The organism is Streptomyces sp. NPDC096040 (assembly GCF_040303265.1).
In the GTDB taxonomy this organism is placed as follows: domain Bacteria; phylum Actinomycetota; class Actinomycetes; order Streptomycetales; family Streptomycetaceae; genus Streptomyces.
This window is the reverse complement of the sequence record NZ_JBEOTA010000010.1, coordinates 165,638-209,311: the sequence shown is the minus strand read 5'-3', so window position 1 is coordinate 209,311 and position 43,674 is coordinate 165,638. Positions and strand designations below refer to the sequence as shown.

The window sequence follows — 43,674 nt, the reverse complement described above, 5'->3', positions numbered from 1 at the left end:
AACGTCCAGATCGAACCCGGCCGCGCCGCCTTCATCAAAGCCACGCTGAAGCCCCGGCGGATCATCTGGTTCGGGCCGAAGGAACAGCGGCCGTACGCGCTCACCATCCAGCGGGCGGGCGTCAATCCACAGCCTGTGGACGGAACGTACATCCAGCGCGGCTTCCTGCCCCGCTGGATCGCCACCCTCTTCGGCACCCTGCTGGCCCTCGCCATCACCTTCGCCCTGATCTGGATCGCCTACAAACCCCAGGTCAAGAGCCTGGCCCGGGAAGAGACCCAGGTAGCGGGCGTCAGCTCCCTCGCCCCCAGCCCCACGGCCGGCCCATCCCTGGCCGCCGCGCCGGAACCCTCGCCGTCACAGGCCGAGCAGCAGTCCGACAACGGCAGCGGCGGGTCCGACACCCAGGCGGGCGGGGGCGGCGGCCAGGCCCAGCCGTCCCCCCAGGCGACGAAGAAGAAGGCCCCGAAGGCCGTCGTACCGGCGAACAACGTCCTGCTGCTCAACACGACCACCAAGAAGTGCGCGGACATCCCCGGCTACGAAAAGGGGACCAGCGGCGGCCCGGTACGGGAGTACACCTGCAACGAGACCACCGCCGACAACCAGCGATGGAACCTAGAGGTGCGCTACGCGAAGGGCGGTCCGGGCTCGGCCGCGCTCTTCCAGATCCGGAACGTGAAGGACCAGCTCTGCATGGACCTGCCCAACTACGGTTCGGCGGCCCTGTCCTCACCGATCACCGAGTACAAGTGCGACGGCACCAAGGCCGACAACCAGCTCTGGTGGATCGACAAGCAGCCCAGCGGGGCGTACTGGATCCGTAACTTCGCCAGCGACAACCTCTGCCTGGACGTGGCCGGCTACAGCACCGGCGGCAACGACACCAACCTGACCCTGTACCACTGCTCGAACACCGACGACCAGGAGTGGAAGATCGTGCGTCCGTCGGGGGACTAGACGGTCACCAGGTGCCCGGTACCAGGCGGCCCGCCTTGCGGTATTCGCGCTGGGCGCCTTCCAGGAGGTCCGCCGCGGTGAGTGACCCTCCGCGGCCGGCGGCCAGGTAGGCGGCCGTCACCACGGCGCTGCGGATGGCGCCGCCGGACAGTTCGAAGTCGCCGGCCAGTGGCCGGAGTTCGATGTCCGGCTCGCTCGGTACGTGTACCAGCCCGTGCCGCCACAGTGCCAGTCGCTGTTCCTCGTCGGGGAACGGGAAGTCGATCACCAGGTCCAGGCGGCGGGTGAAGGCCTCGTCGATGTTGGCGCGCAGGTTGGTGGTGAGCAGCGCGATGCCGTCGAAGGCCTCCAGGCGCTGGAGGAGGTAGGCCGACTCCAGGTTGGCGTACCGGTCGTGGGCGTCCTTGACCTCGGAGCGCTTGCCGAAGACGGCGTCGGCCTCGTCGAAGAGCAGCACGGCGTCGGTGCGGTCGGCCTCGGTGAAGATGCGCTCCAGGTTCTTCTCGGTCTCGCCGACGTACTTGTCGACGACGGAGGAGAGCTGGACCACGTAGAGATCCAGGCCGAGTTCGGCGGCCACCACCTCCGCCGACAGGGTCTTGCCGGTGCCCGACTCGCCGGCGAACAGGCCGAGGACTCCGCGGCCCCGGCCGCCGCCCGCGCTCAGCCGCCAGTCGCCGAGCACCCGGTCGCGGTGGCGGGCACGCAGGGCGAGTTCACGCAGTTCGGTGAGCGGGCGTTCGGGCAGCACCAGGTCCCGCCAGTCGACGGCGGGCCGGATCCGGCGGGCGTGCTGTTCGAGACCGGACGCCGACTGCTGGCGGGCGGCCAGCCGCAGATGGCCGGCGGCCAGCGGGGTGCCGTCGAAGGCGGCCAGGGCCTGCGCCGCCCGGGCCGCGCGGACGAGCCGTTCACCGCCCAGGTGGTACGGGGCGACGGTGGCCGCCAGGTCGAAGCCGGAGGTGTCGGGGAGTACGGCCGCCCAGGCGTCCACCGCCGCGGCGCGCCGGGACGGCACCTCCAGGACGAGGGGGTCGCGGTGGTCGCACCACTGGGGGTCGTAGGGGTGCGGGGTGGAGATCAGCGCCGTGACGTCGGGGGACGTGGCAAACGACCCGGCGAGTGCGCGGGGTTGTGCGGCTTCGACGAGAATCGCCCGTCCGGTCAGCCGGGCCTCCCGGAGCACCTCCGGGGCGTGCTCCTCGGGGCCGGTGTAGTGCCAGGCCTCCACCCCGGCCAGCCGCAGGGCGGCCGTCGCGCAGCCCAGGCCCTCGCCCTCCCGTCGCTCCCGCAGGTACGCGAAGAGCGGCCCGGCTCCGATCCGGCCGGCCAGCCGCCGTACGAACTCCTCGTCGACGGCTTCGCTGTCGTACGACGGTGAGCGCAGGTGTCCCGCCAGGGCCGGGTCCGGGGTGTCGTCGCCTAGGAGGTGGGCAAGGACCCGGTCGGGGACGCGCAACGAGCGGCTGAGGAAGGGCCGTTCGGGCTCCTCCACGGTGAGCAGGCCGAGCGCGGTGAGCGGGGCGGTGGGGTGGAAGCGGGCGCGGGCCTCGGCGAGGTGGGCGGGGGCGCCGTACAGGTCGAGGGCGAGGGCGACGGTGGCGCGGCGGCGGCCGACGTCGTCGTTGAGGTAGCCGTACAGCGGCTCGAAGGTGCGGTCCAGGTCCGGGGCGAGCGCGGTCAGCAGGATCGTGGTGTCGAGGGGGGTGAGGCGCAGGCGGGTGGCGAGGTCGGTGAGCCGGTCGGTGAGGTCCTGCTCCAGCGGGGGGAGTTCGGCCGGGGTCTCCGGGCGCAGGAAGTGCCGTACCGCCTCCTCCGAGAGGTACAGACCGCGCAGCGGGTCGGTGGCCGTCGGGTCGCCGGCCGAGCGGTGGGCGACGAGGGCGGCGGCCCGCTCGCGCAGCCCGGACAGCCGGGCGAGGAGCGGGGCGACCGGCGTCAGGGAGACATCCAGGGTCACGCCCGGTTCCCCCGGGCGGCCTTGGCCTGGGCGACCTGGACGGGCCGGTGGGCCCGCTCCTCGAGGACCGGTGCGGTCTCGTCCAGACCCTGGCGTACGCGGACGGCGGCGCCCTCGGTGACCGGCGGACCGGCGTCGTACTCGGGGTAGGCCGGGAAGGGTGCCGTGATGACGACGTCCAGGGAGGGCTTGAGCTCTCCGCCGAGCGCCGACCAGATTTCGGCCAGGGACCGGGCCTCGGTCTGGATACCGGCCACCGAGAGGGGCACGGTCAGCCCCAGCTCGCGCAGGGAGTGCGGCAGTTCGCCCGGATGGATCAGCTCCCTCGGGATCAGGGTCGCCAGCACGGCGCTGATCAGCCGGTGTTCGTCCTCGGGCCGCTTGGTCCACGCCGTCACCAGGTACGACAGCCGGAACCACCGGGGCGGCTGCCGGCGCTTGACGATGACGTCCCGCTCGTCCCGGACGTCGAAGTGCCCACGCTGACGCCGTTTCACGTCCTCCCGGATGTCGTACAGATAGCTGTTGATCACCGGGCCGTTGCGGCGGGCCGCCCAGTCGCGGGTCGGGGCGTCGAAGGAGATGTCGATGCCGGAGCCCTCCAGCGCACCGCTGGTCAGCAGGGACCGCAGTACCTGGTCCACCTCGTGGATCACGCCGTACTCACCACCCCATGGACCTGTCCGCACTCATATCCATCCTGCCCTTCGCCCCCGCCGCACCCGCAGGAACGGCCGGGCAGACCCCGCTGCCCGGGAACCGGTGCACGCTGCCCGTTCGGTCAGATGTAGCCTTCCCGGAGGGCATGGGCCACGGCGTGTGCCCGGTTGCGCAGATGCAGCCGGGTCGTCAGCCCGTGCATGACGTTCTTGACGGTGCGCTCGGAGTAGGACAGCTTGCTGGCGATCTCACCGGTGTCGAGTCCCTCGGCGACCAGCCGCAGTACGTCCACCTCACGGGCGGACAGCCCGGAGGCCGGGGCGCCCGGGCGGCCGGCGGCGTTACGGTGCAGGGTGCCGACCTGGTTGATCAGCCGGCCGAGCAGGTCGGCGGGCAGGTCGCCGTCGCCGCGGGCGGCCGCCAGCACGGCCTGCACGAGCCGGAGTTCGCTGGCCTCGTGCCGCCAGACGATGGCGCCGACCCCGCACTCGATCACATCGAGCAGCTCGGTCTCGCGCAGCGCCCCGACCACGAGCACGGCCCGCGCGCCCTCGCTGCGCACGACGCGGCGCAGCCGGGTGAGCTCCGGTTCGTCGAGGCTGTCGCTGATGAGCAGGGCGACCGTGCCGGGGCCGGTCTCGGACTCCTCACGCAACTCGATCTCCGGGTGCCGACGCAACTGGCTGAGCGCGCCTTCGCGGGAGATCGGGTCGGGTGCGTACACCGCAACGGGCGTGCGGACGACCGACGCTGATGAGCTGTTGCTGACCAACCGCTTCCCCAATGTCCACGTGCCCGTCACCCCTGAGGGAACGGTGACGGACGGGAGTACCAAGCCTGGTGCGGCCAAAGGGGCAGGGGCAATCGTGGACCACCACGACAGGGACCACGAGATGTGGGGGGCGGGTGCGGTTGTGGGTGACTGCGGGCCGGTGGGGGTTGTTCGCGCCACGCACCCCGGGCCCCGCCCCACATCCACAACCCCGTACCGAATGTGCCGGCCCGGCAACAAACCCCCCGCCCATCCCGCCACCCCACAACTTCTCCCACCCCCGCCGCCTCTAACCCCCCGAACCCACCAGCGCACCGCGAGGAGCCAGGAATGAGCGATTCGTCCCCTGAACTCGCCGACGCCATGCACCTGTTGGCCGACGAAGCCGAACGCACACGGACCGGGACCGGCCGGCTCGTGCTGCTGCGGGGCGCCACCGGAACCGGCCGTACCACCGTCCTGGAGGCCGCGGCCGAGCAGGCCGCCGCCCTCGGTCTGAAGACGCTCCGCGCCCGCTGCTCCCCCGCCGACACCGCCATCTCCTTCGCCACCGTCCTGCAACTGCTCGGCCCGGTACCGGAGTTCGCCGACCTCGCGGTGGACGGCGACGAGCGGGCGACCGCCGCCAGGCTGTGGCGGGTGCTGCGCGCCTACGCCGAGGACTCGCCGCTGCTCGTCGCCGTGGACGACGTGCACCTCGCCGACGCCCCCTCGCACCGCTGGCTCGTGGAGTCCGCCCGCCACATAGACCGCTTACCGATCCTCCTGGTCGTCGGCGAACGCAGCCAGTACGACCTCGATCCGCCCACCCCAGGCTTCGCGCACACCCTCCCCCCGGCGCTGGTCCGGACCCACACCCTCGCTCCCCTCACCCAGGAGGCCGCGGCCGGCCGGGTGCGTGACGCCTTCCCGGCCGCGGACCGGGCCTGGGTGGACGACTGTGTGCGGGCCGCCGCCGGCAGTCCGCTGCTCCTGCGCGCCCTGCTCGACGACCTCCGCGAGGCCCGGCACCCGACGGTGCCCACCGCCACGGCCGCGCTGTACCCGGGCGCGTACCCGGCCGCCGTCCGCTGGTGGCTGGACAGTGCGGGACCGTCCACCACCGAGGTCGCCCGCGCCCTCGCCGTACTCGAAGAGAACGCCGGCGCCGGGCTGCCGGAGATCGACCTCACGCCCCTGCTCGCCGAGCTGACCGGCGCCGACCCCACGCGGGTGGCCGGCTGGCTCACCGCCATGACCAACATCGGCCTCCTCGCCCCCGGCCCCGAGGGGCGTCCCCACTACCCGCACCCCCTGCTGCGCGACGCCGTCCTCGCCGGTGTGCCCGCGGCCCGCCGCCGGGCCGCCCACCGGGCCATCGCCGAGGCGATGCTCCGCCAGGACGCGCCCGCCGAGGCCGTGGCCCGCCAACTGCTGTCGACCGGCCCGGTGAACGCCCCCTGGGCGGTGCCCCTGCTCAAGGACGCGACCGCGCTCGCCCTCTACGACGACCGTGCCGCGGACGCGGTCGGCTATCTGCGCCGGGCCCTGGAGGAACCCCTCCCCGACGACCGCCGGCAGCGGCTGCTGACCGAGCTGGGCTCGCTGGAGTACGCGGCACCCCGCTCCTCCGCCGCGATCCCCCGGCTCGCCGAGGCACTCCGGCTGCCCGCCGCCCCGCAGGACCGGGTGCGCGCGGCTGTCGCCCTCGGCACCGCGCTGACCGGCCGGGGCCGCACCCGCAAGGCCGTCGAGCTGCTGCGGTCCGTGGACGGCGAGCTGAACGACCACCCCGACCTGGTGCGCACCCTGCACACCGCCTCCATCCTCCTCTCCGACCAGGACCAGGAGGTACGGCAGGAGGTCTACGGCCGGCTGTCCGAGACCGCCGAGCGCTCCCCTGAGCTGGTCGGCACGGCCGGCCAGGCCCTGCTGGTGCGGCACGCGGCCACCGCGGGCCTCATCTCGGCCCGGGACGCCATGCGGCGGCTGCGCACCCTGCTCGCCGAACCCACCGACCCGCTCACCGAGCCGTTCCTGGTCGGTACGGCGGCCACGGTCGCCCAGTGGGCCGACGAACTCGACGAGGCCGATCGGCTGGTGGACCGGGGGCTGGCCGGGCAACGCCCCGAACTGCTGCACCCCATGCACCAGGCACTGATCCACAGCCGTTCGGACATCACGGCGGCCCGCGCCGACTACACCCACCCGACGGCCGTACCCGAGTCGGTGACGCCCGGCAACGCCCACGCACACACCCTGATCGCCCTGGTGGAGACCGGCCGTACCGCACAGGCCGAGGGCCTGGTCGCCGGGCTGGACCTGCGGGAGGCGGCGGACTCCTGGGAGCTGAACCGGTTCCTCTACGCGCGGGGAGTCGTGCGGGCCGCCGCCGGTGATCCGGCGGGGGCGCTGGACGACTTCCTGGAGTGCGGCCGCCGCCAGTCCGCCCGTGAGGTGATCAGCCCGGTGGTCACCCCCTGGCGTACGGCCGCCGCCGAGTGCCGGCTGGCCCTCGGCCGCCCCCTCGAGGCCATCGCCCTGGCCGAGGAGGAGCTGCGGCTGGCCCGGGTCTGGGGCACTCCGCGCACGGTGGGCCGGGCCCTGCGCGTTCTCGGTGCGGCGACCGGTGGCCGCCGGGGTCTGGAACTCACCGAGGAGGCCGTGGCCTTGCTGCGGGACGCTCCCGCCGCCGGTACCGAACCGGCGGAGGCCCTGCTCGCCCTGGGCCACCGGCTGACCGCCGCCGGTGAGGGCGCGCGGGCCCGTGACAGTCTGCGGGAGGCCGTGGAGCACGCCGAACGGCTCGGTGCCGTACGGCTGGTGGAGCTGGCCGAGGGGATGCTGCGCAAAGGCGGCGCCCGCTCCCCCAGACGCCGTACCGGCGCCGCCTCCCTGACCGGCAGCGAGCGCCGGATCGCCGAACTCGCCGCCGAGGGCCGCACCAACGTGGAGATCGCGGCCCTGCTCCATCTGGCCCGCCGTACCGTGGAGACCCATCTCACCCACACGTACAAGAAGCTGGGCATCCGCCGACGGGCCGATCTGCGCCCGGCCCTGGATCAGGGCGCCCCGCACCAGTAGGGACCCTGGGGGGCCGACGACGCGGACTCCGTCAGGGAGCGAGCCAGTGGCCCGCAGCCGCGAGCAGCGCCCGTACGCCCGTCTCGATCGTGGGCTCCGGGACGGGCGCGAAGTGCGGGGAGTGGTTGGAGGGGATCTGCGGCGGGATGCCGTCGCGGACCAGGGCCTCCATGTCGACGTCGGCGAAGAGTCTGTGGTCGGCGCCGCCGACGAACCAGAACACCGATGGCGCCCCCAGGGCCGTACCGAAGGCGCCGAAGTCCTCGCTGTTGGGGACCGGGGAGGTCAACTCGAAGGTGAGGCCCGGGAATGCGGCGGCCAGCGCGGCCTGTACGGCCTCGGTCGCCGCGGGGTCGTTGTGGGTGACCGGGAAGGAGTCGATGGGGACGATCTCCGGTTCCTTCGGGGCTGCGGAGGCGGCCGCCTCGGCCCGGACGATCCGCTCGACCGCCGCCAGCACCCGCTCCCGTACGGCCGCCGTGGTGGACCGTATGTTGATCTTCAGCTCGACGGTGTCCGGGATGATGTTCTCCTTGGTGCCGCCGTGGATCGAGCCGACCGTGACGACGGCCTGCTGCCCCGCGCCGACCTCCCGGGAGACGACGGTCTGCAGCCGCATCACCACAGCGGCGGCCAGCACCACCGGGTCGACGGTCGCCTCCGGCGTGGACCCGTGGCCGCCCCGCCCGAACAGTGTGACGCGCATGCTGTCCGCGCCCGCCATCAGCGCGCCCGCCCGGGTTCCGACGAGCCCGGCCGGCGCGGCCGCCACATGCTGGGCCAGGCAGACGTCCGGCCGCGGGAACCGCTCGGCGAACCCGTCCGCGAGCACCTTCGGCGCCCCGCCCACCTCCTCGGCCGGCTGGAACACGGCCACCACCGTCCCCCGCCAGCCGTCCCGCACCGCGGCCAGCTGCCCGGTGGCCCCCAGCAGCCAGGCCACATGCATGTCATGCCCGCACGCGTGCATCACCCCGTCGTTCTTCGAGGCGTACGGCAGCCCGGTCTCCTCGGTGACCGGCAGCGCGTCCATGTCGGCACGCAGCAGTACGACGGGCCCGTCCCCGTTGGCCAGCACCCCGACCACCCCGGTGCCGCCGACCCGCTCGGTGACTTCCCAGCCCTGTGCCCGCAGCCGCTCCGCGACCACGGACGCGGTCCGCTCCTCGGCGAAGGACAGCTCCGGATGCGCGTGCAGATCCTCGTACAGCGCCCGCAGCTCGGGGAGCTTTCCGCTCAGGCCGGTCAGGAGGGGGCTGATGCTCATGGCGTCGTCTCCAGGGGTGGGTGGCTTGCTTGCCCGTCGAGTCAAGGATCAGGATCAACCTCATGACCGAACTCCGCGCGAAAACCCTGGAAAACGACGTGAACGGCCAGCCCGTGCCACGGACACGGACTTCCCGGAGTACTCCGGCCACGCCCCACCGAACGCCTCGGGCGCCGTCTTGCCGGGGTCGGCCCCCGCCGGGGAGGATTCCGGCATGTTCGATGGACTCGACGGGCTGAAGAACCTGACGGACAAGGCGACGGACAAGGCGAAGGACATCGCCGAGGAACACGGTGACGTGATCGAGACCGGTCTGGAGAAGGCCGGCGACCTGGCCGACGAACGCACCGACGGCAAGTACACCGAGCAGATCGACACCGGCGTCTCGAAGGCGCGGCAACTGGTGCGGCGCCTCGGCGAACAGGGCTCCGAGAAACCCGCGCCCTGACCGCCACCAACTACCGCTCCGCCTACGGCTCGTCCACGGTCGGGCGGGTCCGGCCCGGCTCCGGCGGTTCGCCCAGCTTGAGCCGGGCGTGCAGGACGTCGCCGATGAACAGGTCGTAGATCAGCACCCCGATCACACCGCCGATCAGCGGGCCGACGATCGGGATCCACCAGTAGCCGCTGAACCACGCCCCGTTCCCCGGGAACGCGAAGCTCTTCCATCCGGCGAGCCAGGTGAGCAGCCGCGGTCCGAAGTCACGGGCCGGGTTGATGGCGTATCCGGCGTTCGCACCGTAGGACATGCCGATGGCGGCGACGGCCAGGCCGATGACGTACGGGCCGAGGTTGGACCCCACGGCCGTGTTGCGCAGGTCGACGACCGCCACGACGAACATGACCAGGAAGGCCGTACCGACGATCTGGTCGATCAGCGGCCCCCAGGTCCCGCCGTGGAAGTACGGCGCCGGGAAGGTGGCGAAGATCGAGAAGGTGGCCTCGGTGTGCCCGCCCACCTTCGGCGGTTTCGACACGGCGTCGAACGCGCTGATCGCGTCGTGGTACACGAGGTAGACCAGCGCGGCCCCGGTGAAGGCGCCGATCACCTGCGACACCCAGAAGGGCACCACCTTCGCCCACGGGAACTGACGGCGCACGGCGAACGCCAGCGTCACCGCCGGGTTCAGATGGGCGCCACTGACACCGCCGGCCACGTAGATGCCGAAGGTCACGGCCAAGCCCCAGCCCCAGGCGATCAGGAGCCAGTCACCGGCGGCGAGGAAGATCGTCGTGGGGGTCTCCGCACGCCCCGACCCGGGCAGCGCCGCGACGGCCATCGCCACGACACCGGCTCCGAACGAGACGAGCACGAAGGTCCCGAGAAACTCTGCCAGGCACTCACCGAGCAGGCCTCCACGGCTTCTGAGCCTGGAGGGCTTGAGGAGAGGAGGTATTTCCACAGCCATCGCTGGCCCCCTTTAGCCATCGCCGGCTCCCGGTGGGGAGCAATCAGGCCGAACACCATATTGACCCACAAATGATGTTCGCGCAGATCGGCCCATCCCGCCCGACGGGGCTACTCCTCCGCGGAATTACCGCACCTCGGGACTACCTCTCCCCGGGTTCATCCCTCAAGGTCATCGGCGTAGTGCCGGAACCCGTGCCGGTCGCGGTGCATCCCCCAGAGCATGTCGGCGAGCACGGCGGGATCCTTGCGTGCGTGCCCCACGACGATGGCCCCGGGAATGACCAGTTGCGCCACATGAATCCCCTCCCCGGCCAGCCGGTCGTGCAGCAGATGCCCATAGGCACTCTCGGCGGCGAAGGCGATGGACGTCCCGGCGCGGTCCGGATGGGGAATGACGGCCGTACCGCCGTTGACGAGGAGGATGGTCCCCCGGCCCAGCTCCCGCATCCCCGGCAGCACCTGCTGTACGGCGGCGACGGGCCCGAACACCGAGAACTCGACCGGACCGAGCAGGTCCGCGGGGGTGGTCTCCAGCACGGGCCGCATGAAGTCCGGCTGCGGCACGGGGCTGTACTGCAGGATCTCGACCGTCCCGAGTTCCTCGGCGGCCCGCTCCAGGGCACCGGCGAGGGCGCGCGGATCCCGTACGTCGGCGGAGAACCCACGGACGTCGACGCCGAGGCCGGCGAGCTCCCCGGCGAGCTCGCCGAGCCGCTGCTCGTCCCGGGCGAGCAGCGCGACACCGTACCCCTCCCGCCCGAACCGCCGGGCGACCGCGGCCCCCAGCCCCGGCCCGGCCCCCACGATGGCGATACTGCTCACGACGTGACTCCTGACGGCTGAGGCGGCGAGGTCGTACCTAGCTCCGTACCGCACCGCCCCCGACTTCACACGTGTGCGCCGGCCTCCACCCGGACGTACCTCTCGCCCGCCCGCTCTGAGGATCGTGCAAGGACGCACGAGCCTCGTTCAAGCGCCGAGTACCGCCGCTGCCCCGGCGGCCCGGCCCCCGGTGACGGCACAGCAGGACACGTCACACTGCCGTCATGCGGATATGGGTGGCGTTCATGGCGCTGGTCTTCGTGCTCGGGTCGGGTTCCGCCGTCGTCAGGGCCCGTAAGGGGCAGTGGTGGGACGCCGCTTCTGTCTTTCTGCCCATCCTCGGCATCGACCTGTCGCTGCTCGGCGGCCTGGGCTCGCAGGGCCTGGCGTTGTTCTGGGTGGGGATCGTGCTGGCCCTCGCCGGCTTCGGCGCGGAGGGCTACTCCTACTGGAGGACCCGGGGAGACAAGCAGGAGCAGGAGCAGGCGAGCCAGTGACGGGGCGCGCACAGCTTCCGTCCCGCCTCACCCGTACGGCCCCGTATGCGCTCGTGTGCGCTGAGGCGCCGGGTGAGGATGGCGGTGGCCGCGTCCGCGCTCAGCCTCCGTTCGACGCCGGGCAGGCGGCCCGGTCGTCGGCGAGGAGGAGGCACGGATGGAGGGCGGCGGCGCACACGCGGACGACGGCCCGGAACGGTCCGGCACCGAACGGTCCGAGCTGGAGGAGCTGCGGGAACGGCTGACGGCCCTGGAGAAGGAGCGGGCCCGGCGGCCACCCCGGCCCCGGCAGCACGGCAGGTCTCTCCTCGGCGCCGTGCTCCTCGTCCTCGGCTGTCTCCTCGCCCCGCTCTCCGTCGTCGCCTCGTGGGCCGCCGACGTGGTGGGCGACACCAACCGCTACGTCGCCACCGTCGCCCCGCTCGCCTCGGACCCCGCCGTGCAGAACGCCGTCGCCAACAGGGCCACCGACGCGCTGATGACCCGCCTCGACCTGCCCGCCCTGCTCGCCGACGTGACCCCCGCGGACCGGCCCCGGCTGCGACAGGCGCTCAGCGGCAGACTGGGCGGCGCGCTCGAAGGGGCCGTGCGCAGCTTCGTCCACGACCAGGCCCGGAAGGTCGCCGCGTCGGACGCCTTCAGGACCGTCTGGACCGACGCCAACCGCCGGATCCACAGCACCCTCGACAAGGCACTCACCGGCAGCGGCGGCGGCGCGGTCCAGCTGAAGAACGACAGCGTCACCCTCGACCTCGGCCCCCTCGTGGGCCGGGTCAAACAGCGGCTCGTCGACGCGGGCCTGACCCCCGCCGAGCACATCCCCGCCGTCCACACCGACTTCACCCTCGCGAGATCCGACCAGATCGGCCAGGCCAAGACCTACGTACGGCTGCTCCAACTCGCCGGGAACTGGCTGCCGGTGCCGGCCGTCCTGCTGGTCGCCGCCGGTGTACTGCTCTCGGTCCGGCGCCGCCGCGCCCTGGTCGCGGGCTGTCTCGGCGTCGCCGTCGCCACCGGAGTCCTCGGCATCGGGCTGAGCGTGTTCCGCGTGATCTATCTCGACCGGCTGCCCGCCGGCGTCTCCCCGGACGCGGCCGCCGCCGTCTACGACGCGCTGACCCACTTCCTCCGGACCACCGTGCGCATGGTCGTGGCCCTGGCCGTGGTGGTCGCCCTGGGTGCCTGGCTCACCGGGACGGGCCGGTACGCCGGCCTGGTTCGGCGGCTGTGGACGTCCGGTATCGGCGCGGTGCGCGCCACCGCCGACCACGCCGGTCTGCGCACCGGCCCGGTCGGCCCCTTCGTGAGCCGTTACCGCACCTGGATCACCTGGCTGCTGGTGGCCGTTGCGCTGCTGGTCTGTCTGCTGTGGTCGTATCCGACCGGCTGGGTGGTGGTCGGTATCGCCCTCAGCCTGCTGTTCGCGCTCGCCGTGCTGGAGTTCCTGGCGGCACGGGGACCAGGGCCCCCGCATCTCACCCACTCGGCATGACCCGGCGCGCGGGCAGGCGTCAGTCCTCCGGCGGCTGGGCCTCCATCAGCCGTTCCGCGATGTCGTCCGCCCAGGCCTGGGCCCACAGGCGGAGTTCGGTGACGGCCCGGTCGTCGAGGCCGTACGCGGCGAAAACCCGGTCGTCCATCCAGTCCGTGCCCGTCAGACGGGACTGGAGGTCCGTGAGGTCGAAGGTGTCCCGGGCGTGGCGGCGGCCCAGGTCTTCGAGGTCGGGCAGGCTCCAGCGGTCCGCGGCCGCGTGGACGACGAGCAGGTCACGGGGCAGACCGCGGTCGGTCAGCGCCCAGACCCGCATCCCGACCACGTCTTCGAGGGAGAGGGTCAGGCCGAGTTCCGTCCGGACCGGCGGATGCCAGAGGACCTCCTTGAGGAGATCGACCTCGCCGGCCTCCTCCGACACGGGGTCGGTGACGATGAGTTGGGCGGAGAGCGGGTCCGTCTCGCGCATCCGCACCTGCCAGCCGTGGTCGCGCAGGACCGCCGCGACCGTCTCGGCGATCGTCCGCATCGGCGCCGGGTGCTGGGTGGCGGCCTCCAGGGTGCGGCCGGGGCGGTCGATCAGGCCGTGGGCCTGGGCCGCGTAGTCGCCGGTCAGGGCCAGGGGGTACGCGGCGCCGGCCGACAGGAGGTCGGGCAGCAGACGGCGGTGGAGTTCGGAGATTTCGGCGTTCACGTGACGGCCGGTGTCCGGTGCGGGAGGTGGGGAACGTTCGGGAGGCGCCGGAGGTGCTGACAGTGCCGGAGGTGCGGGAGCCGGGCGGCCGAGGGAGGTGCCATGGGGGGATTATGTCCACCTCCGCTGACCCGCGGCCGCAGGTGACACCCAGAAGATGTGACCCGGGTCGCATTCGCTCACCGCGTCACAGCCGCGCCCCCTCCGAAGAAGAGGGATGGAGCCCACCCGTCCGCCGTCCGCCTGCTGCGCCCCCTCCGCCCCCTCCGCCCCCGCGAGCGCGCCCTACGCCTACGACGACACAGGCTCCGGCCTGTACACCGCCAGCGCCCAGATCACGAAGAAGTCGATGCCGATCATGATGAGGGCCCACAGCGGGGCGTAGGGCAGGAACAGGAACTGGGCGACCATGCTCAGCGCGGCCAGGAAGATACCGACCACGCGGGCCCAGCCGGGGGCGCCCTTGAGGAGGGCGGCGCCCGCGATGACACCGAGCGCGCCCAGGACCACCAGGATCCAGCCCCAGCCGGTGAGGCTGATCTTGTAGACGTAGTCGTGCACCCGGGCGTACACGTCGTCGGCGGCGATCGCGGAGATGCCCTGCAGGATGGCGAAGATGCCGTTCATCAGCAGGAGGACGCCCGCGAAGACGACTCCGCCGGTGGCCCAGCCGCTGCCCGGCGTCGGTGCCGGTGCCGGATGCGTCTGCTGTGTCATGGGTACGACGATCCGGCCGCCCTCGGCCCCCCACCACGGGGATTACTCCGAACGGGTGAGCCCGGACCCCGCGACCCCGGTCGTCACTCGCCGACCGGGCCGACGAACGTCCCCGGGTGGGTCGCGCCGTCCTGGAGGACGACGGCGCCGCCGTGCCACGGCAGGTCGTACGACGTGCGCTGGTTCGGCGCGGTGATGACGACCGTGGTCGGCGTGAACGCGGTGGAGTCGCCCTGCTTGGCGGCCAGGTAGGTGATCGTGAAGTTGGCGGACGCGCCGCTCGCCAGGGTGACCCGCTTCGGGCCGGCGTCGGTGCGCTGGAGCGACCACTGCTGACCGCTGTTGACCAGGTCGACGCCGGGGAAGCCGTAGATCGTGCAGGTGTGGCCGCTCTTGTTGGTGAGCGCCACGACGGCGTGCCTCTGGTCGCCGCCGCCGCTGCCGGTGTCCAGCCAGGAGTAGCCGAGCCCGGAGGCCTGGCAGGCGGCCACCGAGCCGCCGGAGGTCGAGGAACCGCCGGAGGAGGAACCGCCCGAGGACGAACCGCCCGAGGTGGAACCGCCCGAGGTGGAACCGCCGGTGGAGGAACTGCCGGACGCGGACGAGCCGCCGGAGGTGGACGAGCCCGACGTGCTCCCGCTGCTCCCCGAGCCGGAACCGCCGGTGGAGTCGCTGGCCGTGGAGTCGCCGGCGGCCGGAGCCGCCGTACCGCCGGCGGAGTTGACCGAGCCGGCCGCGGTACCGTTGCACGCGGTCAGCAGGGCCATCAGCGCGGCGGCGCCGGTCAGGGCGGCGGCGGACTTGCGGAGGTTGCTGCGACGGTTCGACATGGGGTCCCCCAGCGGTGGTGATCTCCCCGGCTCTCTGCCGGACACCCCATACGATGCGGCACCCAGCAGGGAAGTTCGGGGCCTGCCGTCACGGGCCGGTCGTGCTCGTGTCACTGCCGCCGTTACAAAGGCGGCCGCTCACGCCATCCAGAAGAACACCGCGGTCATCCGCTTCTCCTCCAGCGTCTTGCCGGCGTACCCGGTGGCGCTGTGCACGAGGTTGGCGTTGTAGAGGAGCAGCCGGTTGTACCTGTGCGGGACGCGGACGTCCTCCTCGAAGTGGTCGCCCGGGACGAACCGCGTCCCCAGCGCCTCGACCAGGTTGTCGTGCGGGGCCTGGACGCTGTTGCCGCCGAGCCGGCCGCCGGGCAGGCACTGGCGGTAGAAGGCGGTGCCGCAGTCCTTGGCGACACCGGGGTTGAGATACAGCACCGCCGCGTACCGGCACAGCGCCCGTGAGTCGGTGTGCGGGCGCGGCTCGCTCTCGCCCTCGCCGACGACCTGGACACAGTTGTGGTTGAGTGTGCCGCCGCCGGGCGCCTGCTGCACCCACAGTTTCCCGGCGCCGGTCGCCTGCTTCACCAGGCCTTCCACCACGGCGAGTTCGGCGGCTTCGAGGCCGGGCATGGTGCGCAGTCCGGGCCAGGTCTCCGAGGTGTACGGGTATCCCTGGACCCAGTCGTCCTTGGCCAGGCAGCGCTCCCGTACGGCGTCCACGTCCGGCAGGACGTCGTCGAACACCCAGTAGTCGCGCCCCTTGGCGGGCTTGCGGTAGGGCAGTACGGGCAGCGCGGCGGGACCCCGGCCGGGAGCGGCGCCGCGGGGAACGCGCGGGGATGGTGGCTGTGGGGGCATACGGCTAAGCTAGCCCGCGACTTTGTCATGGCCACACCTACTAGGGAAAGTCATCACCTTCCCGTGGGCAAGACATGGGAAGTCGACGCATCCGGCAGAGCAGGACCTCACAAGTTCTTTGCCAAACCAAAAGGTTTCTGGTGCCTCCTCCATCCGTATTCACCGGCGTCCGACCCCGCCCCTGCGCGGGACCCCTGACCGGCAGGAGGCACCGGTGCGCTTTTCGCGGAACGCGACGGGAACTCTCTTTGTGGGCGGAGCCCTCAGCCTGACCCTCGCGGCACTGGCCTACCCGAGCATGCTGGGCGTGAACACCGTGTCCAGCGACACCACCCGAGTGATCGCCAACACCCAGTGGGGGCCCCTGACGGAGGGCGACCGTGACTTCGTGGTGAAGGTGCGCGCGGCCGGGCTGTGGGAGTACCCCGTCGGCCAGCTCGGCCTGAAGAAGGGCCAGAGCCAGGCGGTCATCACCGCGAGCAAGCACCTGATCGACGGTCACGCGGCGCTGGACGCCAGCTGCCGCAAGATCGCGCCCATGCTGAACATCACCATCCCGAACCTGCCCTCTCCGCAGCAGCAGGGGTTCGTCAACACCCTGACCGCGGACAGCGGCAAGAAGTTCGACACGGACTTCGCCAACATCCTGCGGATCACGCACGGTTCGATCTTCAACACGATCGCCAAGATCCGCTCCACGACCCAGAACACCCTGGTGCGGATCCTGGCCGATCAGGCCAACGCCACGGTCCTCGACCACATCACGGTGATGGAGCAGACCGGCCTGGTCGACTTCCCGTCGGTCCTCTTCCAGGAGACGACCCCGCCGAAGCTGCCCGCCACCGACCTGACCCCGCCGCCCCCGGTCGCGGGCCAGCCGGAGGTCGTCCTCACCCCGCCGGTCAACAGCACCACCCAGCCGCCGTTGCTGCCGGGCGAGAACGGCAGCGGGACGGGGACCGGCACGGGAACCGGGACCGGCACGGGGACCGGGGTGACCCCGAGCCCCACCGTCGGCTGAGTCGTCAGGCGCCCAGCCACACCGTGGTGTCGGGCGGCAGCGTGCCGTCCAGCGGCAGCGGCACGCTGGCCAGCAGCACTTCGCCCGGCGGCAGCGGCACCGGTGCGTCCGACACGTTCGTGACGCACCGCCAGCCTGCCGACCGGGCGAAGTGCAGCACCCCCTCGGGCGCCTCGGCCCAGGTCAGCGTCTCGCCCTCGAGCAGCTTGCGGCGCAGCCGCAGCGCGGTGCGGTAGAGCTCCAGGGTGGAACCCGCCGTACCGGCCTGCGTCTCGACGGCGTACGACGCGAACGACTGCGGCTGCGACAACCAGGCACCGCCGGCCCCGAAGCCGTACGACGTTCCGCTCGCCGTCCACGGCAGCGGCACCCGGCAGCCGTCGCGGCCCTTGCGGGTATGGCCCGTCTGTTCCCAGATCGGGTCCTGGAGGACGGCCGCGGGCAGGTCGGCGGCCTCGGGCAGGCCGAGTTCCTCACCCTGGTAGACATACGACGATCCAGGCAGCGCCAGCATCAGCAGGGTGGCGGCGCGGGCCCGGCGGAGGCCATGCGAAGCATCGATCTCCGGCGCCCGGCCGCCGGACAGCAGCCAGGCGTTCTCGTCCGTGCCCGGCGGCAGCATCAGCCGGGAGGCGTGCCGTATGACGTCGTGGTTGGAGAGCACCCAGGTGGCGGAGGCGCCGGCCGCGCGGGCGGTGGCGAGCGAGCCGGTGATGACCTCACGGAGGGCGTCCGCGTCCCAAGGGGTCTGGAGGTACTCGAAGTTGAAGGCCTGGCCGAGTTCGTCCGGGCGGGCGTACAGGGCGCGGCGGGCGCCGGGCACCCAGGCCTCGGCGACGGCCGTGCGCGGCGGGCTGTAGGCGTCGAAGATCTTGCGCCAGTCCCGGAAGATCTCGTGCACCTCGTCGCGGTCCCAGTAGGGATGCGTGCCGGGCGGTACCCGCTCCAGCGCCTCCTCGCCGGTCGGGCCGAACTCCGCCACGTCCCGCAGCGGCTCGGTGAGATCCTTCACCAGGGCGTGTGCCACGTCGACACGGAAGCCGTCGACACCCCGGTCGGACCAGAAGCGCAGGGTGGTGCGGAAGTCGGCGCGGACCTCCTCGTGGGCCCAGTTCAGGTCGGGCTGCTCGGGGGCGAAGAGATGCAGGTACCACTCGCCGTCCGGGACCCGGTGCCAGGCGCTGCCGCCGAACACCGACTGCCAGTCGGAGGGCGGGAGTTCGCCGTGCTCGCCGCGGCCCGCCCGGAAGACATAGCGGTCGCGGGCCGCCGAACCGGGGCCCGCCAGCAGGGCCTCCTGGAACCAGGGGTGCAGATGCGAGGTGTGGTTGGGGACGATGTCGACGATCACCTTCAGGCCCAGCCGGTGCGCCTCGGCGACCATCGCGTCGAAGTCGTCCAGGGTGCCCAGGCGCGGGTCGACGTCCCGGTAGTCGGCGACGTCGTAGCCGCCGTCGGCGAGTTCGGACGGGTAGAACGGGCTGAGCCACAGGGCGTCCACGCCGAGCGTGCCCAGATGGGACAGCCGTTCGGTGACGCCCCGGATGTCACCGAGCCCGTCGCCGTCCGCGTCGGCGAAGCTGCGCGGATACACCTGGTAGATCACGGCCTGGCGCCACCAGTCGGGGTCCCGGGAGGAGAGGTCGACCACGCGCGTTCCTTTCGCTCGGGAGGGAAACCGAGAACAAGCCTGTCCAGATTGCAGAGAAAGCGAACCTTCACACCGGCCGGAGCGGATCATTCCCTGTGTGAGGGAGTTGTGATGAGCCCCGAACCTTCCTTGATTCAGGGCAGGTTGACAGGCTTCGGCGGGTCACACGACCATGGGCGCACACTGTGGCGCATGTGACCAATGGGCCCGGTGTTCTTCGCTTTTCCGCAGCCTCCGCAGCCTCCGCTGCTCGCCTCGCGACATCCACGATGGGATATCCATGTCCACAACCAGTCATGTCACCGCGCGCCGCCTGCTGGGGACGGGCCTCGCGTCATTCGCCCTGTGTGCCGCCTCCGTCGCCGGGGCGTCCGGCGCCTTCGCGCACGGCAGCCCGGGCGGTGACGGCTGGAAGTCCGGCGGCCACTACAGCCCCGGCACCGGAGCCGGTACGGAGACCGGCACCGACAAGTGCCAGTTCTCGCTCGACGGCTCGAACTTCTTCGACTCGGTGAAGGTCGACGACCAGAACCTGAAGGTCACCGACGACGGCAAGGTCCACATCAAGGTCCGCGCCGCCGCCGACGCCACCGGCTGCACCGCCTCGCTCGCCTCCTACCTCGCCCACGGCGCCACCTTCGCCACCTCGGGCCAACAGGTCTTCGTCGACTTCGACTCGGTGACCGTCAAGCAGGGCCAGACCGACTCCCTGGACATCGCGGTCCCGGACGCCGGCTGCTTCGCGCAGATCGACCTCTACCGGGGCGCGGTCAGGTTCGACGGCAAGGCGGACGCGAACGACGGCTTCGAGCACGGTGACCTGCCGGCCGGCCCGGACCACGCGGTCATCAAGGACAAGCTGATCGCATCCTGGAACGGCGGTACGAAGGACTGCGCGACCGGCGAGTCCTCCTCCCCTTCCCCGTCTCCCTCCGCCTCGGAGTCGACCCCGGCCGAGGAGACCACCCCGCCGGCCGCGAAGACCCCGTCGCCGTCGGAGAGCGAGTCGACCGGCACGGGCAGCCCGTCGGCCTCCGCCTCCGAGTCGACGACGGCACCCGCGCCGGCCCCGAGCACGAACTCCGGCGGTGGCGGTGACCTCGCCCACACCGGCGCCGACTCCAGCACCCCGCTCATCGCCGGCGGAGCGGCCGTACTGCTGGCCGGCGGCGCGGCGATCGTCGTCGCCACGCGGCGCCGGAAGACGAACCGCGCCTGACAACCCGAGGCCCCGCACAGATGTACGCCCCAGCCGCCTTGGACGGCTGCGGCGTACGTGCACGGATGCGGCTCAGTCGGTTGCCTTCGCTCTGCGGTTGCCCTGTGCGCCGACCCGAACACTCCAGCGAAGGGCACAGCAGCCGGCCTCAGGGACGCCGGGAGCCGCCCCGACAAGCGGCACGACAGCCAACCCGAGGGGCGCGGGGCTGTATCGACGTGCGGCTCCGCCGCGTGGGCGCGACCAGCCACAACGGCGCCGCACCGCTCCACCGGTTCTCGCCCCCCGAATCACTCGTTCTTGAAGTAGTGCCCCTCCTCAAGATCGGCGATCAGCCCCGCCTCAACCGGCTCCCACCCCAGCAACTCCCGTGTCCGCGCACTGCTCACCGGCACATCCATCGACACGAACGCGCCGAAGAACCCGAAGTGCTCGGCGAGCCGATCAGCCGGAACGCTCTCGACCGGCAGCCCCAGCCGGCCCCCGATCACCTCGGCGATCTCCCGCACCGCGACGCCCTCTTCGGCCGCCGCGTGCAGCTGCGCTCCCGCCGGTGCCTTCTCCAGCGCCAGCCGGTAGAGCCGGGCGAGGTCCAGCGTGTGCACGGCGGGCCACCGGTTCCCGCCGTCGCCGGGGTAGCCGGAGACGCCCGTGGTCCGGGCGATACGGATCAGCATCGGCAGGAACCCGCTCCGGTCCCGCGTGCTGTGCACGACCGGCGGGATCCCGACGACCACGGTACGCACGCCCTGGTCGGTTAGTTCACCGAGCAGCCGCCGCGTGGCGGACCGGGGATTGGCGTTGACCGTCTCTTCGATGTGTTCGTTGCCCTCCAACCCCATGCCGATGCCCACGAGGGCCTTGCCGGTGCCGGCGAGCACCTCGCCGAACGCCCGCGTCACCTCCAGGTCGGTGGCCGCGGCGCCGGGCATGTCCCCGGCGGCCATGGCGGCGTGGTCGAAGGCGAGATGGACGACGGCGTCGGCGTCGCGGGCGGCCGCCCGCAGTCCGTCCAGGTCCGTGAGGTCACCGCGGCGCACCTCGGCGCCCAGTGCCGTCACGGTGGCGGCCGAGTTGTCGGACCGGGCGAGGCCGACGACCTCATGTCCGGCCCGGAGCAGTTCGGGGATGACGGCGGAGGCGATGTGACCGCTGGCGCCGGTGACGAAGACACGCATGACAGCTCTCCCGAGAACGAGAAGAAGGTGATGTGACTCGGTACCGTCACCGTAGCACCGTGACGGTACCGAGTCACATCACTTAAGCTGTCCCCATGGCTCGATGGGAACCGAACGCGCGACAGCGACTCGTGCAGGCCGCAATCGACCTGTTCGGCGAGCAGGGCTACGACAGCACCACCGTCGCCCAGATCGCCGAGCGGGCCGGACTGACCAAGACGACCTTCTTCCGGCACTTCCCGGACAAGCGCGAGGTGCTGTTCGCGGGGCAGGAGGTGCACGGCCGCCTCCTCACGGAGGGCGTCGAGGCCGCACCGGCCCCCGCGACCCCCCTGGAGGCGGTCGCCGCGGCCCTGGACGCCCTGACCGCGTCCTTCACCCCCGAGCAGCGCGAGTTCGGCCCCCGCCTCAGCGCGGTCATCGCCGGCCACAGCGAGCTGCGGGAGCGCCTGGCCTTCAAGGAGCTCAACCTGGCGGCGACCCTGACCGACGCCCTCCGCCGGCGCGGGGTCCCCGACCCGGCCGCGGGCCTCGCCGCCGACCTGGGCATGCGCGCGTTCTCCATGGCCTTCGCCCGGTGGATCGTCCCGGAGAACGACCGCCCCTTCCCCACCCTGGCCCGCGACTCCCTCACCGAACTCCGCAAGGCAGCGGCCGCCCTCACCTGACGGCGGCCCCGTCACTCGTCCCCTCACTCGTCCCAGAGGCCGGCCCCCCGCCCCGCCACCCGCTCCTCGATCCGCCGCACCAGCTCCGCCACCGGCAACGCACCCACTCGCCGGCCGTCCCGCAGCCGTACGGCCGCCAGCCCCGCCGCGGCCTCCCGCTCGCCGATCACCGCCTGGTACGGCACCAGCCTGCCGTCGCGCACCCGCGCCCCCAGGCTCCCCTGCCCGGGACCGGCGACCTCGGCCCGCAGCCCGCCCGCGACCGCCGCCGCGGCCAGCGCCTCCGCCCGCGCCAGCTGCGCCTCGGCGACCGGCAGGACAAGGAGTTGCACCGGCGCCAGCCAGGCCGGGAAGGCCCCGCCGTGCGCCTCAAGGAGATGCGCGACGACCCGCTCCACACTCCCGATCACACTCCGGTGCACCATCACCGGCCGGTGCCTGCCGCCGTCCGCCCCGACGTACCGTAGATCGAACCGCTCCGGCTGGTGGAAGTCGATCTGCACGGTCGACAGGGTCGACTCCCGTCCCACCGGGTCCGCGATCTGTACGTCGATCTTCGGCCCGTAGAACGCGGCCTCCCCCTCTGCCTCCTCGTACGCCACGCCCGCCCCGTCCAGCACCTCCCGCAGCAACACGGTGGCCCGCCGCCACAACTCCGGGTCGGCGACGTACTTTCCGCCCTCACCGGGCAGCGACAGCCGATGCCGTACGGCGCTGATCCCGAGATCGGCGTAGGCGCGCCCGATCAACTCCAATGCGGCACGCGCCTCTTCGACGGCCTGGTCCAGGGTGCAGAAGATGTGCGCGTCGTTGAGCTGGATGGCCCGCACCCGGGTGAGCCCGCCGAGGACACCGGACATCTCGGCCCGGTGCATGGCCCCCAACTCGGCGATCCGCAACGGCAGTTCCCGGTAACTACGCGCACGGGACCGATAGATCAGCGCGTGATGCGGACACAGACTCGGCCGCAGCACGACCTCCTCCGCCCCCACCCGCATGGCCGGGTACATGTCCTCGCGGTAGTGCGCCCAGTGCCCGGAGATCTCGTACAGCTCCCGTTTGCCGAGAACGGGCGAGTACACATGCCGGTACCCGGCCCGGCGTTCCACGTCCCGGACGTACTCCTCCAGGGTGTGCCGTACGACCGCCCCGTCAGGCAGCCAGTAGGGCAGACCCGCCCCCATCATCGGATCGGTGTCGAACAGGGCGAGTTCACGGCCGAGTCGGCGGTGGTCGTGCATGGCGGATCTCCTCCGTCAGAGAGGCGAACGACCCGCGACACGACAAAGCCCCGGGGCATTCACCCCGGGGCTTCGGACAGGTCAGATGTCAGCGCGCCGGGACGATCTCCGGCGTCGTCGTGCGGGACGGACACGGCAGGGCGCGCTTCATGCCGTCGACGGTAACAACACGACCGGACGGCCGGCGAAGGGATTTCCAGCACCAGACGCCCACAGCATCGGAGCAAGCTCGGATCGAACTCGTCGAGAAGGGGTGCCCTCCCCAACAGCGGAAGAGCACCCCAAGGACGGTCAGCGGTGGTCCTAGCGGCCGTGACCCCAGCGGCCGTCATGGTCGTCGCGGTCGTGACCCCAACGGCCGTCACGGTCGTCGCGGCCGTGACCCCAACGGCCGTCACGGTCGTCGCGGCCGTGACCCCAGCGGCCGTCACGGTCGTCGCGGCCGTGACCCCCGCGGCCGTCGCGGTCGCCGGGTCTGTGGTCGTCACCGCGGTGGTGACCACGGTCGTGCGTGGCATGAGATACCGCCGAAGGCGCGGCGGCGGCGCTGGCGCCGGTGGCGCCGCCCACCAGGACGGCGGCCGCGACACCCAGCGCGGCGGCAAAACGGGAAACCCGCATTCCGTGCTCCTTTCACGGCAGGCGCCCAATGCGCCTGCCCGGGTCGGACCCATGCATGTTCACGCCCTAAATGCCCCATTACGTCCGACTCGCCGTCAAAGGCACCTCATGTAACCAAAATGCGTTGAACCGGGAACCGACGCCTGGTGTGTCGGCGTCACGCGGGCGCGTACGGGGGGGGCTCCGCCGTCCACCAGGGCGAACCGGGTGGGCCCTCACCCGGACGGACCGGCGCAGTGGTACGTCGGCGTCATTGGTGATGGCGTGATCTCACGCGTCCCACCGCTCCTGTCCCCGGGAGGCCCCGCCATGAGAGTCACCGTCTCCGGTCTTGCCGTGGTCGGCCTGCTCGCCGTCTCCGCATGTGCGGCCGGGCGTCCGCCGGGAGCGTCCGCTCCCGAAGCCTCCCCGGCGGCCGCCGCCGAGCGCGCCGCCCCCGCCAGCCCGGCCGCCTCGCCCGGCACCCCGGCGCTCACCCCCGAGCAGGCCCAGTCCGCGCTGATCGGCGAGGCCGACCTGGGAGTGCCGTGGACGGCGAGCAGCGGCACCGCCACCTGGCACGATGGCCTGCTCAAGGCCGTCACCGGGCAACCCGACTGCCAGCGCCTGCTCGAGGCCCTCTACACCGACGAACTGCTCCAACCGGCCGGCCCGCAGGCCGTCACCACTCTCGACGACGGCGACGACAACGCCCAACTCCGCTACCAGGTCTACGCGAGCCGCGCCGCCGACGTGAACCGGACCCTGGCCTGGCTGCGGGCGCTGCCCGGCACCTGCGGGCAGTTCTCGGCGCAGACGACCGCGGCCGGGACCGAGACCGTCCAGGTCGCAGACTCCGGGCTGACGGACCTCGGCGACGCACGGCAGGGGTTGCGGGTCGCCCTCACCGCGAAGTCCTCCCCGGACGACGACCCCACCACCCTCACCGTCGACATCGTCGTCGTCCGGGTCGGCGACGACGCGATCGTCCTCACCGCCGGCGCCCTCGGCACCCTCCCGCCGGACGCCACCCGGCAGGCCCTCGACATCGGCGTCCAACGGCTGGCCCACGTACGGGAACAGGGGCACGCGCAGGCCTAGGGCCTGCGAGAGCCCGAAGGGCAGGGGAGGATCGCGTCGACGTAACCGCCGTCCGTCATGGGGGGCACGACCCAACCGCGTGATCCGAACGGGCTACGGCTTCTCGTAGGGATCCGACGGCTGCTTCACCGTGCGCGTCGACTTAGCGTCAAGCACCGGCGGCCACGCCGCGTCCGAGCCCAGCTTGCCCTTCGGGTGCCAGGTGCCGGTGACGGTGACCCAGGTGTCGGTGACCGGCGCGTCCTCGCCCCTGATCTCCACCTTGCTGGTGGTGGCGTCGGCGGCGCAGCAGGTGACCATGAGCCGGGTCAGGTACCAGGTGCCGTCGGAGCCGTGGGTGACGAAGCCCGTCATGCGGACCGTACGGCCCTTCAGCGAGCGCCCGCTGTCGTAGATCGCCCGGGAGCTGAACTCGGCGAGCGTCAGCGGCACGGGGTTCCCGGCGGGCAGCGCCGGGAAGGCCCCGGCCCCCTGTGCCGCCCGTTGCGCCGCCTCGCGCCCGGCGCTGTACGAACCGAGCGCGGGCGGCGGGAACAGGAGCAGGGCCAGGGCGGGGAGGGTGAGCAGCCAGGCGATCCGGGGGCCGTGGTTGTGGTGGTGATGGCCGTCTTCGTGCACCGTACGGCTCCTCAGTACCGCCGTCGTGATGCCCAGCAGGATCAGGACGGTCCCGGAGGTGATCAGGTACGGGCGCAGGGACACCTGGACGTACCGCAGGTACAGGTCACTGAAGAGGGTGATCCGCAGGGCCGCCGCGCCGACCAGGCAGAGCAGGACCGGTCCGCCGTAACGCCTCACAGCAGCCACCAGCCCACCAGGACGGACGATGACAGCGCCACCAGCCAGGTCGCGGAGGAGAAGCGGAGCGCGAAGCCGCGCCCGAAGGTGCCGGCCTGGAGGGCGATCAGCTTCAGGTCGACCATCGGGCCCACCACCATGAACGCCAGCCTCGCCGTGGCCGGGAAGGCGCCGAGGGAGGCGGCCACGAAGGCGTCGGCCTCGCTGCACACGCACAGCACGACGGCGAGCAGGGCGAGCAGGGGAACGGCCGTCCACGCGGAGCCCGTGAAGACGTCCAGGACCGATCTGGGTACGGCGATGTTGAAGGTCGCCGCGGCCGCCGCGCCCAGCACCAGGAAGCCGCCGGCGTGCAGGAAGTCGTGCTGGAGGCCGGTGACGAAGGCGCGGGGGCCGGTGGCGTGGGACTCCCCGGTACGGCGGGGTGGCCGCAGCCATTCGTCGCGGCCGAACCGCGCCCACAGCCAGCCCATCACCAGCGCCGTGCCGAGGGAGGCGAGCAGCCGGGCCAGGACCATCTTCGGCCGGCCGGGGAACGCGATCGAGGTCGCCACCAGCACCACCGGGTTGATCGCGGGCGCGGACAGGAGGAAGGCGAGGGCCGCGGCCGGGGCGACCCCGCGGCGCATCAGGCTGCCGGCGACGGGGACGGACGCGCACTCGCAGCCCGGCAGTATCACGCCCGCGGCCCCCGCCACGGGAACGGCGAGGGCCTGGTTGCGGGGGAGGAGGCGGGTGAAGACACGCTCCGGGACGAAGGCGCCGATCGCCGCGGAGACGACGGTGCCGAGGAGGAGGAAGGGGACGCCCTGCACGGCTACCGCCGTGAACACCGTCCACCAGGCGGCGACCGGCGGGGTGTAGAGGTCGAGGGCGAGGGTGGGGCCCAGGACGGAGACGACGGTTGCTATGGCCAGAAGGGCGGTGCCGCCCAGGACGGCGTAGACGAGGGCGCGGATGAGGAGGCGCAGGGCGTCGGTTGCCGTCCGTTCGTTGTGCACCCCCCGGACGCTACCGAGGGTGTCTGTGGGGTGGGGGTCAGTTGACAGAGAGAAGCCTGTGTGTCGGCTGCGGGCGGGTGGGGGCTGGTCGCGCAGTTCCCCGCGCCCCTATCGGGGCGCTACCACCTGACCGCCGATGACCGTGTGCGTCGGGTTCAGGTCCCGCAGTTCTTCGCCGAGTGCCTTGGCGGGATCCCGGTCCCAGACCGTGAAGTCCGCCGGCCGCCCCGGTGTCAGTGTGCCGCGCAGGTGTTCCTCTCCGGTCAGGCGGGCCGCGTTGACGGTGTGCAGGAGGGCGGCCTCGTCGTACGAGATCGCGTGCTCGGGGCCCTTCACGCCGATCACCGTCTGCCTCGTCGTCAGGCCCCACACCGAGCGCATCGCGCCGAACCGGCCGACCGGAGGTCGGAGCCCGCGCTGACCTGGGCGCCCAGGTCGACCCAGCCGCAGGCCGGGAGGAGGCGGGCGACACGTTCCGGGCCCCAGAAGCCCTCCTCCACCTCGGCGGTGTCGTGCAGCAGCGGCTGCTGGATGGTGACGGGGATGCCGAGGGCGACGGCGCGGGCGCGCTGCTCGGGGCCGGCGAGGCCGCCGTGCTCCATGACCAGGGAGCCGGCGGGCAGGCCGGGGACGTTGTCCTGGACGCGTTCGTAGACGTCGAGGAGGGTGCGGACCGCGCGGTCGCCGTAGGCCCTACAGCGGCGGCTGTGCCGGAGCCGGGCCCAGGGTCGTGGTGCCGGGGGCCGTACGGTGGCCGAGGCCGGTGCGGTACGCGTCCAGGGCCGCCTCCACCCGGCCGGTGCGGCGCAGCAGGTCCCCCAGCAGCCGGCACAGGTCGGCCAGGTCGCCGGCCGCGCCCGCCCGCTCCAGCAGGCTCAGAGCGCGGACGTAGTGCTCCTCGGCCGCCTCCGTCTCCCGGGCGTCCTCGGCGATGATGCCGAGCAGACGGTGCGCGGCGGCCGCGTGGACCGCGCCGCGCTCGGAGGAGAAGTCGCCCAGTACGTCGTGCAGCAGCGCGGCGGCCTCGTCGGACTTGTCCCGGCGGTGCAGTACGTCGGCCAGCTCGACGGCCGCCTGGCTGCGGTACAGGGCCGCCCGGGTCTCCGACAGCATCGCCAGGGCCTCCCGCAACTCCCTCTCCGCGTACTCCAGTTCGCCGTTCTGGGCGTAGACGTAGCCGCGCATCCAGTGGCAGTTGGCGAGTTCGGTGCGGAGCTGGAGCTGGCGGTACAGCTCGGCGGCCTTGGCCAGGGAGGCGTCGGCCTCGGCAACCCGGCCCTCGGCGAGCAGGGTACGGGCGACGGAGCGGTGCATCCGGGCGATCAGCGCGGGGTCGCCGGCCTGCGGGGCGAGGGCGAGGGCGAGTTCGGCGGCCTGGGCGGCGCGGGCATGGGCGCCCATGTCCATGTACGGGCCGATGGCGGAGGCGTACAGCAGCAGAAGCGCGTCCGGGTCGTGCAGCCCGCCCCGGTTCAGTTCGTCGAGCGTGGTCTCCAGCAGGTAGACGGCATAACGGAGTTCACCGGCCAGGTAGTGGCTGACGGCCCGGCCGCGGATCGCCGGGACGCGCAACGGCAGCGGCTCGTCCGCCATCCACAGCTCGGCCCGCTCGAAGAACTCCCTCGCCTGCCCCAGCTCACCGGTGTCCAGGGCACATTCGCCCATCCCGAGCAGCGCGGTGGCCTGCTCGACCGCGAGCCCGTGCGCCTCCGCCTCCTCGAACAGCACGGCGTACTGGGCGGCGGCCTCCTCGGCCTCGCCCGTGGCCAGGGTGCGCTGTGCCTCGGTGAGCCGCAGCCTGAGGTCGGTGGCGAGGTGGGCGGGGCGCCCGCTGGCCAGTTCGTCGTAGCCGACGCCCAGCCGCCCGGCGATGTGCCGCAGCGCCTCGTCGGAGGCCCGCACCCGCCCCGCCTCCAGCGTGGAGATGTAGGCCGGTGAGTAGGCCGGTTCGGCCAACTGTCTCTGGGTCAGCCCCCGTTCGGTGCGCAGCTGCTGCACCCGCCGCCCGATGGTTTCCGGATCGTCCCGTTCCTGCATTCTGTCACTCCCCCCAACTCCCCCTGGGCCCCTTGCCGTTGAGCTCCGTCAGCCCCTAGGTTAAACCGCGTATTAAACATGCTTAACACGCCGCTGTTGTTGCGAGGTCGCCGTGTCCGGACGCACATCCGCACGCCCCACCGCACGTTACTTCAGGAGCGTCGCCGCCGCGGTGCTTGCCGTGGCCGCGCTCATCACGGCCGCCAACGCCGGCCCGGCCAGAGCGACGGACGACTCCCCCGGTTCCCCCGCTCCGGCCGCGGCCCGGCACGCCAGCCGCTAGGAGCCCGAACACACCTTCCGGTAGGGCACATCCGGCAGATACGTCTGCCACAGCTCCCGTGTCGGACCGGTGCCGCCCGCTCGTGCGCAGACCGCCGACTCGGCCCGCGCGGGGTCGACGACGTACCGCTGGAGCGGGACGTGGGCGCTGCCCGCGTACACCGTCGTGCCGTCCGCGCCGAAGGCGAGGGAGTCGACGGCCTCGCCGGGGGTGGTCAGGGGGCCGCCGAGGGGCTGCTGGGTGGCCACGTCCCACAGTTGCAGGCTGCCCGCCGCGCCGCCGACCGCCAGGGTGCGGCCGTCGGGGCTGAGGGCGAGGACAGTCACGCCCTCCGGGTCGATCACCGGCGGCTGCCACAGCGGCCACCTCGACCGGGCCAACAAGGCCCGGCCGTCCGCGGTCCCGCGTTCTGACCCAGGACGGGCCACCTGCCGCGGCCGCCGACGCCACCCCTCCCCCAGGCCGTCGGCGGCCGCTTCCCGTCCGGGAATCCCCGGTGCTGATTGTCAGTGGCATGACCTAGTCTTCGTTCCATCGCCACACGCGGCACACAGAGCACGCACATGTCCCAAGTCGCGTTCCGTGGCGCCCACTTCATTCGATCCGGGGGGTTCGAATCAGCGTGCGTATGCGCACCCGCACCGTCACGGCCGCCACCACCCTGGCGGTCCTCTTCAGCTCCGCGGCCCTGGCCGCCACCACACCGGCCTTCGCCGACACCAGCGGCCTGCTGCCGATCAGGTCGACCGGTGACATCGTCGTCGACGGCGCCCACCAGCAGGTCTTCGTCAGCGACCCGAGCAACGGCAAGATCGTCGTCACCGACTACTCGGGCAATGTGCTCAAGCAGCTCACCACCAACCTCTCGGGCGTCACCGGCCTGGAGCTGTCCGCCGACTCGGCCACCCTCTACGCGGCCGTACGGGACATGGACGCCGTCGCCGTCATCGACACCGCGACGGACACCGAGACCACCCGCTACACGGTCGGCGACAAGCCTCGGAGCATCGCCCTCGCGGCCGGCAAGCTGTGGTTCGGCTACGGCGGTGACGTCGAGGGCAACATCGGCTCCGTCGACCTGACCGGCGACCACCAGGTCACCCTGGGCCAGGACAACAGCTGGTACTCGGCGCCCGTCCTCGACGCGGCACCGGGCACCGACATCCTGGTCGCGGGCGACGCCGACTCCAGCCCCGCCTCGCTGACCTCCTACGACGTCTCCTCGGGCACCGCGAAGCAGCTGGCCCACATCCGCACCGACGGCAGCGACGTCAGCGACCTCCAGGTCACCCCCGACGGCAAGGACGTCGTGGTGGCGAGCGGAGCGCCGTACTACCACCAGATCTACAAGACGTCCGACCTCAACGAGGACGGCAAGTACACCAGCACCGCCTACCCGAACGCGGTCGCCATCGCGCCCGACGGCACGGTCGCGGCCGGCAGCTTCGCCTGGTACGACCCGGACGTCTACATCTTCCACCCGGGCAGCAGCGAGGCCGTCCGCTCGTACGACTTCCCCAACACCGGTACCTCCAGCGGCGCCGACACCCTCGCAGCCGGCGGGCTGGCCTGGGCACCGGACGGCTCCCGCCTGTTCGCGGTGACCTCCAACAGCGCGGACGTGTACTCCCTGCGCGAGTACGACACCCCGGGCCGGGCGGCCACCACCGTCACGGTGAACGCCCCGGCGACGGCGACCCGCGCCAAGCAGCTCACCGTCACCGGCACGGCCACCTCGACGGCCGCGCTCCCGGCCGGCACCCAGCTCGCGGTCACCCGCACCGACCTGGAGTCCCCGAACGGCAAGGCGCTGCCCGCCGTCACCGTCAAGGCCGACGGCACCTACTCCTTCACCGACACCCCGCCGGCCGGCGGCAAGGTGACGTACCAGGTCTCCTACGCGGGCGACGCCGAGCACACGGCCGCCTCCGGCAAGGACACGGTGGACGTCTCCCGAGCCAAGCCGACGCTGACGCTGAACAACAACGGCAAGGTGTACTCGTACGGGCAGGACGTGAAGTTCACGGCCCATCTCGGTACGACGTACAAGAACCGCACGGTGGAGATCTGGGCCGACCCGTTCGGCTCGGACAAGCCCAACAAACTGGTCAAGTCCGGCAAGGTCGACTCCCACGGCAACCTGTCCGTCACCCTCGACCTCAAGCGTGACACCAAGGTCACCGCGAAGTTCACGGGCGACGCACGCTGGGCCCCGCGGTCGGTGTCCAGCTCGGTGGGCGCGAAGGTCGCCATCTCCATGACGGTCGACCGCCAGTACAGGACGAAGACCGCATGGGGCCAGAAGTACTACGTCTTCCGCAAGACCAAGAACCCGCTGTTCACGACCAAGATGGCCTACTACAGCGGCCGTTCGCAGCGGTTCGACTTCCAGGTCTACTACCAGGGCAAGTGGCACGCGGACGACTCGCAGTACTTCAAGCTCGCCACCAGCGGCGTCTCCCCGGTCGAGGTGACCGGCAACCACAAGGAGGACGTCGGCCGGCGCTTCCGCGTCCGCTCCGACTACATCAACGGCACGTCCGGCGACACCGTCAACTCCACGACCTACGGCGCGTGGAAGTACTTCACCTTCACGAGCTAGTACGGGTGACTCAGCTGGTCTGAAGCTGGCGGAGGTGCTGCTGGACATGGTCCAGGGCACCTTCCCGGCGGCCCGGCACCCTGAGTCTCAACTCCGCGAGCGCGGGCCCGAGTTCACGGGCCCGCGCCGTGTCCTTGATGGCCCCCCACTGGTGGTGGGCCCGGTCGACGGCCGCCTCGACGGCCGGTGCGTCGGCCGGCTGCCCGGCGGCCAGCCGGGCGTGCGCGACGGTCAGCCAGGTACGGCAGCTGCGCACCGCGTCCCCGGCGAACATCGCCAGATCCGCCCGCACTTCGGACCAGTGCAGGGCCTCCTCGGAGGCCGGGCCGTGCGCCCGTGCGGCGGCCTCCTCCCAGCGGGCGGCGAGCCCGTCGGCCTCCGCGTACCGTCCGCCGCGCGCGGCCGCGCTGATGGCGTCGTGCGGATCCCCGCCGTCCGGGGTGTGGGTGCTGAGCAGAATGCTGTTCGCGACCTCGGCGCCGAGCCGCGCGAGCACCTGCTGGTGCAGCTGCGCCATCGACGGCCGGTGTCCACTGCGCAGCACGGTCGCCACGGCCTTCATGTACGACGGCGACGCGACCTCCCGCCGGGCCGGCGGCGGTGCGATACGCCCGTGCACGGCGTTGTTGCGCCCGGAGTCCAAGGGCACGGTACGCAGCCGTTCCCAGGTCTCGTGGTCGGCGTGCAGATCGAGGACGAGCGTGGTCGCCCCGGCCGGCCGCAGCCGCAGCTCCTCCCGGATCCAGTGCCACGGCAGGCCGGTGTAGCGGACGGTGGCGGGCGTGGTCCTGGCCAGCGCGAGATGCGGCAGTCGCTGCTTGCGGTCCAGATGCAGCTGGCCCGTGACGAACACGGTCAGCGGGCCGGGGGCGGCCGCGGCGGCCCGCAACCGGGTGAGGACGGCCTGCGGCTCCAGGGGGTCGGCGAGTTCGACGACGTTGGCGGTGTCGGTGCCGGAGAGTATCGCCGGGGGGACGGCCGCGAGCACGGAGAGCACGGCGGCCGCGTCCACCAGACACGCTCTGCCTGTCGGCGAGGCCGCGAGCAGCAGCACGGTTCCGGGCATCGGCCCTCCCCTTTGTTCCCCAGATCCACTTACGTGTCAGCACGTTAACCGCTGCGCCTGCAAAGCGGAGGGTGCGGGAGAGGTTTGGGGTGGGATGGGGTGTTCCCGGGGTGGGAGAGAGCACGACCGGTCCTGGACCTGTGCCCACGGTCCTCTTGACAGCCACCACCGTCCGCGCCCAGATCTCAGGTGGCCCCCGTGATCTCCGGCACCCCCGCCGGCCGCCCACACCCATCACCCGCCCCCACCCCAACGAAATCAGCCCCACCACCCGAAGGCAGCACCGGACCGTCCGGCACCCACTGCCGCCGCCCCAGGGCCACCCCACCGCCCCCGCGTCCGCCGTCGCGTCGGCCGCCCCGCCGTCAGCGGACGCAGCACGGTACGGCGGGTCGTCTCGGCGATGTCCCGCATGTGCAGCATCCGCCGCTCGCCGCTCGTCCGGACCACACAGGCGAGGATCGCCAGCAGCCCGGCGAAGGCGACGAGGATGAAGTCGGGCAGCCCGGCCTGGTACTGCTGCGGCCAGGCGCTGTCCACGGCGATGTAGTCGAAGACCGACAGCACCGCGAACACGGCCGTCGTCCAGACACCGCAGATCGCCGCCGCGATCCCGGGGACCAGCACGATCCAGGAGATGATCCGGAACCCCTCCGTGGTGTTGAGGTCGACCGTCGTGATCCCGGCCAGCAGGAGCAGCGGCGCCGCCCAGGAGAAACTCCGGCCCCGGGCCCACTGCAGGGGCTGCCGGCTCAGCAGATCCTGCCACCGCCGCGGGGCCGGGTGGTCGGTCACGACAGTCAGGGAAACACGCGCCGGGACGCGACGCATGTCGTGGCCGCTGCGCACGGTTCGTACGGCCGACTTGCCAGGGGGTACCCGCAGGTGTGCTCTGGAACCTGGGGGCGAGGAGAGAGGAGCACTCTCATGGCTCAAGCGGCACCCACGTCCGGCGGCACGCGTCGGGACGTCCGTCCGCCCGACATCTTCAGCCCGCAGACCCACCTCATGGGCAGACTGGCCTTGCCGATCGTCACCGGGCTGATCTACGGCTACTGGGCGGCCTCGAACCGGCGCAGCGGCGGGTCCATCACCGGCTGGAACCTGCTGTTCGGCTTCGTGACCGCGATCGTCTTCGCGCTGGTGCTGTTCGGCGTGCTGACGATCGGCCCGCGGCTGCGGCGGGAGGTGCACGCGCTGATGTGGACGGCGTTCATGGGGGTCGCCTTCGGCTTCCTGTACAGCCAGAGCGGAGAGTCGGTCCTGCGCTCCGTCGGTATGTCCCTGGCGGTCGCGGCGGTGACCTTCATCGTGATGTTCTACCGGTTCTACACGCACGAGGACGCGGCCGGGCATCGCGTCCGATGACCGCATCCGGTGACCGCGTCCGACGACCGCATCCGGTGACCGCGTCCGACGACCGCATCCGGTGACCGCACCGGATACGCGTGGGCCCCGGCCGGCAGGGCCGGGGCCCACGCGCTCCCCTTTTCCCCTCACCGGTCGCCGGGCCGCCGAAGGCGCCCGGCGACATCCCTGCGAAGCCTCTCCGGCTGTTCCGCCGGGGAGGAGATCTCCGCAGCACCAGGAAACACCCGTTCGGGTCAGCCCTCCACTGGAGCGCGGCGCCCCAAGGGTTTCCGGCACCCGGCTGCCCGCCCGTGGCCGTCGTATCGTCCGTTCGGCTCGACTTGACGCCCCGCCGTGCCCCGGATGCAGTCACACCGGTCGCCTGACCGGTCCTCAGGGGCTTGCCTGGAAGCGTGCCCTCAGTGCCCACAGGGCCCGCGCGGCCCGTAGGGCCCACCCGGGCCGTACGTCTCCGGAACGCCCTGTCGGCCCTGCTGATCGCGCTGTGCTGTCTGCTGCTGCCGTTCGGCGCGCTGGCGGCCTGGGCGGCGTACGGGCTGGCGGACACCGGGCAGTACGTCAGTTCGATGGCGCCGCTGGCCGACGATCCGGACGTCCGGGACGCGGTGGCGGACACCGTCGGCGAGGGCATCATGCGCGAGGTGGACGTCGGCCGGCCGATGCAGGGCACGATGGCGCCCTTCGTGCGCGAGGCGGTCCGCTCCTTCACCCAGACCCGGGCGTTCCGGCTGGCCTGGGACGCGGGCAACCGGGCCGCCCATGACGCGATCCTGCGCGCGCTCCAGGACGAGGACGAGGACGAGCAGGCCGTGACCGTCGACCTCGCCCCGGTCACCGCCCAGGTCAAGGACCAGCTCACTCAGGACCATGTGCCGCTCGCGGCCCGTATCCCGGTCCAGCACACGGCCGTCGTGGTCCTTCCGGCGGCGGAACTGGACCAGCTCCGGAAGGGGTTCCACGTGCTCGAGGTCGCCGGATTCTGGCTTCCGGTCGCGGCCGTCGTCTTCGCGGTCTGCGGTATCGCCCTCGCCGTCCACCGCCGCCGTGCGGTCATGGCGACCGCGCTGGGCACGGCGCTCGGCGGTGGCCTGCTGCTTCTCGCTCTCACCGTCGGCCGTCGTCTCACCCTGGCCGGTCTGCCGCCCGACGTCCCGCACCCGGCCGCGGCCGCCGTCTACGACGCCCTGACGTCCACCCTGCGCACGGTCTCCTGGCTGCTGCTGGTCCTGGGCCTGGCGGTGGCCGTGCTGGCCTGGCTCGGCGGACACATCCGCCGGCGTCCGGACGAGGAGCGGAAACTGCCCACCGGCACACCCGATTCCGCCTCTCTCAGGGCGGATTCACAGCCTGCCGGTCAGGACATGCCCATCACGTAACCGACCGCTTCTCCCGCGGACACGCGGTGGGCGCCCCGGCCGAGCACCGTGACGGAACGACGGCCACCGGTACGGAACACCGGCGGCCGACGTGAGCTGAGGAGCCCCCATCCGATGATCCGTCTCACCGCGCGCCGTGCGGCCGTCGACGGCCTGCTGGACTGACCCCCGTCAGGGGCGCCGCGCCGCGAGTTCCGCGAGCGTGCGCAGCGCCCCCACCAGCTCGGGCTCGGCCGTCGAGGCGAGCGCGAGCCGTACCGCGTCCGGTGTCCGCTTCGGGTCGACGCGGAAGGCGGTACCCGGCGTGATCCCGATCCCGTGCGCCGCCGCGGCCGCCGTGAAGCCGTCCGCCCGCCAGGGCGCGGGCAGCTCCCACCAGGCGAAGTACCCGCACGGGTCGGCCCGTACGGCGAACCCGTCGAGCAGCTCGCGGACCAGCCCCTGCCGCCGCCCGGCCTGCTCCCGCTTGGCCGCGACGAGCCGCGCCACGGTGCCGTCCCCGATCCACCGCACGGCCGCCTCCAGCGCGAACGCCCCCGGCCCCCACCCCCCGGACCGTACGGCGGCCGCCACCGCGTCCACGTGGTCCTCCGGTACGACGACGAACCCGACGGTGAGGCCGGGTGCGACCCGCTTGGAGAGCGAGTCGACGACATGGACGAGGCCGGGCGCAAGGGCGGCGAGCGGCGGCTCGGTGCCGGTGTGCAGAAACGACCAGACCCGGTCCTCCACGACCGGCAGCCCCAAGTCGCTCACGACACTGGCGAGTTGGTGCCGCCGTTCGGTCGGGACGGTCAGGGACGTCGGATTGTGCAGGGTCGGCTGGAGGTAGAGGGCGGAGAGCGGGGCGGACCGGTGCGCGGCGCGCACGGACTCGACGACCGGCCCCTGTTCGTCCGTCGCCACCGGGACGAGCGTGACGGAGAGCCGGGCCGCGACCTCCTTGACCAGCGGATACGTCAGCGGCTCCACCCCGACCCGGCCGCCCGGCCGTACCAGCGAGGCCAGGGCGGCGGCGATGGCCTGCCGGGCGTTGCCGGTGAAGAGGACGCGGTCGGGGTCGGGCCGCCAGTCGTCGGTGGTGAGCAGCGCGGCGACGGCCTCCCGGGCCCGCGGGGTGCCGTCGGTGGCGCCGGTGCGCAGTGCGTCGGCGAGCGCGTCGGGCCGGAGCAGGGGCGCGAGCGCGGGGGCCAGCAGCTCCGACTGCCCAGGCGCGGAGGGGTAGTTGAGCTCCAGATTGACGCGGGCGGTGCCGTCTTCGGTCAGCGCCCGCCCCTGCGGGGTGACCTCGGTGGCCCGGACGAAGGTCCCACGCCCGACCTCGCCCACCACCAGCCCGCGCCGCACGAGTTCGGTGTACACCCGCCCGGCGGTCGAGGCGGCGATCCCGTGCCGCCTCGCGAACGCCCGCTGCGGTGGCAGCCGTTGCCCGGCCCGCAGCCGCCCCCGCGCGATGTCCAGCGCGATCCGGTCGGCGATTCCCCGAAAGTCGTCCACGGCCCGTCCCCCCGTCAGCATTGCACCGAGAGCAAAGATCTTATTGCACCGAGGAGTTGCCGACACCTAGGGTCGTTCACATGCCCCCCTTCCTCGCATACGACGACAATGACCCCCAAACATCGCGCACCCCCTTGCTGCTCATCCACGGCCACCCCTTCGACCGCACCATGTGGCACCCCCAGCGCACCGCCTTCGCCGCCTCCCGCCGGGTCATCGCCCCCGACCTGCGCGGCTACGGAGCCTCCCCGGTCACTCCCGGCCGTACCCCGCTCTCCCGCTTCGCGGCGGACCTGGAGGAGCTCCTCGACGCCCTGGGCGTGGAGACCTGCGTGCTCGCGGGCCTGTCGATGGGCGGCCAGATCGCGATGGAGTGCTACGACCGTTTCGGCGCCGACCGCGTGCGGGGCCTGGTCCTGGCCGACACGTTCCCCACCCCGGAGACACCGGAGGGCAGGCGGGCCCGCAACGCCATGGCCGACCGGCTGCTGCGCGAGGGCATGCGGGGCTATGCCGACGAGGTCCTGGAGAAGATGGTCGCCCCCTATGCCCGCCCGGAGGTCAAGGCCCACGTGCACCGCATGATGACGGCCACCGACCCCGAGGGCGCGGCGGCGGCCCTGCGCGGCCGGGCCGAACGCCCCGACTACCGCCCCCTGCTGACGAAGGTGACGGCCCCGGCGCTGGTGCTGGTCGGCACCGACGACGAGTACACCCCCGTCTCCGACGCCGAGGCCATGCACGCCCTCCTCCCCGACGCCACCCTCCGGATCATCGACGCGGCCGCCCATATGCCCAACCTGGAACGGCCGGAGGAGTTCAACCGGGTGCTGGGGGAGTTCCTGGCGCGGGTGGATTTCCTGGCGCGGGTGGACGAAGGGCCGTAATCCCGGCCGGGTGACGACGGCGCCCGGCCCCGGATCCCGGCTCGCGGCCCGGGCGGCCGCCCTGCTCCTCCTCGGCGTGACCGTCGTCGTCGGTTGCCGCATCGCCGACACCGACGCCGTCACCCCCGTCCCCCAGCTCCTCGCCTTCCTCCCCTGGCTGCTCGTCCCCACCCTGCTGGGGCTGCTGCCCACCCTGCTCGCCCGCCGGTGGCCCGGTCTGGTCCGGGGCGCCGCCCTGCTGCCGGCCCTCGGCTGGTTCGTCGAGCCGTACGGCAGCGGCGCCGAACCGGCCGGCCGCACCGCCGGCCGGCCCGCCCCCACCGCCTCGGTGTTCGGCACCCAGATCGACCACGTCCCTGTCTCCCGGGACTTCTCGGCGACCGGCGCCCGCTTCCTGCGCCTGTCCGACACCGACCACCGTGCCCTCGTCGTCGACATCACGCTCCACCAGCACAAGCCCTGATAATGGGCGCATGTCCCGCGAGTTCCCGATCGGCCTGACCCCTCCCGACTGGCTGGTAAGGAACCTCCGGCCCCAGCAGGCCCCGCCCCTCAACTGGCCCGCCCTGGCCCGCGCCGCCCTCGGTATGGCCCTCCCGCTCGTCATCGGGCTCGCCGTCGGACAGCCCGCGTACGGCGCGCTCGCCTCCATGGGTGCCCTGTCCGGGGTCATCGGCGACACCGCCGACGCCTACCGGATGCGGATCCTCAACATCGCGGTCCCCCAGCTCTTCGGCGCCGTCGGCGTCACCGCCGGCGCGCTGGTCTACGGCCAGGGCTGGCTGACGGTCGTCGTCGTCACCGGCATCGCGCTGGTCTCCGGGATGATCTCGACGATCGGCGCGGTCTCCTCGGTCTCCGGACTGCTGCTCCTGCTCAACTCCGTGATCGGCGCGGGCCTGCCGCTGCCCGGCCCCTGGTGGCTGACGCCCGTCCTGATGACCGGCGGCGGCCTCCTGGTGCTTCTCCTCGCCCTGCTGGCCTGGCCGCTGCGGTCGGGCGTGCCCGAACGCTCGGCGGTCGCCGCCACCTACCGCACGGTCGCCGAACAACTGGTCGCCATCAGCACGGCCGACGCCGAGCAGTACGACCGCGCCCGGCACACCGTCACCCAGTCGCTGAACCAGTCGTACGACCTGATCCTCGCCCGGCGTGCCCGGTACCGCGGCCGCAGCCGTGAACTCACCCGCATGCTGGCCCAGCTGAACGCGATCACCCCGGTGGTGGAGGCCGCACCCGCCGCCCGGCTCGCCGGCAAACCGCTGCCGCCCGAGGTCCCGGCGGCGGTCCGGCACATCGCCGACGCCATCGACACCGGCTACACGGGCCCGATAGGACTCGACCTCCCCGAGCCGCTCAACGAGACCTCCCGGGCCGTCGACCACGCCCTGCGGCATGTCGCCGACGTCGCCACCACGCCGGACGTCGACCCGCGCGGCATCGACGACCGCCTCGGCCGCCCCGCCGCCCTCGGCATCCGCACCGCCCGCGCCGCCCGCAACGTCGTGCTCTCCGCCAACTCCTGGCGCTACGGCATCCGCCTCGCCCTCTGCATCGGCATCGCGCAGGCGCTGGTCTCCCTCATCCCGGTCCCGCGCTCCTACTGGGTCGCGCTCACCATCACGTTCGTCCTCAAGCCCGACTTCGGCTCGGTGTTCTCCCGGGCGCTGCTGCGCGCGGTGGGCACGGTGGCCGGGCTGGTGGTGGCGGCGACCGTCCTCACCCTGGTCCCGCGCGGCTGGTGGGACGTCCCGGTGATGATGATCCTGGCGCCCCTGATCCCGGCCCTCACCCCCCGCGGCTACGGCTTCCAGACCGCCGCCGTCACCCCGGTGATCCTGCTCCTCTCCGACGTACTGAACCACCAGGGCACCGGCCTGCTCCTGCCGCGCCTCCTGGACTCCCTGATGGGCTGCGGCATCGCGCTGATCGCCGGATATCTGCTGTGGCCGGAGAGCTGGCACACCCGGGTCGGCGACCGGCTCGCGAACGCGGTGGCGGACACCGCGGACTATGTCGACCTGGCCTTCAGGGAGGGCGCGGACCCGGCCGCCCGCGCCCGGATGCGCCGCCGCCTCTACCGCGACCTGTCCACCATCCGTACGGAGTTCCAGCGTGCCCTGACCGAGCCGCCGCCCACCGGCCGCCGCGCCGCCGCCTGGTGGCCGCTGGTCGTCGCCGTGGAACGCATCGTCGACGCGACGACGGCGGCCCGGGTCCGGGTACGGCACGGAGCACCGCACCCGGCCCCGGCCGAGGTGGACCAGATCGCCCTGCAACTACGCGAGTTGGCCGAGGGCGTCCGCGAGGCGGAAACCCTGACCGCGGTCCGCACCGACCTCACGGGCCCGGCGGACGGCGTCCTGGAACCACTGCGCCAGGAGGTGGCGGCGGCGAGGGCGATCGCGTCCCCACACTGACCGGCCGTGGGTGTCTGTTTCCGTCTCAGACGCCGATGTCGCAGCCGTCCTTGCGCCAGACCGCGACGACCGCCGGACGGACGATCCGGCCCGGGCCGTCGGGCCAGACACTCGCCGGGTTTTCCACCGTGGCGCCGGTGATCTCGCCCGGATGCTGCACGGCCACCAGCACCCGCCGGTCCTGCACCAGCGGACCGCAGGTCTCGGCGCCGGTCGGCATGGTCAGGAACTGCTTCAGCTCACCGCGCCGGTCGCCCCGCGTGGCCACGCCGAACAACCCGTCGTGGTAACCGAGCTGCGCGCCGTCCGTCGAGATCCACAGGTTGCCGTGCGGGTCGAAGGCGACGTTGTCCGGGCAGGAGATCGGGCTGACGTCGTCCTTGGGGAAGCCCGCGAAGTAGGTCGCGGGGTCGTCCGGGTCGCCGGCGACGAGGAACAGCGTCCAGGCGAACCTCGTGCTGTCGGCCCGGTTCCAGCGCTCGGTCAGCTCGAGGATGTGCCCGTGCTTGTTGGCGTTGCGCGGGTTGGCCTCGTCGGCGGGGGCGTTGCCGGTCAGACCACGGTTGGTGTTGTTGGTGAGGGCGACGTACACCTTCCCGGAGCGCGGGTTCGGTTCGATGTCCTCGGGCCGGTCCATCTTCGTCGCGCCGACCTTGTCCCCGGCGAGCCGGGTGAAGACGAGCACCTCCTCGACGCTCATCCCCGCCACATGCGAGACGGCGCCCTTCGCGGTGGCGGTGACCAGCGGGATCCATTCACCGCTGCCGTCGAACTCCCCGTCGTTCGGCAGCTTCCCCGTGCCGTCGATCTCGATGGCGGGCGAGTCCCCGGTGAGCTTGGCGACGTACAGGGTCCCCTCGTCGAGCAGGGAGAGATTGTGCTCGCGTACGGACCGCCCGCTCCCGTGCCGCATCCGCTTGCTGCCGACGAACTTGTAGAAGTAGTCGAACCGCTCGTCGTCCCCGGTGTAGACGACCGGCCGCCCGTCGTCGGTGAGCCGCACGGTCGCGCCCTCGTGCTTCACCCGCCCGAGAGCGGTGTGCTTACGGGGAGTGGAGGAGGGGTCGTACGGGTCGAACTCGACGACGTACCCGAAGCGGTGCACCTCGTTGGGCTCCTGGGCGACATCGAACCGGGAGTCGAACCGCTCCCACTTCCGCTCCGTGGCCCCCGTCCCGATCCCGTACCGCTTGTCCGTCGCCCGGCTGCTGTTGGCGAAGTACTGGTTGAAGTTCTCCTCGCCGTGGAGGGTGGTGCCCCACGGGGTGGTGCCGCCGGAGCAGTTGTTGAGCGTGCCCAGCACCCTGCGGCCGGTCGGGTCGGCGGAGGTCTTCAGCAGGTCGCTGCCGGCGGCGGGGCCGGTCAGCCGGAACTCGGTGGTTACGGTGACCCGCCGGTTGAGGTGATGCCGGGGTACGACGGTGAGCTTCCCGCTCCCGCGGTCCTCCTCCACGACGACCGCGGACAGCCCATGGGCCGCCCAGGCGACCTCGACCTGCTCACGGGTGGGGTTGGCGGCGTCATAGCCACGGAACATCAGCACTTCGTCGGTGTACTCGTGGTTGGCGACGAGAAGCTGCCTGCCCCGCTCGCCGGGCACCGGCAGCAGCGCCAGGAAGTCGTTGTTGTACCCGAACTGACCGGCCTGCGCGGCGGCGGTCTGGTTGTCGGGGTCGAAGGCGGGCGCGCCGCGCAGGATGGGCTCGCCCCAGCGGATGACGACGTTCTGGGCGTAGCCGTCCGGGATGGTGACGGTGTCGGCGTTGTTGGGAGCGACGGCGGTGAATCGCAGCCCACGGGCGCCGGATTTGGAAGCCGTCGGGGAGGTCTTCTTGGAGATCTCCTTGGACGCGGCGGCAGCGGGCCGGGCCCCCGCGACGCCGACGCTCCCGGCAGCCGCGGCGACGGAGACGACGGCGGCGGCCCGCATGGCGTTACGACGGCTGAGGGCACCGGCGATGACATCGCCGACGTACGGGTTCGCGCTGGTGTTGGGCACCTCGTGGAAGCAGGCGTCACCACACCGGAACCGGCAGGTGAGGGCGGAGCGCCCACCAGGATGCTCGGCGTTGGGCGTCCCGACGAGTGGCAGCAGCTTGCGCACTTTACTCTCCCCTTGCGATCTTTTGGTGTGAGCGTGACCCTAGGGGCGTGATTGTGCACACGAACGGCCGATGAATGAACGAGAGATGAACTGGGAGGAACCGAAGGAGAGTTGGCGATGGGCCGGAACTCGACCGCCGTACGCCCGACAGGAGTCATCGACCCTCCCCAAGATCGCAACCTGGGGCCGCTAACCTTACGTGTCCGTCCTGGCCAGCGATTGACGGGTATCAACTCACGCGAAGGGTTGCGCACATGGGCATTCTCACTCTCCTGCGGAACGCATTCGGCCGGTCGCGAAAGCCGCGCCCCGCCGAGGCAGAGGGTGCAGACCAGCTCCCCTCGCAGCCGACGCCGGCACCGGCGCCGAAGCAGGAAGCACCAGAACCGGCCGCCCCCGCGGTGGTCCCGGAACCCCGCCCGGCAGACACCGACGAGCACGATCTGGTGTCGGCGGCATTCGACAACGTGACGGTGCCGAAGCAGGCGTCGCGAACGATCGAGCCGGAGATCGAGGTTCGGGGGGAGGCGGAGGCCAAGGCCGACGCAGAGGCGGAGGCGGAGGCAGAGGCCAAGGCCCATGCGGAGGCGGTGGCGGTGGCTGAGGCCGGCCCAGTGGCTGAGGCCAAGTCTGAGGTGACGGCTGAGCCAGAGGCTGAGGCGACGGCTGAGCCGAAGGTTGAGGCCGAGCCGGAGGCCGAGACGACCGCCGCGACCGAGCCGGTGGCTGACGCCAAGCCGGGGGCTGAGGCGACGGCTGAGACCGAGCCCGTGACTGGGGCGGCGGCTGAGCCGGAAGCTCATGACGAGCCGGTCGCCGAGGCGGTTGTCGAGCCGACGCCGGCAACGGAGGCAGTGGCCGAACCGACGGCCGAGGCTGAGCCCGAGGCCGCGATCGAGCCGACGCCCGAGCCCCAGCCCGAGCCGGAGGCCGAGGCGGTTGTCGAGCCGACACCGGCAACGGAGGCAGTGGCCGAACCGACGGCCGAGGCTGAGCCCGAGGCCGCGATCGAGCCGACGCCCGAGCCCCAGCCCGAGCCGGAGGCCAAGGCGGTTGTCGAGCCGACACCGGCAACGGAGGCAGTGGCCGAGCCGAAGGCCGAGGCTGAGCCCGAGCCGAAGGCCGAGGCCGCGATCGAGCCGACGCCCGAGCCCGAGCCGGTCGCGGAGCCGGAGCCCGCCGCCACCGCCGAGCCCGAGACCACCCCGGCCGAGGAGGCCGAGGGCGAGCCCGCACCGGCAACCGCCGAGACGACCAACGCCCCCGAGCCGGAAATCGAGGCGGCTTCCGATCTGGAGGCTGAGCCCGAGGTCTCCCCGGAACCCGCCGCAGCCGCCGTCGGCGAGTCCGCCCCACAGGGGCCACCCGCACCCGACGACGAAACCGTCACGGGTGGTGCGGGTGGGAACCATCCGGCCGAAGGCGAAGCCGAGGCCGGCGGCCCCCCCCCCCCCCCCCCCCCCCCCCCCCCCCCCCCCCAACCCCCCCCCCCCCCCCCCCCCCCCCCCCCCCCCCCCCCCCCCCCCCCCCCCCCCCCCCACACCCCCCCCACG

The 43,674-nt window shown here is 72.4% G+C and carries 39 protein-coding genes and 2 pseudogenes (1 of these 41 running past the window's edge); 17 read left to right on the top strand and 24 right to left on the bottom strand.

What is annotated here, in order from left to right:
• A partial coding sequence (locus ABTY98_RS16035) for an RICIN domain-containing protein (protein ID WP_352221512.1) occupies positions 1-960 on the top strand: 960 nt, incomplete at its 5' end.
• A gap of 4 nt (positions 961-964) precedes the next feature.
• On the opposite strand, the gene ABTY98_RS16030 is transcribed toward ABTY98_RS16035, so the two are convergent.
• The 3 genes from ABTY98_RS16030 to ABTY98_RS16020 form a co-directional block, all read right to left on the bottom strand.
• Positions 965-2,920 (bottom strand): ATP-binding protein, encoded by a 1,956-nt coding sequence (locus tag ABTY98_RS16030; RefSeq protein WP_352221511.1) that lies wholly within the window; start codon positions 2,918-2,920, stop codon positions 965-967.
• Positions 2,917-3,576, bottom strand: coding sequence for a Pvc16 family protein (locus ABTY98_RS16025; RefSeq protein WP_352221593.1), 660 nt, complete (start codon positions 3,574-3,576; stop codon positions 2,917-2,919). The genes ABTY98_RS16030 and ABTY98_RS16025 overlap by 4 nt, the downstream gene beginning before the upstream one ends.
• A gap of 125 nt (positions 3,577-3,701) precedes the next feature.
• The gene (locus tag ABTY98_RS16020) at positions 3,702-4,364 is read right to left on the bottom strand and encodes a helix-turn-helix transcriptional regulator (protein WP_352221592.1); all 663 of its coding nucleotides are present in this window, start codon (positions 4,362-4,364) and stop codon (positions 3,702-3,704) included.
• Between the two features lie 318 nt (positions 4,365-4,682).
• On the opposite strand from ABTY98_RS16020, the gene ABTY98_RS16015 reads away from it, so the two are divergent.
• On the top strand, positions 4,683-7,415 hold the full coding sequence (locus tag ABTY98_RS16015; RefSeq protein WP_352221510.1) for a LuxR C-terminal-related transcriptional regulator: 2,733 nt from the start codon (positions 4,683-4,685) through the stop codon (positions 7,413-7,415).
• Between the two features lie 31 nt (positions 7,416-7,446).
• On the opposite strand, the gene ABTY98_RS16010 is transcribed toward ABTY98_RS16015, so the two are convergent.
• Positions 7,447-8,682 carry an amidohydrolase gene (locus tag ABTY98_RS16010; protein WP_352221509.1) on the bottom strand — a complete coding sequence of 412 codons (1,236 nt, stop codon included), beginning with the start codon at positions 8,680-8,682 and terminating at the stop codon, positions 7,447-7,449.
• Positions 8,683-8,896: 214 nt separating this feature from the next.
• On the opposite strand from ABTY98_RS16010, the gene ABTY98_RS16005 reads away from it, so the two are divergent.
• On the top strand, positions 8,897-9,130 hold the full coding sequence (locus ABTY98_RS16005) for an antitoxin (RefSeq protein WP_352221508.1): 234 nt from the start codon (positions 8,897-8,899) through the stop codon (positions 9,128-9,130).
• A gap of 22 nt (positions 9,131-9,152) precedes the next feature.
• Here the strand turns inward: ABTY98_RS16005 and ABTY98_RS16000 are convergent, their stop codons facing one another.
• Together ABTY98_RS16000 and ABTY98_RS15995 are read right to left on the bottom strand one after the other, a co-directional pair.
• The gene (locus ABTY98_RS16000; protein WP_352221507.1) at positions 9,153-10,091 is read right to left on the bottom strand and encodes an MIP/aquaporin family protein; all 939 of its coding nucleotides are present in this window, start codon (positions 10,089-10,091) and stop codon (positions 9,153-9,155) included.
• A 158-nt stretch (positions 10,092-10,249) separates the two neighbouring features.
• Positions 10,250-10,915 carry an SDR family NAD(P)-dependent oxidoreductase gene (locus ABTY98_RS15995; protein WP_352221506.1) on the bottom strand — a complete coding sequence of 222 codons (666 nt, stop codon included), beginning with the start codon at positions 10,913-10,915 and terminating at the stop codon, positions 10,250-10,252.
• A 224-nt stretch (positions 10,916-11,139) separates the two neighbouring features.
• Between ABTY98_RS15995 and ABTY98_RS15990 the strand changes: the two genes are divergently transcribed.
• Positions 11,140-11,412, top strand: coding sequence for a hypothetical protein (locus ABTY98_RS15990; protein WP_352221505.1), 273 nt, complete (start codon positions 11,140-11,142; stop codon positions 11,410-11,412).
• 157 nt (positions 11,413-11,569) lie between these two features.
• A complete protein-coding gene (locus ABTY98_RS15985) occupies positions 11,570-12,904 on the top strand; it encodes a hypothetical protein (protein WP_352221504.1) in 1,335 nt (444 codons plus the stop codon).
• Positions 12,905-12,923: 19 nt separating this feature from the next.
• Here ABTY98_RS15985 and ABTY98_RS15980 read toward each other — a convergent pair whose 3' ends face one another.
• From ABTY98_RS15980 to ABTY98_RS15965, 4 genes are all read right to left on the bottom strand, one after another.
• Complete coding sequence (locus ABTY98_RS15980) at positions 12,924-13,598, bottom strand: hypothetical protein (RefSeq protein WP_502994234.1); 675 nt, start codon at positions 13,596-13,598, stop codon at positions 12,924-12,926.
• Between the two features lie 291 nt (positions 13,599-13,889).
• A complete protein-coding gene (locus tag ABTY98_RS15975; protein ID WP_352221503.1) occupies positions 13,890-14,315 on the bottom strand; it encodes a DUF7144 family membrane protein in 426 nt (141 codons plus the stop codon).
• A gap of 83 nt (positions 14,316-14,398) precedes the next feature.
• Positions 14,399-15,145 (bottom strand): DUF4232 domain-containing protein, encoded by a 747-nt coding sequence (locus tag ABTY98_RS15970; RefSeq protein WP_352221502.1) that lies wholly within the window; start codon positions 15,143-15,145, stop codon positions 14,399-14,401.
• A gap of 138 nt (positions 15,146-15,283) precedes the next feature.
• Positions 15,284-16,000 carry a DUF6445 family protein gene (locus ABTY98_RS15965; protein ID WP_352221501.1) on the bottom strand — a complete coding sequence of 239 codons (717 nt, stop codon included), beginning with the start codon at positions 15,998-16,000 and terminating at the stop codon, positions 15,284-15,286.
• Between the two features lie 250 nt (positions 16,001-16,250).
• Between ABTY98_RS15965 and ABTY98_RS15960 the strand changes: the two genes are divergently transcribed.
• The gene (locus ABTY98_RS15960) at positions 16,251-17,021 is read left to right on the top strand and encodes a DUF4142 domain-containing protein (RefSeq protein WP_352221500.1); all 771 of its coding nucleotides are present in this window, start codon (positions 16,251-16,253) and stop codon (positions 17,019-17,021) included.
• A 4-nt stretch (positions 17,022-17,025) separates the two neighbouring features.
• Here the strand turns inward: ABTY98_RS15960 and ABTY98_RS15955 are convergent, their stop codons facing one another.
• Positions 17,026-18,672 (bottom strand): glycoside hydrolase family 13 protein, encoded by a 1,647-nt coding sequence (locus ABTY98_RS15955; RefSeq protein WP_352221499.1) that lies wholly within the window; start codon positions 18,670-18,672, stop codon positions 17,026-17,028.
• Positions 18,673-18,952: 280 nt separating this feature from the next.
• Between ABTY98_RS15955 and ABTY98_RS15950 the strand changes: the two genes are divergently transcribed.
• Positions 18,953-19,891 carry an LAETG motif-containing sortase-dependent surface protein gene (locus ABTY98_RS15950; protein WP_352221498.1) on the top strand — a complete coding sequence of 313 codons (939 nt, stop codon included), beginning with the start codon at positions 18,953-18,955 and terminating at the stop codon, positions 19,889-19,891.
• Between the two features lie 290 nt (positions 19,892-20,181).
• On the opposite strand, the gene ABTY98_RS15945 is transcribed toward ABTY98_RS15950, so the two are convergent.
• The gene (locus tag ABTY98_RS15945) at positions 20,182-21,069 is read right to left on the bottom strand and encodes an SDR family oxidoreductase (protein WP_352221497.1); all 888 of its coding nucleotides are present in this window, start codon (positions 21,067-21,069) and stop codon (positions 20,182-20,184) included.
• Between the two features lie 95 nt (positions 21,070-21,164).
• Between ABTY98_RS15945 and ABTY98_RS15940 the strand changes: the two genes are divergently transcribed.
• Complete coding sequence (locus ABTY98_RS15940; protein ID WP_352221496.1) at positions 21,165-21,737, top strand: TetR/AcrR family transcriptional regulator; 573 nt, start codon at positions 21,165-21,167, stop codon at positions 21,735-21,737.
• A 23-nt stretch (positions 21,738-21,760) separates the two neighbouring features.
• Here ABTY98_RS15940 and thrS read toward each other — a convergent pair whose 3' ends face one another.
• Positions 21,761-22,978 (bottom strand): threonine--tRNA ligase, encoded by a 1,218-nt coding sequence (thrS, locus tag ABTY98_RS15935; protein ID WP_352221495.1) that lies wholly within the window; start codon positions 22,976-22,978, stop codon positions 21,761-21,763.
• Positions 22,979-23,281: 303 nt separating this feature from the next.
• Positions 23,282-23,599 carry a hypothetical protein gene (locus tag ABTY98_RS15930; RefSeq protein ID WP_352221494.1) on the bottom strand — a complete coding sequence of 106 codons (318 nt, stop codon included), beginning with the start codon at positions 23,597-23,599 and terminating at the stop codon, positions 23,282-23,284.
• 309 nt (positions 23,600-23,908) lie between these two features.
• On the opposite strand from ABTY98_RS15930, the gene ABTY98_RS15925 reads away from it, so the two are divergent.
• Complete coding sequence (locus ABTY98_RS15925) at positions 23,909-24,679, top strand: hypothetical protein (RefSeq protein ID WP_352221493.1); 771 nt, start codon at positions 23,909-23,911, stop codon at positions 24,677-24,679.
• Positions 24,680-24,772: 93 nt separating this feature from the next.
• Here ABTY98_RS15925 and ABTY98_RS15920 read toward each other — a convergent pair whose 3' ends face one another.
• From ABTY98_RS15920 to ABTY98_RS15900, 5 genes are all read right to left on the bottom strand, one after another.
• Positions 24,773-25,477 (bottom strand): TIGR03943 family putative permease subunit, encoded by a 705-nt coding sequence (locus ABTY98_RS15920; protein ID WP_352221590.1) that lies wholly within the window; start codon positions 25,475-25,477, stop codon positions 24,773-24,775.
• Positions 25,474-26,478: a permease gene (locus ABTY98_RS15915; protein ID WP_352221492.1), complete on the bottom strand. Its 1,005-nt coding sequence runs from the start codon at positions 26,476-26,478 to the stop codon at positions 25,474-25,476. Before ABTY98_RS15915 ends, ABTY98_RS15920 begins: the two co-directional genes overlap by 4 nt.
• Positions 26,479-26,586: 108 nt before the next feature.
• Positions 26,587-26,823, bottom strand: a complete 237-nt coding sequence (locus ABTY98_RS15910; protein ID WP_352221491.1) for an amidohydrolase family protein — start codon at positions 26,821-26,823, stop codon at positions 26,587-26,589.
• 14 nt (positions 26,824-26,837) lie between these two features.
• The gene (locus ABTY98_RS15905) at positions 26,838-27,080 is read right to left on the bottom strand and encodes a hypothetical protein (protein ID WP_352221490.1); all 243 of its coding nucleotides are present in this window, start codon (positions 27,078-27,080) and stop codon (positions 26,838-26,840) included.
• 91 nt (positions 27,081-27,171) lie between these two features.
• Positions 27,172-28,515, bottom strand: a complete 1,344-nt coding sequence (locus ABTY98_RS15900) for a helix-turn-helix domain-containing protein (RefSeq protein WP_352221489.1) — start codon at positions 28,513-28,515, stop codon at positions 27,172-27,174.
• A gap of 112 nt (positions 28,516-28,627) precedes the next feature.
• On the opposite strand from ABTY98_RS15900, the gene ABTY98_RS15895 reads away from it, so the two are divergent.
• A complete protein-coding gene (locus tag ABTY98_RS15895; RefSeq protein WP_352221488.1) occupies positions 28,628-28,798 on the top strand; it encodes a hypothetical protein in 171 nt (56 codons plus the stop codon).
• Here ABTY98_RS15895 and ABTY98_RS15890 read toward each other — a convergent pair.
• The gene (locus ABTY98_RS15890; protein ID WP_502994233.1) at positions 28,795-29,142 is read right to left on the bottom strand and encodes a WD40 repeat domain-containing protein; all 348 of its coding nucleotides are present in this window, start codon (positions 29,140-29,142) and stop codon (positions 28,795-28,797) included. The genes ABTY98_RS15895 and ABTY98_RS15890 overlap by 4 nt on opposite strands.
• Positions 29,143-29,426: 284 nt before the next feature.
• Between ABTY98_RS15890 and ABTY98_RS15885 the strand changes: the two genes are divergently transcribed.
• On the top strand, positions 29,427-31,400 hold the full coding sequence (locus ABTY98_RS15885) for an Ig-like domain repeat protein (RefSeq protein WP_352221487.1): 1,974 nt from the start codon (positions 29,427-29,429) through the stop codon (positions 31,398-31,400).
• Positions 31,401-31,410: 10 nt separating this feature from the next.
• Here the strand turns inward: ABTY98_RS15885 and ABTY98_RS15880 are convergent, their stop codons facing one another.
• Both ABTY98_RS15880 and ABTY98_RS15875 read right to left on the bottom strand, forming a co-directional pair.
• Positions 31,411-32,466, bottom strand: coding sequence for a hypothetical protein (locus tag ABTY98_RS15880; protein ID WP_352221486.1), 1,056 nt, complete (start codon positions 32,464-32,466; stop codon positions 31,411-31,413).
• A gap of 258 nt (positions 32,467-32,724) precedes the next feature.
• On the bottom strand, positions 32,725-33,261 hold the full coding sequence (locus tag ABTY98_RS15875; RefSeq protein ID WP_502994232.1) for a hypothetical protein: 537 nt from the start codon (positions 33,259-33,261) through the stop codon (positions 32,725-32,727).
• Between the two features lie 132 nt (positions 33,262-33,393).
• Between ABTY98_RS15875 and ABTY98_RS15870 the strand changes: the two genes are divergently transcribed.
• Complete coding sequence (locus ABTY98_RS15870; protein WP_352221485.1) at positions 33,394-33,834, top strand: hypothetical protein; 441 nt, start codon at positions 33,394-33,396, stop codon at positions 33,832-33,834.
• A gap of 404 nt (positions 33,835-34,238) precedes the next feature.
• Entirely contained in the window at positions 34,239-35,213 is a 975-nt protein-coding gene (locus ABTY98_RS15865; RefSeq protein WP_352221484.1) for a hypothetical protein, read from the top strand.
• Positions 35,214-35,384: 171 nt separating this feature from the next.
• Here ABTY98_RS15865 and ABTY98_RS15860 read toward each other — a convergent pair whose 3' ends face one another.
• On the bottom strand, positions 35,385-36,710 hold the full coding sequence (locus ABTY98_RS15860; protein WP_352221483.1) for an aminotransferase-like domain-containing protein: 1,326 nt from the start codon (positions 36,708-36,710) through the stop codon (positions 35,385-35,387).
• 80 nt (positions 36,711-36,790) lie between these two features.
• Between ABTY98_RS15860 and ABTY98_RS15855 the strand changes: the two genes are divergently transcribed.
• From ABTY98_RS15855 to ABTY98_RS15845, 3 genes and pseudogenes are all read left to right on the top strand, one after another.
• Entirely contained in the window at positions 36,791-37,597 is an 807-nt protein-coding gene (locus ABTY98_RS15855; RefSeq protein ID WP_352221482.1) for an alpha/beta fold hydrolase, read from the top strand.
• A gap of 10 nt (positions 37,598-37,607) precedes the next feature.
• Positions 37,608-37,892: pseudogene (locus tag ABTY98_RS42295) on the top strand (endonuclease/exonuclease/phosphatase family protein); the annotation flags it as partial.
• A 178-nt stretch (positions 37,893-38,070) separates the two neighbouring features.
• Complete coding sequence (locus ABTY98_RS15845; protein ID WP_352221480.1) at positions 38,071-40,017, top strand: FUSC family protein; 1,947 nt, start codon at positions 38,071-38,073, stop codon at positions 40,015-40,017.
• Positions 40,018-40,042: 25 nt separating this feature from the next.
• Here the strand turns inward: ABTY98_RS15845 and ABTY98_RS15840 are convergent, their stop codons facing one another.
• A complete protein-coding gene (locus ABTY98_RS15840; RefSeq protein WP_352221479.1) occupies positions 40,043-42,121 on the bottom strand; it encodes a PhoX family protein in 2,079 nt (692 codons plus the stop codon).
• Between the two features lie 254 nt (positions 42,122-42,375).
• Here ABTY98_RS15840 and ABTY98_RS42290 point away from each other — a divergent pair.
• Positions 42,376-43,674: pseudogene (locus ABTY98_RS42290) on the top strand (VWA domain-containing protein) (it continues 740 nt past the right edge of the window).

Excerpts from the sequence above, each read along its gene's own strand:
- ABTY98_RS16015 (WP_352221510.1), top strand. The coding sequence starts at position 4,683 with ATGAGCGATTCGTCCCCTGAACTCGCCGACGCCATGCACCTGTTGGCC.
- ABTY98_RS15880 (WP_352221486.1), bottom strand. The coding sequence starts at position 32,466 with ATGCCCGGAACCGTGCTGCTGCTCGCGGCCTCGCCGACAGGCAGAGCG.
- ABTY98_RS15870 (WP_352221485.1), top strand. The coding sequence starts at position 33,394 with ATGGCTCAAGCGGCACCCACGTCCGGCGGCACGCGTCGGGACGTCCGT.
- ABTY98_RS15945 (WP_352221497.1), bottom strand. The coding sequence starts at position 21,069 with ATGCGTGTCTTCGTCACCGGCGCCAGCGGTCACATCGCCTCCGCCGTC.
- ABTY98_RS16010 (WP_352221509.1), bottom strand. The coding sequence starts at position 8,682 with ATGAGCATCAGCCCCCTCCTGACCGGCCTGAGCGGAAAGCTCCCCGAG.
- ABTY98_RS15845 (WP_352221480.1), top strand. The coding sequence starts at position 38,071 with ATGTCCCGCGAGTTCCCGATCGGCCTGACCCCTCCCGACTGGCTGGTA.
- thrS (WP_352221495.1), bottom strand. The coding sequence starts at position 22,978 with ATGCACGACCACCGCCGACTCGGCCGTGAACTCGCCCTGTTCGACACC.
- ABTY98_RS15950 (WP_352221498.1), top strand. The coding sequence starts at position 18,953 with ATGTCCACAACCAGTCATGTCACCGCGCGCCGCCTGCTGGGGACGGGC.
- ABTY98_RS16005 (WP_352221508.1), top strand. The coding sequence starts at position 8,897 with ATGTTCGATGGACTCGACGGGCTGAAGAACCTGACGGACAAGGCGACG.
- ABTY98_RS15900 (WP_352221489.1), bottom strand. The coding sequence starts at position 28,515 with ATGCAGGAACGGGACGATCCGGAAACCATCGGGCGGCGGGTGCAGCAG.
- ABTY98_RS15905 (WP_352221490.1), bottom strand. The coding sequence starts at position 27,080 with ATGGAGCACGGCGGCCTCGCCGGCCCCGAGCAGCGCGCCCGCGCCGTC.
- ABTY98_RS15970 (WP_352221502.1), bottom strand. The coding sequence starts at position 15,145 with ATGTCGAACCGTCGCAGCAACCTCCGCAAGTCCGCCGCCGCCCTGACC.
- ABTY98_RS15965 (WP_352221501.1), bottom strand. The coding sequence starts at position 16,000 with ATGCCCCCACAGCCACCATCCCCGCGCGTTCCCCGCGGCGCCGCTCCC.
- ABTY98_RS15885 (WP_352221487.1), top strand. The coding sequence starts at position 29,427 with ATGCGCACCCGCACCGTCACGGCCGCCACCACCCTGGCGGTCCTCTTC.
- ABTY98_RS15975 (WP_352221503.1), bottom strand. The coding sequence starts at position 14,315 with ATGACACAGCAGACGCATCCGGCACCGGCACCGACGCCGGGCAGCGGC.
- ABTY98_RS15940 (WP_352221496.1), top strand. The coding sequence starts at position 21,165 with ATGGCTCGATGGGAACCGAACGCGCGACAGCGACTCGTGCAGGCCGCA.
- ABTY98_RS15985 (WP_352221504.1), top strand. The coding sequence starts at position 11,570 with ATGGAGGGCGGCGGCGCACACGCGGACGACGGCCCGGAACGGTCCGGC.
- ABTY98_RS16000 (WP_352221507.1), bottom strand. The coding sequence starts at position 10,091 with ATGGCTGTGGAAATACCTCCTCTCCTCAAGCCCTCCAGGCTCAGAAGC.
- ABTY98_RS15990 (WP_352221505.1), top strand. The coding sequence starts at position 11,140 with ATGCGGATATGGGTGGCGTTCATGGCGCTGGTCTTCGTGCTCGGGTCG.
- ABTY98_RS15930 (WP_352221494.1), bottom strand. The coding sequence starts at position 23,599 with ATGCGGGTTTCCCGTTTTGCCGCCGCGCTGGGTGTCGCGGCCGCCGTC.
- ABTY98_RS15925 (WP_352221493.1), top strand. The coding sequence starts at position 23,909 with ATGAGAGTCACCGTCTCCGGTCTTGCCGTGGTCGGCCTGCTCGCCGTC.
- ABTY98_RS15855 (WP_352221482.1), top strand. The coding sequence starts at position 36,791 with ATGCCCCCCTTCCTCGCATACGACGACAATGACCCCCAAACATCGCGC.